This window comes from Polynucleobacter sp. JS-JIR-II-50 (genome assembly GCF_018687895.1).
GTDB lineage: Bacteria > Pseudomonadota > Gammaproteobacteria > Burkholderiales > Burkholderiaceae > Polynucleobacter.
The window spans coordinates 1,830,728-1,886,481 of sequence record NZ_CP061307.1 but is presented as its reverse complement, the minus strand read 5'-3'; the positions used below and the strand labels follow the sequence as shown (position 1 = coordinate 1,886,481).

At 46.3% G+C, this 55,754-nt stretch carries 60 protein-coding genes and 1 tRNA gene (2 of these 61 running past the window's edge); 29 read left to right on the top strand and 32 right to left on the bottom strand.

Features of this window, described 5'->3' with window-relative positions:
• On the bottom strand, positions 1-252 hold the 5' portion of the coding sequence (locus tag FD963_RS09360; RefSeq protein WP_215362191.1) for an OsmC family protein. 171 nt of this gene lie to the left of the window's left edge; only the first 252 of its 423 coding nucleotides appear in the window; the start codon lies at positions 250-252; its stop codon lies beyond the left edge, outside the window.
• 410 nt (positions 253-662) lie between these two features.
• Between FD963_RS09360 and rplM the strand changes: the two genes are divergently transcribed.
• From rplM to erpA, 4 genes are all read left to right on the top strand, one after another.
• Positions 663-1,091: a 50S ribosomal protein L13 gene (gene rplM, locus FD963_RS09355; protein ID WP_072582725.1), complete on the top strand. Its 429-nt coding sequence runs from the start codon at positions 663-665 to the stop codon at positions 1,089-1,091.
• A gap of 9 nt (positions 1,092-1,100) precedes the next feature.
• Positions 1,101-1,502, top strand: a complete 402-nt coding sequence (gene rpsI / locus FD963_RS09350; protein ID WP_072582726.1) for a 30S ribosomal protein S9 — start codon at positions 1,101-1,103, stop codon at positions 1,500-1,502.
• Positions 1,503-1,622: 120 nt separating this feature from the next.
• Positions 1,623-2,681 carry an N-acetyl-gamma-glutamyl-phosphate reductase gene (gene argC, locus FD963_RS09345; protein WP_215363973.1) on the top strand — a complete coding sequence of 353 codons (1,059 nt, stop codon included), beginning with the start codon at positions 1,623-1,625 and terminating at the stop codon, positions 2,679-2,681.
• 80 nt (positions 2,682-2,761) lie between these two features.
• Positions 2,762-3,136: an iron-sulfur cluster insertion protein ErpA gene (gene erpA, locus FD963_RS09340; protein WP_068319574.1), complete on the top strand. Its 375-nt coding sequence runs from the start codon at positions 2,762-2,764 to the stop codon at positions 3,134-3,136.
• An 11-nt stretch (positions 3,137-3,147) separates the two neighbouring features.
• On the opposite strand, the gene FD963_RS09335 is transcribed toward erpA, so the two are convergent.
• Positions 3,148-4,275 (bottom strand): anhydro-N-acetylmuramic acid kinase, encoded by a 1,128-nt coding sequence (locus tag FD963_RS09335; RefSeq protein WP_215362189.1) that lies wholly within the window; start codon positions 4,273-4,275, stop codon positions 3,148-3,150.
• 76 nt (positions 4,276-4,351) lie between these two features.
• On the opposite strand from FD963_RS09335, the gene tyrS reads away from it, so the two are divergent.
• On the top strand, positions 4,352-5,584 hold the full coding sequence (gene tyrS, locus FD963_RS09330) for a tyrosine--tRNA ligase (RefSeq protein ID WP_215362187.1): 1,233 nt from the start codon (positions 4,352-4,354) through the stop codon (positions 5,582-5,584).
• On the opposite strand, the gene ruvB is transcribed toward tyrS, so the two are convergent.
• The 10 genes from ruvB to FD963_RS09280 all read right to left on the bottom strand — a co-directional run bounded on the left by ruvB (position 5,581) and on the right by FD963_RS09280 (position 15,189).
• Positions 5,581-6,651: a Holliday junction branch migration DNA helicase RuvB gene (gene ruvB / locus FD963_RS09325; protein ID WP_215362185.1), complete on the bottom strand. Its 1,071-nt coding sequence runs from the start codon at positions 6,649-6,651 to the stop codon at positions 5,581-5,583. The two genes, tyrS and ruvB, sit on opposite strands and share 4 nt — an antisense overlap.
• A 26-nt stretch (positions 6,652-6,677) precedes the next feature.
• Positions 6,678-7,259 (bottom strand): Holliday junction branch migration protein RuvA, encoded by a 582-nt coding sequence (ruvA, locus tag FD963_RS09320; RefSeq protein ID WP_215362183.1) that lies wholly within the window; start codon positions 7,257-7,259, stop codon positions 6,678-6,680.
• Between the two features lie 29 nt (positions 7,260-7,288).
• Complete coding sequence (ruvC, locus tag FD963_RS09315) at positions 7,289-7,819, bottom strand: crossover junction endodeoxyribonuclease RuvC (protein WP_215362181.1); 531 nt, start codon at positions 7,817-7,819, stop codon at positions 7,289-7,291.
• A gap of 32 nt (positions 7,820-7,851) precedes the next feature.
• Positions 7,852-9,432: a bifunctional phosphoribosylaminoimidazolecarboxamide formyltransferase/IMP cyclohydrolase gene (purH, locus tag FD963_RS09310; protein WP_215362179.1), complete on the bottom strand. Its 1,581-nt coding sequence runs from the start codon at positions 9,430-9,432 to the stop codon at positions 7,852-7,854.
• Between the two features lie 52 nt (positions 9,433-9,484).
• A complete protein-coding gene (locus tag FD963_RS09305) occupies positions 9,485-9,724 on the bottom strand; it encodes a helix-turn-helix domain-containing protein (RefSeq protein ID WP_072582732.1) in 240 nt (79 codons plus the stop codon).
• A 57-nt stretch (positions 9,725-9,781) separates the two neighbouring features.
• On the bottom strand, positions 9,782-10,798 hold the full coding sequence (gene dusB / locus FD963_RS09300) for a tRNA dihydrouridine synthase DusB (protein ID WP_215362177.1): 1,017 nt from the start codon (positions 10,796-10,798) through the stop codon (positions 9,782-9,784).
• A 128-nt stretch (positions 10,799-10,926) separates the two neighbouring features.
• Complete coding sequence (locus FD963_RS09295; protein ID WP_215362175.1) at positions 10,927-12,084, bottom strand: FAD-dependent monooxygenase; 1,158 nt, start codon at positions 12,082-12,084, stop codon at positions 10,927-10,929.
• Between the two features lie 16 nt (positions 12,085-12,100).
• Entirely contained in the window at positions 12,101-13,468 is a 1,368-nt protein-coding gene (locus tag FD963_RS09290; protein ID WP_251367225.1) for an aminopeptidase P N-terminal domain-containing protein, read from the bottom strand.
• Positions 13,461-14,177, bottom strand: coding sequence for an N-acetylmuramate alpha-1-phosphate uridylyltransferase MurU (gene murU / locus FD963_RS09285; protein ID WP_215362172.1), 717 nt, complete (start codon positions 14,175-14,177; stop codon positions 13,461-13,463). The genes FD963_RS09290 and murU overlap by 8 nt, the downstream gene beginning before the upstream one ends.
• A gap of 10 nt (positions 14,178-14,187) precedes the next feature.
• The gene (locus FD963_RS09280; RefSeq protein WP_215362170.1) at positions 14,188-15,189 is read right to left on the bottom strand and encodes an aminoglycoside phosphotransferase family protein; all 1,002 of its coding nucleotides are present in this window, start codon (positions 15,187-15,189) and stop codon (positions 14,188-14,190) included.
• Positions 15,190-15,222: 33 nt separating this feature from the next.
• Here FD963_RS09280 and FD963_RS09275 point away from each other — a divergent pair, with 33 nt between their 5' ends.
• From FD963_RS09275 to rsmA, 4 genes are read left to right on the top strand one after another with little or no spacing between them, the layout of a single operon-like run.
• Complete coding sequence (locus FD963_RS09275; RefSeq protein WP_215362168.1) at positions 15,223-17,757, top strand: LPS-assembly protein LptD; 2,535 nt, start codon at positions 15,223-15,225, stop codon at positions 17,755-17,757.
• 8 nt (positions 17,758-17,765) lie between these two features.
• Positions 17,766-19,211 (top strand): peptidylprolyl isomerase, encoded by a 1,446-nt coding sequence (locus FD963_RS09270; protein ID WP_251367224.1) that lies wholly within the window; start codon positions 17,766-17,768, stop codon positions 19,209-19,211.
• Complete coding sequence (pdxA, locus tag FD963_RS09265; RefSeq protein ID WP_215362164.1) at positions 19,186-20,193, top strand: 4-hydroxythreonine-4-phosphate dehydrogenase PdxA; 1,008 nt, start codon at positions 19,186-19,188, stop codon at positions 20,191-20,193. Before FD963_RS09270 ends, pdxA begins: the two co-directional genes overlap by 26 nt.
• Positions 20,194-20,196: 3 nt before the next feature.
• Positions 20,197-20,973 carry a 16S rRNA (adenine(1518)-N(6)/adenine(1519)-N(6))-dimethyltransferase RsmA gene (gene rsmA / locus FD963_RS09260; protein ID WP_215362162.1) on the top strand — a complete coding sequence of 259 codons (777 nt, stop codon included), beginning with the start codon at positions 20,197-20,199 and terminating at the stop codon, positions 20,971-20,973.
• Between the two features lie 48 nt (positions 20,974-21,021).
• Here rsmA and FD963_RS09255 read toward each other — a convergent pair whose 3' ends face one another.
• The 9 genes from FD963_RS09255 to FD963_RS09215 all read right to left on the bottom strand — a co-directional run bounded on the left by FD963_RS09255 (position 21,022) and on the right by FD963_RS09215 (position 30,995).
• Positions 21,022-21,756 (bottom strand): 1-acyl-sn-glycerol-3-phosphate acyltransferase, encoded by a 735-nt coding sequence (locus tag FD963_RS09255; RefSeq protein WP_215362160.1) that lies wholly within the window; start codon positions 21,754-21,756, stop codon positions 21,022-21,024.
• 7 nt (positions 21,757-21,763) lie between these two features.
• A complete protein-coding gene (gmhB, locus tag FD963_RS09250; protein WP_215362158.1) occupies positions 21,764-22,336 on the bottom strand; it encodes a D-glycero-beta-D-manno-heptose 1,7-bisphosphate 7-phosphatase in 573 nt (190 codons plus the stop codon).
• Positions 22,333-24,471, bottom strand: a complete 2,139-nt coding sequence (gene glyS, locus FD963_RS09245; RefSeq protein WP_215362156.1) for a glycine--tRNA ligase subunit beta — start codon at positions 24,469-24,471, stop codon at positions 22,333-22,335. The genes gmhB and glyS overlap by 4 nt, the downstream gene beginning before the upstream one ends.
• Positions 24,472-24,498: 27 nt before the next feature.
• The gene (glyQ, locus tag FD963_RS09240) at positions 24,499-25,389 is read right to left on the bottom strand and encodes a glycine--tRNA ligase subunit alpha (RefSeq protein ID WP_215362154.1); all 891 of its coding nucleotides are present in this window, start codon (positions 25,387-25,389) and stop codon (positions 24,499-24,501) included.
• A 59-nt stretch (positions 25,390-25,448) separates the two neighbouring features.
• A complete protein-coding gene (gene lnt, locus FD963_RS09235) occupies positions 25,449-26,948 on the bottom strand; it encodes an apolipoprotein N-acyltransferase (RefSeq protein WP_215362152.1) in 1,500 nt (499 codons plus the stop codon).
• 38 nt (positions 26,949-26,986) lie between these two features.
• Positions 26,987-27,826 (bottom strand): HlyC/CorC family transporter, encoded by an 840-nt coding sequence (locus FD963_RS09230; protein WP_215362150.1) that lies wholly within the window; start codon positions 27,824-27,826, stop codon positions 26,987-26,989.
• A gap of 30 nt (positions 27,827-27,856) precedes the next feature.
• Entirely contained in the window at positions 27,857-28,330 is a 474-nt protein-coding gene (ybeY, locus tag FD963_RS09225; protein WP_215362148.1) for an rRNA maturation RNase YbeY, read from the bottom strand.
• Entirely contained in the window at positions 28,317-29,666 is a 1,350-nt protein-coding gene (gene miaB / locus FD963_RS09220) for a tRNA (N6-isopentenyl adenosine(37)-C2)-methylthiotransferase MiaB (RefSeq protein WP_215362146.1), read from the bottom strand. The genes ybeY and miaB overlap by 14 nt, the downstream gene beginning before the upstream one ends.
• Positions 29,667-29,732: 66 nt before the next feature.
• The gene (locus tag FD963_RS09215) at positions 29,733-30,995 is read right to left on the bottom strand and encodes a putative Na+/H+ antiporter (RefSeq protein WP_215362144.1); all 1,263 of its coding nucleotides are present in this window, start codon (positions 30,993-30,995) and stop codon (positions 29,733-29,735) included.
• A gap of 58 nt (positions 30,996-31,053) precedes the next feature.
• On the opposite strand from FD963_RS09215, the gene FD963_RS09210 reads away from it, so the two are divergent.
• Positions 31,054-31,464, top strand: a complete 411-nt coding sequence (locus tag FD963_RS09210) for a rhodanese-like domain-containing protein (RefSeq protein WP_215362142.1) — start codon at positions 31,054-31,056, stop codon at positions 31,462-31,464.
• 47 nt (positions 31,465-31,511) lie between these two features.
• Positions 31,512-31,901 (top strand): OsmC family protein, encoded by a 390-nt coding sequence (locus FD963_RS09205; RefSeq protein ID WP_215362140.1) that lies wholly within the window; start codon positions 31,512-31,514, stop codon positions 31,899-31,901.
• A 67-nt stretch (positions 31,902-31,968) separates the two neighbouring features.
• On the opposite strand, the gene FD963_RS09200 is transcribed toward FD963_RS09205, so the two are convergent.
• Together FD963_RS09200 and FD963_RS09195 are read right to left on the bottom strand one after the other, a co-directional pair.
• The gene (locus FD963_RS09200) at positions 31,969-32,256 is read right to left on the bottom strand and encodes a glycine zipper domain-containing protein (RefSeq protein ID WP_215358625.1); all 288 of its coding nucleotides are present in this window, start codon (positions 32,254-32,256) and stop codon (positions 31,969-31,971) included.
• 47 nt (positions 32,257-32,303) lie between these two features.
• Positions 32,304-32,666, bottom strand: a complete 363-nt coding sequence (locus FD963_RS09195) for a Rap1a/Tai family immunity protein (RefSeq protein ID WP_215358624.1) — start codon at positions 32,664-32,666, stop codon at positions 32,304-32,306.
• A gap of 137 nt (positions 32,667-32,803) precedes the next feature.
• On the opposite strand from FD963_RS09195, the gene FD963_RS09190 reads away from it, so the two are divergent.
• From FD963_RS09190 to FD963_RS09180, 3 genes are read left to right on the top strand one after another with little or no spacing between them, the layout of a single operon-like run.
• A complete protein-coding gene (locus FD963_RS09190) occupies positions 32,804-34,006 on the top strand; it encodes an ammonium transporter (protein WP_215362138.1) in 1,203 nt (400 codons plus the stop codon).
• 56 nt (positions 34,007-34,062) lie between these two features.
• Positions 34,063-34,587: a gamma carbonic anhydrase family protein gene (locus FD963_RS09185; RefSeq protein ID WP_215362135.1), complete on the top strand. Its 525-nt coding sequence runs from the start codon at positions 34,063-34,065 to the stop codon at positions 34,585-34,587.
• Between the two features lie 27 nt (positions 34,588-34,614).
• Complete coding sequence (locus tag FD963_RS09180; protein WP_215362133.1) at positions 34,615-35,544, top strand: AEC family transporter; 930 nt, start codon at positions 34,615-34,617, stop codon at positions 35,542-35,544.
• On the opposite strand, the gene maiA is transcribed toward FD963_RS09180, so the two are convergent.
• Complete coding sequence (gene maiA / locus FD963_RS09175; protein ID WP_215362131.1) at positions 35,515-36,195, bottom strand: maleylacetoacetate isomerase; 681 nt, start codon at positions 36,193-36,195, stop codon at positions 35,515-35,517. The two genes, FD963_RS09180 and maiA, sit on opposite strands and share 30 nt — an antisense overlap.
• 90 nt (positions 36,196-36,285) lie before the next feature.
• Here maiA and FD963_RS09170 point away from each other — a divergent pair, with 90 nt between their 5' ends.
• Both FD963_RS09170 and FD963_RS09165 read left to right on the top strand, forming a co-directional pair.
• Complete coding sequence (locus FD963_RS09170) at positions 36,286-36,915, top strand: trimeric intracellular cation channel family protein (protein ID WP_215362129.1); 630 nt, start codon at positions 36,286-36,288, stop codon at positions 36,913-36,915.
• Between the two features lie 176 nt (positions 36,916-37,091).
• Positions 37,092-38,762 carry an MFS transporter gene (locus FD963_RS09165; RefSeq protein WP_215362127.1) on the top strand — a complete coding sequence of 557 codons (1,671 nt, stop codon included), beginning with the start codon at positions 37,092-37,094 and terminating at the stop codon, positions 38,760-38,762.
• Between the two features lie 53 nt (positions 38,763-38,815).
• Here the strand turns inward: FD963_RS09165 and FD963_RS09160 are convergent, their stop codons facing one another.
• Both FD963_RS09160 and FD963_RS09155 read right to left on the bottom strand, forming a co-directional pair.
• Positions 38,816-39,427, bottom strand: a complete 612-nt coding sequence (locus FD963_RS09160; protein WP_215362125.1) for an MOSC domain-containing protein — start codon at positions 39,425-39,427, stop codon at positions 38,816-38,818.
• 29 nt (positions 39,428-39,456) lie between these two features.
• Positions 39,457-39,780, bottom strand: coding sequence for a DUF6150 family protein (locus FD963_RS09155; RefSeq protein WP_215362123.1), 324 nt, complete (start codon positions 39,778-39,780; stop codon positions 39,457-39,459).
• A 57-nt stretch (positions 39,781-39,837) separates the two neighbouring features.
• Between FD963_RS09155 and FD963_RS09150 the strand changes: the two genes are divergently transcribed.
• The 9 genes from FD963_RS09150 (at position 39,838) to FD963_RS09110 (ending at position 46,447) form a co-directional block, all read left to right on the top strand.
• The gene (locus FD963_RS09150; RefSeq protein WP_215362121.1) at positions 39,838-40,269 is read left to right on the top strand and encodes a hypothetical protein; all 432 of its coding nucleotides are present in this window, start codon (positions 39,838-39,840) and stop codon (positions 40,267-40,269) included.
• 78 nt (positions 40,270-40,347) lie between these two features.
• A tRNA-Met gene (locus FD963_RS09145) sits at positions 40,348-40,424 on the top strand.
• Between the two features lie 54 nt (positions 40,425-40,478).
• Positions 40,479-41,021, top strand: coding sequence for a DUF2878 domain-containing protein (locus tag FD963_RS09140; RefSeq protein ID WP_215362119.1), 543 nt, complete (start codon positions 40,479-40,481; stop codon positions 41,019-41,021).
• A gap of 114 nt (positions 41,022-41,135) precedes the next feature.
• A complete protein-coding gene (gene recA / locus FD963_RS09135) occupies positions 41,136-42,221 on the top strand; it encodes a recombinase RecA (protein WP_370624865.1) in 1,086 nt (361 codons plus the stop codon).
• 4 nt (positions 42,222-42,225) lie between these two features.
• A complete protein-coding gene (recX, locus tag FD963_RS09130) occupies positions 42,226-42,747 on the top strand; it encodes a recombination regulator RecX (RefSeq protein ID WP_215362115.1) in 522 nt (173 codons plus the stop codon).
• A gap of 188 nt (positions 42,748-42,935) precedes the next feature.
• Entirely contained in the window at positions 42,936-44,105 is a 1,170-nt protein-coding gene (sucC, locus tag FD963_RS09125) for an ADP-forming succinate--CoA ligase subunit beta (RefSeq protein ID WP_011903667.1), read from the top strand.
• Positions 44,106-44,120: 15 nt separating this feature from the next.
• On the top strand, positions 44,121-45,014 hold the full coding sequence (gene sucD / locus FD963_RS09120; protein ID WP_072582760.1) for a succinate--CoA ligase subunit alpha: 894 nt from the start codon (positions 44,121-44,123) through the stop codon (positions 45,012-45,014).
• Between the two features lie 91 nt (positions 45,015-45,105).
• Positions 45,106-45,807 carry a TerC family protein gene (locus FD963_RS09115; protein ID WP_215362114.1) on the top strand — a complete coding sequence of 234 codons (702 nt, stop codon included), beginning with the start codon at positions 45,106-45,108 and terminating at the stop codon, positions 45,805-45,807.
• A 127-nt stretch (positions 45,808-45,934) separates the two neighbouring features.
• Positions 45,935-46,447: a pilin gene (locus FD963_RS09110; RefSeq protein ID WP_215358612.1), complete on the top strand. Its 513-nt coding sequence runs from the start codon at positions 45,935-45,937 to the stop codon at positions 46,445-46,447.
• Between the two features lie 55 nt (positions 46,448-46,502).
• On the opposite strand, the gene moaC is transcribed toward FD963_RS09110, so the two are convergent.
• Positions 46,503-46,979 (bottom strand): cyclic pyranopterin monophosphate synthase MoaC, encoded by a 477-nt coding sequence (gene moaC, locus FD963_RS09105; RefSeq protein ID WP_215362112.1) that lies wholly within the window; start codon positions 46,977-46,979, stop codon positions 46,503-46,505.
• Positions 46,980-47,002: 23 nt separating this feature from the next.
• Between moaC and FD963_RS09100 the strand changes: the two genes are divergently transcribed.
• A complete protein-coding gene (locus FD963_RS09100) occupies positions 47,003-48,703 on the top strand; it encodes a M48 family metalloprotease (RefSeq protein ID WP_215362110.1) in 1,701 nt (566 codons plus the stop codon).
• Here the strand turns inward: FD963_RS09100 and FD963_RS09095 are convergent.
• From FD963_RS09095 to FD963_RS09075, 5 genes are read right to left on the bottom strand one after another with little or no spacing between them, the layout of a single operon-like run.
• Positions 48,700-49,320: a DUF2946 family protein gene (locus FD963_RS09095; RefSeq protein WP_215362108.1), complete on the bottom strand. Its 621-nt coding sequence runs from the start codon at positions 49,318-49,320 to the stop codon at positions 48,700-48,702. The two genes, FD963_RS09100 and FD963_RS09095, sit on opposite strands and share 4 nt — an antisense overlap.
• 5 nt (positions 49,321-49,325) lie before the next feature.
• A complete protein-coding gene (locus FD963_RS09090) occupies positions 49,326-49,760 on the bottom strand; it encodes a nuclear transport factor 2 family protein (RefSeq protein WP_215362106.1) in 435 nt (144 codons plus the stop codon).
• A 17-nt stretch (positions 49,761-49,777) separates the two neighbouring features.
• On the bottom strand, positions 49,778-50,818 hold the full coding sequence (gene waaF, locus FD963_RS09085) for a lipopolysaccharide heptosyltransferase II (protein WP_215362104.1): 1,041 nt from the start codon (positions 50,816-50,818) through the stop codon (positions 49,778-49,780).
• Between the two features lie 46 nt (positions 50,819-50,864).
• Complete coding sequence (locus FD963_RS09080; protein ID WP_215362102.1) at positions 50,865-51,053, bottom strand: zinc-finger domain-containing protein; 189 nt, start codon at positions 51,051-51,053, stop codon at positions 50,865-50,867.
• Between the two features lie 23 nt (positions 51,054-51,076).
• The gene (locus tag FD963_RS09075; RefSeq protein ID WP_215362100.1) at positions 51,077-52,000 is read right to left on the bottom strand and encodes a branched-chain amino acid transaminase; all 924 of its coding nucleotides are present in this window, start codon (positions 51,998-52,000) and stop codon (positions 51,077-51,079) included.
• Between the two features lie 209 nt (positions 52,001-52,209).
• Here FD963_RS09075 and FD963_RS09070 point away from each other — a divergent pair, with 209 nt between their 5' ends.
• The 3 genes from FD963_RS09070 to fba all read left to right on the top strand — a co-directional run.
• Positions 52,210-53,421: a phosphoglycerate kinase gene (locus FD963_RS09070; protein WP_215362098.1), complete on the top strand. Its 1,212-nt coding sequence runs from the start codon at positions 52,210-52,212 to the stop codon at positions 53,419-53,421.
• 2 nt (positions 53,422-53,423) lie between these two features.
• Positions 53,424-54,860, top strand: coding sequence for a pyruvate kinase (gene pyk / locus FD963_RS09065; RefSeq protein WP_215362097.1), 1,437 nt, complete (start codon positions 53,424-53,426; stop codon positions 54,858-54,860).
• Positions 54,861-54,926: 66 nt separating this feature from the next.
• Positions 54,927-55,754, top strand: partial view of a class II fructose-bisphosphate aldolase gene (gene fba / locus FD963_RS09060; RefSeq protein ID WP_072582781.1) — the 5' portion only. It continues 237 nt past the right edge of the window; 828 of the gene's 1,065 nt are visible here — the first part of the coding sequence; the start codon lies at positions 54,927-54,929; the stop codon falls past the right edge of the window.

Genomic DNA, 55,754 nt, shown 5'->3' with positions numbered 1-55,754 from the left:
GTCTTCGGTTGCTCTTTCGGCCTGGAGAGCCACTTCACAGCCACTAATGGCCTGACGGGCCCTTTGTAGGATTAAAACCACATCAAATGCAGAGCAACCGCCTGCGCCGGCCAAAAGGAGCTCCATTGGCCTCGGGGCGAGGTTTTTGCCACCAGCTTCAGGGGCGCCATCCATGTTTACGAGGTGGCCGCTGCCCGTTTCTGCAGAAAAAGCCATGCCGCCATTACCCAACCAACTTACTCGACATTCCATTATTAGTGACCCCTAACTTACTAAATTAATCAATATTATCAATAGTTTACCTATTTTATGAGAAATTAAGTTGCTGCACAGCAACATAAGAATATTGATTTTGGTCAATATTCTTGCGTTGCACCATGCTCCTTGTGTAGAATAACCATATTGGTAGTCAGTCTTGTATAAGACTGCGACTTACCTCCCAGTGTCTCCTCCACCCAAACATAGGTGGATTCCAACCCAGGACTCGTTCCTGGGTTTTTTTTAGGTTACAATTCAAGGCTTTACTGAATTACCGAGCCGGTCAGCGGTAATTTGTTGTACCAGTTGAATTGCAGAATCTGCGAGCTTGCAAATATAAGCAGGGCCAAGGTGGACGTAGTTTGGTTGGGGTAATTTTTTTGACTATAACAATTTGAGAAATCATGAAAACTTTTTCTGCAAAATCCCATGAGGTAGTGCATGAATGGTTCGTGATTGACGCTACGGACAAAGTCCTCGGTCGTGTCGCCAGTGAAGTGGCACTCCGTCTACGCGGCAAGCACAAGCCTGAATACACCCCACACGTTGATACTGGCGACTTTATCGTTGTCATCAATTCATCTAAGCTCCGTGTCACAGGCACAAAAGGCTTGAACAAAATTTATTACCGTCACAGCGGATACCCAGGTGGTATTAGCTCGACTAACTTCGACAAGATGCAAGACCGTTTCCCAGGTCGCGCTTTGGAGAAGGCTGTGAAGGGTATGTTGCCAAAAGGCCCACTAGGCTATGCCATGATCAAGAAATTGAAAGTTTATGGCGACGCTAATCATCCGCACACGGCTCAACAGCCTAAAGCGTTAGAGATTTAAGGAACCCAAATGGCTATTAATTACGGAAATTGGAATTACGGTACTGGTCGTCGCAAGAGTTCTGTGGCGCGTGTATTTATTAAATCTGGCAAAGGCGAAATCATTGTTAATGGTAAGCCTATCGATGCCTATTTTGCTCGTGAAACATCACGCATGATTGCTCGTCAGCCTTTGGCTCTCACAGCCCACTTAACGACCTTTGATATCAAAGTAAACGTTTCCGGTGGCGGTGAAACTGGCCAAGCTGGTGCGGTTCGTCACGGTGTTACTCGTGCATTGATCGACTACGACAACGCCTTGAAGCCAGCCCTGTCTAAAGCAGGCTTGGTAACTCGTGATGCTCGTGAAGTTGAGCGTAAAAAAGTTGGTCTGCACGGCGCGCGTCGTCGTAAGCAGTTCAGCAAGCGCTAATTCTTTCAGTCGCTTAAGTTTTATCGAAAGGGTCGCGCAAGCGGCCCTTTTTGTTTCTACAATTGAGGTATTCAGAAGTTTTAAAAGAAACTTCGCATGATCGGTATTTTGGAGAATGGCATGATTAAAGTTGGCATCGTAGGTGGCACTGGATATACCGGAGTGGAGTTGTTGCGTTTATTGGCGCAGCATCCTGAGGTAGAGCTCACTGCAATTACTTCTCGCACAGAAGCTGGCATGCCAGTGGCTGAGATGTTTCCATCTTTGCGTGGCCGTGTTGCTCTGAAATTTACAACGCCTGATGAAGCTAAGCTTAGTGAATGTGATGTGGTGTTCTTCGCAACCCCACATGGTGTTGCGATGGCACAGGCAAAAGAATTGCTCGCTAACAATGTGAAAATTTTGGATCTTGCCGCAGATTTTCGTTTGAAGGATGTCAAAGAGTTCGCAAAGTGGTATGGCATGGAGCATACTTGCCCAGAAATTTTGGCTGAGGCAGTTTATGGCTTGCCAGAGATCAATCGTGATGCCATTAAGAAAGCGCGCGTAGTTGGTTTGGCGGGTTGCTATCCAACTTCTGTACAGCTGGGTCTAGCGCCTTTGCTGTCACCTAAATCGACCGGGGGTAAACAACTGATCGATGGCAATCACATTATTTCTGACTCAAAGTCAGGTACTTCTGGTGCTGGCCGGAAAGCGGAGATTGGCACACTATTGTCTGAAGCAGCTGATAACTTTAAAGCCTATAGCGTCAAAGGCCACCGTCATCTCCCGGAGATCGAGCAGGGCTTAAAAGCAATTGCTGGCCATGATCAAATTGGGCTAACCTTTGTGCCACATTTAACGCCAATGATTAGAGGTATTCATTCGACTTTGTATGTCCGCTTGACTGAGGCTGGTAAAGACGTTGATTACCAAAAGCTTTATGAGAGCTTCTATAAAGACGAGCCTTTTGTGGATGTGATGCCGGCAGGTAGTCACCCAGAAACACGTTCTGTAAGGGGTAGCAATGGCATTCGGATTGCAATTCATCGTCCAGGCGGCGGTGATACTTTAGTTATTTTGGTGGTGGAAGACAACTTGGTGAAGGGTGCTTCAGGCCAGGGAGTTCAGTGCATGAACCTCATGTTTGGCTTCCCGGAGACGACAGGCCTTACCCAGATTGCTGTATCTCCTTAATTTCATAAGGAATACCCCTTCAGCAAACTGGCCATTAAAAGCCTAAAATAAGACATTGCCTTTTGAATTAGGAGTAAATCATGACTGAATTAGCTACACAACCTGCACAAGATTTAGCCGAGCCACCAACCCCATTGGTGTTCACGGATAGCGCTGCTGCGAAAGTGGCGGACTTGATTGCTGAAGAAGGTAATCCAGAGTTGAAATTGCGCGTATTCGTACAAGGTGGTGGTTGCTCAGGATTTCAGTATGGCTTCACATTTGATGATGCTGTAAATGAAGATGACACTCTCTTTGAAAAGAATGGCGTTACTTTATTAGTAGATTCAATGAGCTTCCAATATTTAGTTGGCGCTGAGATTGATTACAAAGAAGACATCAACGGATCACAGTTTGTGATTAAGAATCCAAATGCGCAAACTACTTGTGGCTGCGGATCTTCTTTCTCTGCTTAATTAATTTGTAATTAAGCAGGATAGTAAGCACCTAGAATTCTAGGGCCCTTCGCTCCCGTAACGGCTGGCAAATTTGCTGGCCGTTTTTCTTTATGGGCCCACGCAAGCCATGCAAAGGCAAGGCCTTCCACAAGCTGCGGATCAATTCCTGCCAACTCACTTGTAGTAATTTCTAATGGCTTTTTGAAGAAATGCTGTGACTTCACTTTGAATAAATTCATCAAGGCACTATTTCTGGCACCGCCTCCACAGATAATCAGCTTCTGGGTTTGCGGGGCATAACAAGCTAAAGCTTCGAGGGCTGAGTGGGCTGTCAGGTGTAGCAATGTAGCTTGCACATCTTCGCAAAGATGATTTTCACCATTCAAGTTTTCTTGTAACCAAGCAAGATGAAAGTCGTCTCTACCAGTGCTCTTCGGTGGAACTTTTGCAAAGAAAGAATCAGATAACATTTTTGCAAGTAGTGCTTCGTTGACTTTGCCTTGTAATGCCCAATTACCATTTTCATCATAGGCATTACCTTGATGTTCGTGTATCCAGGCGTCCATCAGCATATTGCCTGGACCACAATCAAAACCAGTTACTTCGCCATTCTTAGGAAGTAAGGTGAGATTAGCGATGCCACCGATATTAAGAATGGCTAAATATTTATCTTCTATAAATTGTTGCGCATGAAATGCGGGAACCAAAGGTGCACCGTGTCCACCCGCAGCTAAATCCCGACTTCTAAAATCAGCAATCACATCAATGCCTGTTTTTTCTGCCAAGAGAGCGGGATTAAGAGTTTGATGTGTGTATGCCATATCACCCAGATGCGGTTGGTGGCGAATCGTTTGTCCATGTGCTCCGATGGCGGTGATATCTGAGGGCTGGAGCTTAGCTTTCTTGAGTAACTGATGGACGGCTTCTGTATAAGCTAAGGCCAAAGCATTTCCTGCCTGTTTTTCCCTGTGGAGCTCATTTGGGCCAGGGCTTTGGAGCTCAGATAAGGCTTTACGGAGCTCCGGCGAGAAAGGGGTGCTAATGGCGTCTTGCGCACTAGCTTCCCCATTAGGGCCTATCTTGGCTAGAACGGCATCTATCCCATCCAGGCTAGTGCCAGACATTAGGCCAATATAGAGGGAATGGGGTTTGTTCATGTAGCTCTCAGGAATGCGACAATTATGCTTTAGCAATTTAACTACTAATTTAACTGAATCAGCAATCCGAATCAGCATGACGGCTAAACCAGAACAAAAATATCCTTTGACCCCTGAAGTCTTTGCGGCGCTCGAAGTCACCAAACGTGGCTGTGATGAGCTATTGGTTGAGGCAGACTGGGTTCAGAAACTTGCTCGTAGCCAGGCTACCAAGACTCCACTCAGGATTAAATTAGGTTTAGATCCTACGGCTCCTGATATTCATCTGGGACACACCGTTGTTTTGAATAAGTTACGCCAGTTACAAGACTTAGGTCATACCGTTATTTTCTTGATCGGTGACTTTACGAGCATGATTGGTGATCCATCAGGTCGTAATGCTACCCGTCCGCCATTGACCGCAGAAGAAATCGCTGTCAATGCAGAGACTTACTATCGTCAAGCCAGCATGGTGCTCGATCCTTCTAAGACTGAAGTGCGCTACAACAGTGAGTGGTGTGATCCTTTGGGCGCACGTGGCATGATTCAGTTGGCTGCTAAACATACTGTTGCTCGTATGCTCGAGCGTGATGATTTTACTAAGCGCTATCGCAATGGTGTGCCGATTTCGATTCATGAGTTTTTATACCCATTGATGCAGGGCTATGACTCTGTTGCACTCAAGAGTGATTTAGAGTTGGGCGGTACAGATCAAAAGTTCAATCTGCTAGTTGGTCGTGAACTCCAGCGTGAGTATGGCCAAGAGCCTCAATGTATTTTGACGATGCCACTCCTCGTTGGTCTTGATGGCGTTGAGAAGATGAGTAAGTCCAAAGGTAATTACATTGGCATCAGCGAGCCTGCTGGTGATATGTTTGGCAAGCTCCTCAGCATTTCGGATGATTTGATGTGGGACTACTTCACATTGCTGTCATTCCGCCCAATGGCGGAAATTGATCTGATGAAGCAAGAGGTTGCTGCGGGTCGCAATCCAAAAGATTGCAAAGTCTTGCTCGCACAGGAAATCGTGGCGCGTTTTCATTCGCAAGCCGCGGCGGAAAAAGCCTTAGAAGACTTTAATCACCGCGCTAAGGGCGGTGTTCCTGATGACATTCCAGAAGTAAGTCTCTCGGGCGCGCCAATGCAAATCGCCAATCTCCTGAAAGCCGCTGGCTTGGCTCCATCCACATCAGAAGCCAATCGTAATATTGAGCAAAACGGTGTGAAGATTGATGGCGCAACCGTTGCTGATAAGCAATTAAAGCTTGAGGCTGGAACTTACGTAGTACAAGTAGGTAAACGTAAGTTTGCTAAAGTGACCCTAGCTTAAATATCTAAGCTAGCACTGCCACTTGGCGGTGTTAATCCAAAGTGCTCATAAGCCTGGCGGGTTGCCACTCTGCCTCTTGAGGTTCTTTGCAAGTAACCCTGTTGAATTAAATAGGGCTCCAGAACATCTTCAATCGTGTCGCGTTCCTCGCCAATCGCTGCTGCCAAGTTATCAATGCCTACTGGGCCACCATCAAACTTGTGCAAGATAGCCTCTAAGAGTTTTCGATCCATCACATCAAAGCCACTCGGATCCACATCCAGCATCTTGAGCGCAGCATCCGCCATAGCCTTAGTAATGGTGCCAGTGCCTTTTACTTCTGCATAGTCACGTACGCGGCGTAATAGGCGGTTAGCAATGCGCGGAGTGCCACGAGCACGCTTTGCAATCTCTATTGAGCCTTCTGGATCAATATCAGCCTTGAGTAAGCTGGCTGAACGATTAATAATTTTGGTGAGCTCTTCAGTGGTGTAAAACTCAAGTCTGGCCACGATACCAAAGCGATCACGCAGTGGATTGGTTAGCATGCCGGCACGTGTAGTTGCGCCAATGAGTGTGAAAGGTTTGAGATCAATCTTTACACTGCGCGCTGCAGGACCTTCGCCGATCATGATGTCTAGGCTGTAATCCTCAAGTGCGGGATATAGAATTTCTTCCACTACTGGAGATAGACGATGAATCTCATCAATAAAGAGAACATCGTTTTCTTCTAAATTAGTGAGTAAAGCGGCAAGATCTCCTGGCCTGTCTAGAACAGGACCGCTGGTCTGACGTAAGTTCACACCGAGCTCTCTTGCAATGATGTGAGCAAGAGTAGTTTTACCAAGTCCAGGAGGCCCAAACAAGAGAACGTGATCTAGGGCTTCTTGGCGCGCTCTCGTGGCGCTGATGAAAATCTCTAATTGCGCTCTGGCCTTAGTTTGGCCAACATACTCATCGAGTTGTTTAGGGCGAAGGGCTCTTTCAAAGACGGCTTCAGTATTGCCTGCTGCACCGCTCACAATGCGGGCATTACCTTCCGGTAAATCTTCAGGGATTGAGCTGAGGTCTTCTGTATGTATTGCCATGCTGAGAGTTTAGTGCCGTTTGGCTATTAGGCTTTAGATAGATACTTCAATCCCATACGGATGCCATCAGAAACACTGATATCGGGTGGAATTTGCTTGAGTGCTAAAAGCGCTTCTTTTTCTGAATAACCTAGCGCCAAGAGCGCTTGCAATACTTCGCTGCTAGCTTCAAGCGCCTGAGGTTTTTCGCCTGTAATGCCTAAGTCTGGAGCTAGCTTGCCTTTGAGCTCTAGGCAGAGACGCTCAGCAGTCTTCTTGCCGATGCCAGGCACTTGTGTGAGACGTCCAGCTTCTTGAAGCGCAATAGCTTGCGCCAGTTCGTTAACACTCATGCCGGAGAGGACTGCTAGTGCTGTGCGGGAACCAACACCGCTAATCTTAATCAGTTGTCTAAATGCTTCACGCTCAGTTTCAGTGGCAAACCCAAAGAGTTGCTGCGCATCTTCGCGTACTTGAAAATGTGTTAGCAGGGTAATTTTTTGACCAGCCTGAGGCAGCTGATACAAAGTACTCATGGGTACATCAACCTCATAACCAATCCCTTGGCAATCGACCAAAAGGCGAGGAGGGTGAACTGAAACGAGAGTACCTTGAATACGACCAATCATGTAGAGATCTTAACCTGTGATGTGTATTTTTACTTGCTGCGTTTCTTGGGCGCTAGCTTAGGTGCCAAAGCTGCAGTAATTGCTTTTGGCATCTGCGCATGATGGGCGGCGCAAATAGCAACGCCAAGCGCATCAGAAGCATCAGTCCCTGGGGCACGATTAAGTCTAAGTAAGCGCTTCACCATCTCCTGCACCTGTGGCTTGGCTGCGCGACCTGTACCCACAATCGCTTGCTTTACCCGAAGTGCGCTGTATTCGGCTACAGGGAGTTTTTCTGAAACGAGGGCGGCAATGACTGCGCCCCGAGCCTGACCTAACATGAGTGTGGAGCGAGGGTTGACGTTTAAGAAGACTTCCTCGATGGCAGCAGACTCAGGTCGATAGGTCTCTAGAACTTCCTTAACGCCTGCATAGAGGGCGCCTAAGCGTTCAGGCAAGCCTTTGGCTGGATCACCACTCTCAATCGTCCCAGAGGCAACGTATGTCAGTTTTTGGCCATCAACATCAATCACACCAAAACCGGTAGTCCGTAAACCTGGGTCGATTCCTATCCAGCGCATAGTAGCTTTATATTTCCGTCTACTTCTGTTGCTTAGTGACGGAAGTGACGTGTGCCAGTAAAGATCATGGCAATGCCATGCTCATTTGCTGCAGCAATGATTTCATCATCACGCATACTGCCACCAGGCTGAATTGCGCAGCTTGCGCCACCATTCACAACGACATCTAAGCCATCACGGAACGGGAAGAAGGCATCACTTGCTACTGCAGAGCCTTTGAGGCTTAAGCCAGCGTTCTCAGCCTTGATGCTAGCCATGCGCGCAGAGTCTACGCGGCTCATTTGGCCTGCGCCAATACCCAGGGTCATGCCGTTAGCGCAATACACAATGGCATTGGACTTCACAAACTTCGCAACTCGCCAAGCAAACATCATGTCGTGCATTTCGCTTGGAGTTGGTAGGCGCTTGCTCACAACACGCATTTCACTTTCGAGAACATTCTTAGCATCGGGGGATTGCACAAGCAAACCACCACCAACACGCTTGAAATCAAAGGTATTAAATGCGGTGCCCAATGGAATCTCTAGAAGGCGTACATTTTGTTTCGCAGCAAAGATCGCTTTGGCTTCATCGCTAAAGCTAGGCGCAATCAATACTTCGACAAATTGCTTGGAGATGGCTTCAGCTGCAGCGCCATCGCAGGGCACGTTAAAGGCAATGATGCCGCCAAAGGCAGAGCTCGGATCAGTCTTGAAGGCTTTTTGATAGGCTTCAAGGGCTGAGGCGCCAACAGCGACGCCACAAGGGTTGGCGTGCTTGATGATGACACAAGCTGATGCACCACCGGCATTACCGGTAAAGCTCTTAACGCATTCCCAGGCAGAATCTGCGTCGGCAATATTGTTGTAAGAAAGTTCTTTCCCTTGCAACTGTTTGTAATTGGCTAGTGCGCCATCGACAGAGAAAATATCTTTGTAGAACGCTGCAGATTGGTGCGGGTTCTCGCCGTAACGCATCTCTTGTACTTTTTCGAAGGCAAGGTGCAAAGTCTCTGGGTAAGCAGATCGGGCTTTGTGATCGAGATCATCACCTAATGCTGAGAGATAGTTAGCAATCGCACCATCGTATTGCGCGGTATGCGCAAATACTTTTTTGGCTAAAGCTAAATTGGTTTTGTAAGAAACGACATTCTTGTTGGCCTTCATTTCGGCTAAGACTGGAGCGTAATCTTCTGGTGAGATCAATACAGTAACGTCTTTGTGATTTTTGGCTGCTGCACGAAGCATTGCTGGGCCGCCGATATCAATGTTCTCAACGGCATCTTCGAATGAGCAGCTTTCCTTAGCGACTGTTTCATTGAAGGGGTAAAGATTAATCACGAGCATATCAATGGTGTCTATGCCATGCTCTTTCAGGGCTGCCATATGCTCTGGAAAATCTCTACGAGCTAATAAGCCGCCATGCACCATCGGGTGGAGGGTCTTAACGCGACCATCCAGCATCTCCGGAAATTTCGTTAAAGAAGAAACTTCGACAACAGGCAGATTGTTTTCGGCCAAGAGTTTTGCTGTGCCGCCAGTAGAAATGAGCTTAATACCTTGTTCGTGGAGGGCTTTAGCAAAAGGCACGATGCCATTTTTATCGGAGACGGAGAGTAGGGCTGTACGGATCATGGTTTTCGGAGCTTAATTTAAAAAATGGCTTTGTTATTAGTAAAGTTTGCGGTTACTTCAGAAGTTGATGTTCAACCAACTTCTTGTGCAGGGTGTTGCGATTAATACCCAAATACTGCGCTGCCAGTGATTGATTTTGCTTGGCATGCTGCATCACTAATTCCAGCATCGGTTTTTCAACAACAGCCAATACCATGTCATAGATATCAGTTGGTGCAGTTCCTTTGAGGTCATTCAGGTAACCCTGCAGTTGGGTTTCAATACATTCGGTAATCGGGTGCTTATTGGTCATAACAATCTATCAATACAAAAACAAAAAAATAAATAAAGAAACTAAATTAAGCTAGAACTATGCCGCTTCCAAAAATAACAAGCGGTCAGAATGGGATTTCATTTCGTCAAAATAATCATTGACCATTTGCAGTTGGGTTTTGCAATCGTCGGCGGTATTCATGCGCTGACGGAAAGCATGTGAATCACGCAAACCCTTGCAATACCAGCCAATATGCTTACGTGCAGTACGAAGGCCAATATGCTCGCCATAGAATTCGTAGTGGTCGAGTAGATGCCCATTCATGATGGCCTGAATCTCATTGATTTCCGGGGTTGGTAGCTTGCCACCCGTTTCGAGATAGTGATTGATCTCACGGAATATCCAAGGACGCCCTTGAGCAGCTCGTCCAATCATGATGGCATCAGCGCCGGTGAGCTTTAAGACTTGCTCTGCCTTTTCTGGGCTAGTGATATCGCCATTAGCCACTACTGGAATGTCCACACTATTTTTGACTGCGGTAATCGTTTCATATTCAGCTTCACCGTGATACAGATCTGCTCTCGTGCGACCATGGACGGTCAGCATGGAGATGCCAGATTTTTCTGCAAGACGCGCTATCTCAATAGCATTCTTATGTTCGCGATCCCAGCCCGTACGAATTTTCAAAGTAACTGGTACTGCATCCGGTCCGATACCAACAGCATTTACAACTGCTTCTAGAATTTGCTGCACCAAAGGCTCGTCACGTAATAAGGCAGAGCCAGCCGCAACATTACAAACTTTCTTGGCTGGGCAACCCATGTTGATGTCAATAATTTGAGCGCCGTGATCGACGTTAATTTTTGCCGCTGCCGCCATCATCGCGGGGTCAGCCCCGGCAATTTGAACGGCAATCGGTTTAAATTCGCCAACATGGTTGGCGCGACGTTGAGTCTTTTCGCTTTTCCAAAGTAGCGCATTGGAGGCCACCATTTCAGAAACGGCATACCCGGCTCCCAACTTCTTGCAAAGCTGTCTAAATGGGCGATCCGTTACCCCAGCCATAGGGGCCACAAATAACTTATTTGCGAGGAGGTGAGGACCAATGTTCATCTGAAAGGGCGTGTGCGGAAAGCATGACACTTTAGCACAGTCAGACCCAAATCTGCCTAATTTTTAGGCAGATTGCTTGCTACAGATCAAATGGAGAATGCTTATATTTTGGGGGCAATTTAAGGCCTTTAGCGCCTACCAAACATCATCTGGCGTGCTAAGGCTGTCTTGAACGGCGGAAGCCACTGAAGGGCACTTAAAGCCAATCCACGAGCCGCAACAACGGGGGCTAAATTGGATGTAAATACTCTGGCCATGAAGTCTGTAAGTCCAATAGTGGTTTTTCTATCAGCTTTGCGACTTCGGGCATAACTCTGCAGTGCATTTTGGACATCTACAGGAGATTGCTCCTCCGTCGAACCAGAAAATACCCCAACCAATTTTTCTGCTAGCAGAAAGGCATCTCGCAATCCTAAGTTCAAACCTTGGCCCGCTACAGGGTGCAAAGTTTGAGCGGCATTGCCAATCCAAACCTCATTGTCATGAGTAATCTCTTTGCGATAGTTCAAGCCAAGTTCATATAAACGACGATCTTGAATTTTCAGAAAGCGTCCAATCCGTGAACCAAATTCTTTTTGTAGTTCAACTAAGAAATCTGTGTCACTCAGTTGCAAACGATGCTGCGAAGATTCTGGCGAACCACACCAAACCAGATTCAAAATATTATGTCCGTAGTGACTTGGTAAAACGGCTAACGGGCCTTCTGCAGTAAAACGTTCCCAAGCTTGATGAGGTTCCGCATTCTCAACCTCAACTAAGCCTACGAGGGCTGACTGCCCATAATCGCGTCCAGATTCAACCCAGTCTTGCGTCTTAAATAAACCGCCCTCAGCGTGCACGATACATTGAGCATGGATGCTGTTTTCATCGGCATCCTTATTGATGTGCTTCCAGGCGAAGTTAGGGCTCTTTGCTTGAATAGCACGTAAGGCGTGACGCAGAGCCATATGAATGTCGCGATAACGAATAATGTGCCCTAGCGCATCTTGCTTAAGCTCTTCACGCGTCATCAGCGCGCGGCCAAAGCGACCCGCTTGCGAAACATGCACTCGATGAATTTCTGCAAACTCTTTTGGCCATGCATTAATCGTATCGAGCAAAAGTTTGCTACCGTGCGAGAGGGCAATGCCTCGGCTGTCGGCACTTGCAAGATCGTCGTCATTTACGGGGTTGCGGTCAAGCAAAACTATTTTTGCTCCAGGAAATTTCTGCAAGGTCCAGGCAGCACAAGCAAGCCCAACTGGACCACCGCCTTGAATCAAGATATCGCAATGAGATGAGTTCATTTTTATTGGGGTGGTCTTAAGCACTCTTCATGAGTGCTTCGATTTCATCGGCCTTGACAGGCACACCTCGAGAAATCAATTCACACCCAGAATCATGGATGACAGCGTCATCTTCAATGCGAATACCAATATTCCAAAATGCCTCATCAATATCAGCAGCGGGTCTGACATAGAGTCCTGGTTCCACCGTAATCACCATACCGCTTTTGAGAATGCGCCAAGGCTTTTCATCGTTTGATAGATTTTGGCTAGCTTCACGGTAGGAGCCCACATCATGGACATCCATGCCTAGCCAGTGGGATGTGCGATGCATGTAGAAGCGACGATAGGCTCCAGTCTCAATAGCATTTTCTAAAGAGCCTAACTCTGTAAGTTTAAGAAGCTTTTCATCCAGTAGACCTTGGGTAAGCACTTTAAGTGCCGCCTCATGTGGCTGCATAAAGGTATTACCAGGCTTAGTCATCGCAATTGCAGCTTCCTGTGCGGCTAAGGTGATGTCATACAAGGCGCGTTGCGGCCCTGTAAATTTTCCGTTGACTGGAAAGGTGCGCGTAATGTCTGATGCATAACCGTCGAGTTCACAACCCGCATCAATCAGGCAAAGCTCGCCACTACGTAATTCAGTGGAGCCGGCGCGATAATGAAGAATGCAAGAATTGGCACCGCCGGCAACAATGCTGTTGTAGGCAACGCTTTGCGAACCGCTATTTCGGAACTCATGCAGTAATTCAGCTTCGAGTTGATATTCACGCAGGCCAGGCTTGCAGATTTGCATGGCGCGAATATGCGCACGAGCGGAGATCTCTGCAGCGCGACGCATGATGTCAATTTCATGGACATCTTTAAATAAACGCATTTCATGAATCATCGTTTCAACATCATGAAATTCTGATGGTGGATTTACACCAGAACGTGCTTGCCCACGCACCTGCTTCATCCAGTGACGAAGGCGTCTGTCATTTTCAGCGCTCTCAGCAAGGCGAATGAATACCGCATCTTGATCGGCCAGTAAGTCACCGAGCTTTTGATCCAACTCTTTATTGCTGTGTGCGTAATCAATGCCTAAAGCGTCTGGCGCTGCTTCAGGGCCAAGGCGAATGCCATCCCAAATTTCTCGCTCAGGATCTTTGGGTCTACAAAATAAGTGAGATTGCAGTTGGAAACTTTTCCCATTGCCATCAACCTTCATGACGAGTGTTGCACCCGGCTCTTCAAAGCCGGTTAAGTAATAAAAGTCACTGTCGTGGCGATAAGGAAATTCACTGTCACGGTTGCGAGCAATCTCAGGGGCGGTTGAGATGACGGCAATGCCTCCGCCAGTCTTGGCAAAGATTTGTTCTGCTAATTGGTTTCTACGAAACTGAAAAATATTCGTTTTATTCATATGCCGCATTAAGCTCTTGTAAGCGTTGTGGTGTGCCTACATCGTGCCATGGGCCGAGATATTTTTCACCAGACACTTTATTTTGCTCCATTGCAGTTCTTAATAGGGGTGCGAGCTTAGCTGGGGCTCCGAATTCTAGGCCCTTGAAGAGGTCTTTGTGATAAATGCCAATTCCCGAAAAGGTGAGCTTTTCAGCGCTGCTGGGCCCAGTATTACTAACGGATGTGCCTTGGAGGTAAAAATCACCCTCGGGGTGCTGGACTGGGTTGGGAACCATCAATAAGTGGGCCAAAGGCATACTTTCATCCATTCGCATCTTGGAGACTGCTTCCAAAAGCTGGGTAATTGGTAGATTCGGGCTAAATACATCCCCATTAATGACTAAGAAGTAGTCTTTGGGCGCAATGATGGGGAGCGCCTTGCAAATACCCCCAGCGGTTTCGAGGGCCCTGCCTTCCGGGGAGTATTGAATGTGAAGACCAAATTGCTGACCGTTGCCTAGGGCTACCTCAATTTTTTCACCCAACCAAGCGTGGTTAATCACTACATCCTGAATCTTTGCCCTTGCCAGCGCCTCCAAATGCCACTCCAGCAAAGATTTGCTTTGAATGCTGAGTAAAGGTTTTGGTAAATCATCCGTAAGGGGGCGCATGCGCTCACCGCGTCCAGCCGCTAGTAAAAAACAAGGTATGGAATTGAGCTGACTCATGGTTTATGAATTACGCTTGATTTATGCGAGTAGATTCCAGAATCCGCGCCAATGGTTTTAGTTCAATATAACGGTTCGCTGTCGCAATAGCGTATTCCAGTACAAGTGGAATGTCCTTGATATAGCCATCTTTGCCATCACGATGAAAGAGTCTTGCAAAAATACCCAAAACTTTAAGGTGGCGCTGTAAACCCATCCATTCAAAGTCGCGATAGAACTGTCCAAAATCATTTGGCATTGGTAATCCTGCTTTACGACCCTCTTCCCAAAATTTAATGACCCAATCAATCACACGTTCTTCTGGCCATGCAATGTAAGCATCACGCCACAGTGAAGAGGCGTCATAAGTAATGGGTCCGTAAACTGCATCCTGAAAGTCAATTACCCCAGGATTATTTTTTTCAGTGATCATCAAGTTACGAGAATGGTAATCACGGTGCACATACACTTTAGCTTGAGCTAAATTATTTTCAATAATGAGTTCAAAAGATTTTTTGAGTTGCTCTGTTTGCTGTTCGCTCAGACTGATATCAAGATGCTTCTTTAGATACCACTCTGGAAATAAATCTAACTCTCTTTGCAAAAGAGCTTCATCATAGTTTGGTAAAACCCCTGGTTTACTTGCCAATTGCATGAGCACTAGCGCATGAGTGGCATCTTGATAAAGATGATCGGCCGTCTCATTGTTGAGCTCAGCTAAGTAGGTTTTGGTGCCTAAATCGTTTAATAGCAAGAAGCCTTCAGGAAGATTTTGCTCTAGGATTTTTGGCACATTTAAGCCTGCCTCGGAGAGTAATAAATCGACCTTTATAAAGGCATCTAAAGGCTCATGTTGGGGTGGAGCGTCCATCACGATCAAGGTCCCAAAATTGGGGTTTTTGGACTCAATTCGGAAATAGCGTCGAAAGCTGGCATCAGCTGAGGCTGGCACCAAAGAGTCAAGATCTAATTGCCAGCTAGCTTCTAGGGCTTTTAGCCAGATACGGAGGGTGTTTAAGCGTGAGTCAGTCATGGTCGATTCGTATAATAAGGCGGGTCTGGATCTATGAGTCATTATCGCCGTCGCGCCGGCCTTTGCGCCCCTCTTTTTTTGCATGTAACCCTGCGCGTCTTGATGGGGGTGGCATTGCTTCAATTTGCCCTCTGCGGACGTGCACAAGCACCCGCTCCTTTACCTGCAAATACACAAGCTAATACCAATACCGTTTTATTGCCGGATCGCGGTAATGTCACTGTTTTAAAGTTGGATGATCAGCTTCGGGTTGGTAAACCCATCAATGATGGAGAGGCCCTGACCTTTACCTCAAGTGATTCCATTAATGGAGTCGTTGATCGCGATATGCATTTAAAAGGGCAAGCCCAAATTCGCCGCAACGGCGGAGTCATTAAAGCGGATGAAATTACTTATAACCCAGATACTGACGTTGCCGATTTGTTGGGGAATGCGGAGCTCTCTAAAGGAAATGTAACCTTTAAAGGACCTAAGGGAACTTTTAAAGTTGATGCACGCGAAGGTTCCATGGAAACGGCTGCATATGAATTGAGAGATAACGGCGGCAATGGCACTGCAAAAAAATTAACAATTGAAAATGCCGATGTTTTTGTATTTGATAAAGCGACGTACACCACATGTACTCCGCAAAATATGGATTGGTATTTTTCAGCCAGCACCATAGAAATTGATAATGAACAAAAAGAAATGGTTGGAACCCATGGGGTGATGCGCTTCTTTGATGTGCCCATTGCATACGTCCCTTACTTTACTGCGCCTACTGGAGGGCAACGTCGCACTGGTTTGCTTGCTCCGGTCGCTGGCTACAACTCAAATAACGGCCTTGATATTACCCAGCCTTACTACGTCAATATCGCCCCTAATCGTGACTTGCTTTTATTGCCCCGCTATATGAATCATCGCGGTGCAATGCTCGGCGCTCAATATCGCTTCTTAGATACTCAGTACTCCGGAACTGCGATGGGTGAATATATGTCTTACGACAAAAAAACCGGTACCAGTCGCTGGAAGTATGACTGGCAACAACGACAAGTATTTAGTGGGAGTGTAGGTCCTGGCGGTATTCCGATGCCAGGCGCGTGGTCAGGTTATGCAAACATGTCCCGTGTTTCTGACAATTTATATCCAACGGATTTCTCGCAAAGTATTGCGGGGGCCGTTACAAGTCAGTTTCGCCAGGAGGTTGGGACTACGAAAGGGCTGACGGGGAGCTTAAGTAATTGGAATGTTTCGGCAAAAGCAATCACCTTCCAGACTTTGCAGCCTGATCTAACTGCCCCAGTGCAGTCCCCCTACAATGTATTGCCGAATATTAATGCGTCTTACAACAACCGACTGACTCCAGCGGTGGCAGATGTCAGTGGCAAGTATGTGACGTTGCCAACAGGTCCTGCCACTACCTTTTCTACTGACTACACCCGTTTTGCGTATAACGTGAATAGTAATTTAGCCTATGCTCCAGCTGGTTACTTATATAGTCAAGCGGATCGAACTGTAATTAAGGGCGCGATGGCTCTACCGCAAATTACTCCGGGCTATTACATCACTCCTAAAATCAGTTTTCAGTCTAATACTTATGCCGCTACTGCTGCAGTTACTAGTGCCAATCCTCTAGGCGCTGCACCCCCACCGCAGGGCTTTACGATCCCAACATTTAGTCTGGATTCGGGTTTGGCGTTTGAAAGGGATGCTGCTGAATTAAAAGGCTTCTTTGGTCGTGACATGTTGCTGACAATGGAGCCGCGCGCTTTCTATGTTTATACGCCTTATCAAAATCAATCGCAGACACCCTTATTTGATACGGCTGATGCTGGTTTTGGTGTTTCCCAAATCTTCAGTGAAAATACTTTTGTCGGCAATGATCGTATTGCAGATAGCAATGCCACCACCATTGGTTTAACTAGCCGAATGATTGAGGCCAATACTGGAGCGGAACGTGCGAACGTAACGCTTGCTCAAAAGCAGCAGTTCACTGGACAAAAGGTTGGTCTGAATGGAACGATTCTTAATCCAACTACGTATTCTGATACTTTAGGTTCTGCTTCACTTCGCCTGCTTGGAAACTTTAGCGCGGATTTATTTGGTCAATACAATACCCAGTTAAATAAGTTTGTACAAACAACGGTTGGGGGAAGTTGGCGCCCAACACAAGGCAGGAGTTTAAATTTCGGATATCGAAATGTTTGGACTCCTCCTACACAGGCTTTTGGCCCCACTCCAGCAACCTTGGCTCAAACAACCACGGATCAATACAATATTTCTGGGCAGTGGCCCATTACTCGGGAAATTTCTGTTTTAGGACGTTGGGGATATGATGCCTTGACCACCAAGACTTTGAACTCCTTGCTAGCCTTGGAGTGGAGTAGGGACTGTTGGACTTTCCGTGGCGCTTACTCCCAAGTCTTAAATACTTCGCAAATAACCACCACCCAGGTACTCTTTCAGGTCGAATTTAAGGGCTTTGGTAGCGCTGGAAGCAATCCAGTTGATATCATGAAGCTAAATGTTCCTGGATATATGCCTACTTCCAAGCCTATACCGCCTTCAACATACGAGAACTATCAATAATGCTTTGTATGAAACGTTTTAAACAAATGAGTGTTTATGCCATTTTTATTGGCATTGGATTATTTGTGAATATTGCATTTGCTCAGGACTCGGCAAAGGCGAATGCTATTGCCGAAAGCAAAATTCGTAATATTGACGGCGTGGCTGCAGTTGTCAACACGGGTTATGTCACTCGCAAAGAAATTGATGACCGAATTACTGCACTTAAAAAACAAGGTGTGAAATTACCTGAAGATGGTTCTCTGCGTAAGGTAATTTTGGATCGACTCATTTTGGAAAAAATCCAACTGCAAAATGCTGATCAAGAAGGGGTTAAAGTTACCAATAAAGAGCTAGACAGAATTATTGGTGACATTGCTGCCAAGAACAAGCTAAGTTATGCGGAATTTAAAGCTAAGGTAATCGCCTCTGGGATTTCGTTTGAGCGCTACAAGGAGACATTGCGAGACGATGTCATCGTTACTCGCTATCGAGAGCGCGAAGTTGAGGGTAAGCTCAAAATATCAGATGCTGAGATAGACAATTTTATTGCTGAACGAACTCGTGCCATGACACCAGGCGCAGCGCAGCGATCTACTCCGGCAGCAAAAGGCGAATTAGAGGAAATCGATGTAGCTCAAATCTTTATTCCAGTGGATGCTGGTGCGGGAGCGGGCGCCCAAGCTGATGCAAAAAAGAAGGCCGATGCTTTATTACGTGAGGCACGTGGAGATGTGGATTTTCTACAGTTGGGTGCAATGGCTGCAAAAGAAAATCCAAAGATTAAGTTCCAAGAATTGGGCTACCGTACCCCCGATCGTTTACCGCAATTATTTTATGAAGCTATTCGCAATACTGGAGGTGGCCAGGTTGCGAATGCGGTTGTTAAAAGTCCTGCTGGGTACCATGTGCTCAAGGTTTTGGATCGTCGCGCAGCAGGCGCAAGCGAGCCTCCGCAGCAGGCTGCGGCACCCGATGCCGGTTCAATAACCCCGCAAAATATTCCCATTACCCAAACTTTATCTCGTCATATTTTGTTAAGAAGTCGTGCTGGTTTAAGCGATCAAGATGCAGAGAGGCGCTTGCAGGGTTATCGTGATCAGGTACGGGCAAAGACTGCAGACTTTGCAGAGCTTGCAAAAAAATACTCCGAAGATGGGTCAGCACCTAATGGCGGTGACTTAGGCTGGATGAGCCCTGGAGATTTGGTTCCCGAGTTCGAGCAGGCTATGAATCGCTTACAAATTGGCGAGGTTAGTAACCCTGTAAAAACAGAGTTTGGCTGGCACTTAATTCAGGTGATAGAGCGTCGCGAAGGTCAGCTGACCGTTGAAAAGCAGCGACAATTTGCAAAAGCAGCAATCCGTGAGAGAAAGTTTGAGCAAGCTTATCAAGAGTGGATGCGCGAGCTGCGTGATAACGCAACTGTAAAAATTCTGAACGTGGAAGATGCAGCAAGCAGCGCACCTCGTTAATCTCGTTATAACTACCGGTGAACCAGCCGGCGTCGGGCCAGAAGTTTCTTTAGCTGCTTCGCTGGAGTTTCTACGTGAACATGCCGATGCTCGCATCACTTTATTAGGTAATGACCGGTTATTGACATTGCCTAATGGCCTTACTTCAGACCTATCTAGTCGATTACAAATCCAATCTATTCCCCTGGGAGCCCCTGTTACTACGGGAAGCTTGAATTCGGAAAACGCGCAGTATGTGGTGAATCTTTTAGATCAGGCGATTGATGGTTGTCAGCAAGGGCGCTTTGATGCCATGGTGACTGCACCACTTCAAAAAAGTATTATTAATGATGCTGGGACCCCATTTACAGGGCATACAGAGTACCTAGCTCTACGCTGCAAGGTTTCCCATGTGGTGATGATGTTATGTGCACCATTGCCTATCGGATTTTTGGGGCTAAAGACCCCCAGGGATTTACGTGTTGCTCTCGTCACAACCCATCTTCCTTTAAAGGATGTTCCGCAAGCGCTGAGTTATGACTTGATATTGGAAACGATTCAAATCATCAATCAAGATTTACAGCAGAAATTCGGAATTGCAAAGCCTATCATTCGGATGGCGGGTTTAAATCCACACGCAGGAGAGTCTGGTTATTTAGGTCGAGAGGAGATCGATATCATCTCACCGGCAATTGACGCGGCCCAGAAGATGGGAATTCATGTTTCCGGACCTTATCCCGGCGATACGATGTTTGACCCAGAATCTGTTGCGCAAGTAGACGCCTTCATTGCGATGTATCACGATCAAGGCTTAGCGCCATTCAAATTTGTTACCTTTGGTAAGGGCGTTAATGTCACTTTAGGATTGCCCATCATTCGAACCTCAGTAGACCACGGAACCGCTTTGGATATTGCTGGCAAAGGGATTGCTGACTCGGGGAGTATGCTTGAGGCTTTGCGCTTAGCGTATGAGTTAGCGCTGAATAAACGAAAGCAAGACTAAAACATGCATCGCGCTCGCAAACGATTTGGCCAAAACTTTTTGCAGGATAACGGAATTATTTATTCCATTGTTGCGCTTATCAATCCCAGCGCGGATATGCATGTCATTGAGATTGGCCCTGGCTTAGGTGCGCTAACACTTCCTTTGCAAAGTAACCTTGATCACTTGGATCTTCTGGAAATTGATCGTGATTTAGTGGCTTTTTGGAATGAGAAAAATCTCAAAGGCCTGACAGTGATTGAGGGTGATGCGCTTAAGTTTGACTTTTTGACGTGGGCTCAAAGTAGATCGACTAAGCAAGGCTTATGTAAGGTGGTTGGTAATCTGCCATACAACATTTCCTCCCCCTTATTATTCCATTTGGTTTCTGCAGCAGCCTCAATCGATGAGCAGGTGTTTATGTTGCAAGCAGAAGTAGTAGAAAGAATGGTTGCAAAGGCTGGAAGCTCTGATTTCAGTCGTCTGTCAGTCATGCTGCAGGCTCGTTACGATATGGAGTTGGTGCTAGAGGTTCCTCCTGAAGCTTTTGACCCTCAGCCTAAGGTGAACTCAGCTGTGGTACGGATGATCCCGAGAAGAGATTTCAAGCTGACTGATGTGCAATGGAATTCATTGGAAAAAGTAGTTGCCGCTGCCTTCTCTCAAAGAAGAAAAATGTTGCGAACTAACTTGAGTGCTTTTTCAGACAGATTGAGTTTGACGGAGATAGAGCTTAAGGCGAGAGCCCAGGATATTTCTGTTGACCGCTATATCGAGTGGGCTAAAGTTCTCGCCGCTTAAATCGATAATCAGTACTGACACAGTACTGATTTACTGCCTTCTAGTAATTTATTTATAAGCGCTGGGGTCAATCACGCGCATTTCAGCTTCAATCCAACCTTCTACTTCCCGCTGAAGTTCTTCTGCTGACTTATTGGTTGAGCTAATTGCGGGACCAATTGAAAAGATGACTGTGCCCGGTTCCTTGATGAAGCTATTTTTCGGCCAGCAACGACCGGCGTTGTGCGCAATTGGAATCACTAGTGCATCCGTAGCACTTGCAAGACGTGCTCCACCTTTGCGGTAAGGCTTTGTTGACCCAATAGGGGTTCTAGTACCTTCCGGAAAGAGCATGATCCATTTGCCTTCGCTCAAGCGTTTGCGGCCTTGGGTTGCTACAGAATGGGCTGCAGTCTGCTTATTGGAGCGATTAATGTGGATCATCTTCAGTAATGCCAGGGCCCAGCCGAAGAAGGGAATCCAGAGAAGTTCACGCTTAAAGACAAAGCAAAGTTGTTTTGGCAGTAGTGCGATATACGCAATGGTTTCGTAAGCAGACTGATGTTTGCTTAAGATGATGACGCGTTCATTGAGTACGGCCTGCATATTTTCCATACCGCGGATTTCATAATGAATGCCGCATAAAGGCTTTAATAAAGCGATAACGATTTTGTTCCAGAGTCCAATAAAGGTATAACGGTTTTCTGGACTCAGGAATGGAAAGGCCAGCATGCATAGCACTGACCAAATGGGCGTGAAGATCACTAAAAATAAAGCAAAGAGGATGGAGCGAATCAATTTCACGATGGGTCTAAGCCTTATTTTCTATCAGTGCATTTGCAAAAGCCAGTAGATCAGCATGAATTTTCGTGCCTTCAGGGAGATCACCTTTTGTAAGCGTTTTTTCACCCTTGCCGGTGAGTACTAGGTGAGGTAGAGCTCCTAAGGCTATTCCAGCCTGGAGATCCCGTAAAGAATCTCCCACGATAGGGACGCCTATCAGCGGTTTGTTGCTATCAGTCTTCTTGTAGCGTAATGCAATTTCTTTCATCATGCCTGGCGCCGGTTTACGGCAATCACATTGATGTGAATCTTGATGAGGGCAAAAGAAGATGCTGTCGATATGGCCACCTAATGGCTTTAGCAAAGTCTCCATTTTGCTATGCATGGCATGTAAATCATTGATTGTGAAGTAGCCCCTGGAGAGGCCTGACTGATTGGTTGCCAAAGCAATTTGATAGCCCGCTTGATTGAGTAAGGCAATTGCCTCCAGACTTCCTGGGAGAGGGATCCATTCATCTACTGACTTCACATAATCATCGCGATCTTCATTGATCACACCATCGCGATCAAGAATGACTAATTTAGAAGAGCTGGTGCTCATGCTAATTTGCCGAGATCGGCAACGAGATTCATTTTCTGGTGAAGTTGTTGCAGGAGGGCGAGGCGGTTATCACGCAGCTCGGGATTAGGATCCATAACCATCACATCCGCAAAGAATTGATCAATTGGTCCGCTCAAAGCGACCAGCGCTCTTAAGAGTTCAACAAATTGACGCTTCTCATAAGCGGCATTAAGGGCAGGAGTCACCTCTTCCAATGCTTTGTGTAACGTTGCCTCTGCTGGAATTTGCAGTAATTTGGCTGAACACGTTGCAGGAATAGCGGTAGTGGTTTTCTTCAAAATATTGCTAATGCGCTTATTGGCAGCAGCGAGTTGAGCAGCTTCTGCCAGAGCATTAAATTCACGCAAGGCGGTTAAGCGCTCAATTAAATCATTAATTTGTGCTGGTTCTTGACTTAGAACAGCATCAATCTCGGCGCTAGTAAACGCTTTACCGGCAACTGATTGGTCCCGCAAATAGGCGCGTAAGCGATCAATAATGAACGCATAAATATCAGCAGCTTTAGCTTTCTCTTGAACATCAGCTTGTGGAAACTGCGCACGAGCCAACTCAATTAATTCAGGTAAATCCAGAGAAAGATTCTTCTCTAGGAGTAAACGGCAAATACCTAAGGCATGACGACGTAGGGCATAGGGGTCCTTATCGCCAGTAGGCGCAAGTCCAACACCCCAAATGCCAACCAGCGTTTCTAGTTTGTCAGCAATAGCTAAGATAGTGCCAGTTTGGGTTTGCGGCAGAATATCGCCTGCAAAGCGCGGCATATAGTGTTCGCTGCAAGCGCTAGCAACATCAGCATTCTCACCATCATGAGTGGCGTAATAACGCCCCATGATGCCTTGCAACTCTGGGAACTCGCCAACCATATCGGTTAGTAGGTCTGTCTTAGCAATTTCTGCAGCGCGTGAAGCTAGCTTTTCATCGGCACCCAGTTTTTTGGCGATACCTACAGCTAATCCTTGAACGCGCTTTGTGCGATCTAGCTGATTGCCTAACTGGTTGTGATAAACCACCTTACCAAGATCTGCTACGCGGGAAGCTAATGGACGCTTTTGATCTTGCTGAAAGAAGAAGCGAGCATCTGACAAGCGTGGGCGTACAACGCGCTCATTGCCTGAAATGATGGCATCGGGCTTACTTGTTTCAATATTAGAGGCAATCAAGAAGCGATTACGTAATTTGCCTTGTTTGTCTGTTAATGCGAAGTACTTTTGATTGGTTTGCATGGTCAAAATCAAGCATTCTTGAGGTACCTCTAAGAACTCTTGATCAAAATGGCATTCATAGATGGCCGGCCACTCAACAAGCGCTGTTACTTCATCTAGAAGGCTATCCGGCATCAATACCAAATCATCGCCAGCTGCTATTAATAGGGCGGCTTCAATTTGCGCCCGACGCTGATTAAAGCTAGGAATAATCTTAGCTTTTGCCTGGAGTTCAGTCTCGTATTGGTCTGCATTCGTAATGGTGATCACGCCAGGAGCTAGAAAACGATGGCCTTCAGTTTGACTGGCTGCATCAATACCTAAAGCACTGATGTTTAAAGTAGTGGCGCCATGTAGTGCAATGATGCGGTGGGCAGGTCGAGCAAATTGCACATCGGCCAATTGACCATCCTTCTGCAGCACTTGGTAGTGCATCATTTTTGCAATGGGTAGCTTGCCTAATGTTTGCTCAAGCGCAGCCTGCGCAGTTTGCTCAAGCGCGGCACCTTTAGCAATGACATTAAGGTATAGAGCTTCATTCTTACCCTCGCCTGCTTTTTCTAAAGTGGCAAGATCAATATCCCCATACCCAAGAGCGCCTAATTTTTTGAGTAGTGGTGGGGTTGCCTTGCCTGCAGCGTCAAATGCAATGCTAGTAGGTAATAATTTTTCCCGCACAGGGTAGTCGGGCGCTTGATCAAGAACGTTAGTGACTTGAACGGCTAAACGGCGCGGGGTTGCAAAGCCGGTCATCTTGGATGATTCTGATGCAAGGCCGGCTGTTTTGAGTCCTGCAAAGATGCCTTCGCTAAATGTATCACCTAAGCGACGCAGAGTCTTAGGCGGCAGTTCTTCGGTAAATACCTCGATCAATAAAGTCGCTGATTGAGGTTTTGAATTAGATGTGCTCATAAGTGGAGTGCAGAAATCTCGATGCGCTTAAGCCTGAGCTTTAGCTTGACGTTGACACATTGGGAAACCCAGTTTTTCTCTAGACTCAAAGTAGGCTTGAGCCACTGCACGAGAAAGATTGCGAATGCGACCTATGTAGGCTGCACGCTCAGTCACCGAGATAGCGCCACGCGCATCCAGCAAATTAAATGTGTGGGCCGCTTTAAGAACCATTTCGTAAGCAGGTAGTGCCAGTGGAACTTCCATCAAACGCTTTGCTTCACTTTCATAGTTTGTGAAGTTGGCAAAGAGTAAATCAGTATTCGAGTGTTCAAAGTTGTAGCAAGATTGCTCCACTTCATTCTGGTGATACACATCACCATAAGAGATGCCGTCGGCCCATACTAAGTCGTAGACGTTAGAGCAGTTTTGGATATACATTGCCAAACGTTCGATGCCATAAGTAATCTCACCAAGAACAGGCTTGCAATCTAAGCCACCTACTTGTTGGAAGTAAGTGAACTGAGTCACTTCCATACCGTTGAGCCAAACTTCCCAGCCAAGGCCCCATGCGCCTAATGTTGGGTTTTCCCAATCGTCCTCTACAAAGCGAACATCATTCTGTTTGAGGTCTAGACCTAGGGCAGCAAGAGATCCAAGATAAAGATCGAGAATATTTTCAGGCGCCGGCTTGAGGACTACTTGATACTGATAGTAGTGTTGCAAGCGATTTGGATTTTCACCATAGCGACCATCTTTAGGTCGGCGGGATGGCTGAACATAAGCTGCTTTCCAAGGCTCAGGACCAATGGCTCGTAGGAAGGTTGCGGTATGGGATGTACCGGCACCAACCTCGAGGTCGATAGGTTGCAATAGGGCACAACCTTGTTGGTCCCAATAATCTTGAAGTTTGAGAATGATTTGCTGAAAAGTAAGCATGATTAACCTGGCTAAGCCTTTGATTTTACATGGCTAGAGCGCTCTAGAGTTAAAAATGCTTAAAAACGTCTGTGACGAATCAGACCCCAAAGCAAGAGCAGGCAAGAAATGCCCAAAATCGGTAAATTGCCCCAAATGACATAAGGTGTTTTTCCAGAATAAGGCTGTACTTGGGTGCTGAGGGTTGTTTGGGCAAATTCCGGGAGCGCTTTCAGTACTTTGCCATCAGGACCAAGAACCGCAGTAATCCCGGTATTGGTGGCACGCAAGGCGGGAAGCCCAGTTTCCAGAGAGCGCAGCTGTGAAAGTCTGAGTTGTTGAGTGGATGCTTGAGAGTCCCCAAACCAGGCCAGATTGGTCATATTGATCAGTAAGTTGACTGGCTGATCACTGTGTTGAATACGAGAGGCGAGTTCACCGCCAAAGACGTCTTCATAGCAAATCGTAATTGCCGCATGAATATCAACCTGATCCTTGCGCACAATCGTAAAGGGGGATTGATCTAGCTTTCCTCTTGCAAAGTCGCTCATGGGTACATGAAAGGCTTTAACGAACCACTGAAAACCTAGAGGAATAAATTCTCCAAAGGGAACGAGGTGGGCTTTATCGTATTGATAGGGCAATGCATTGGGCGACAGTCCAGTAGCGCGATTCGAATACTGCATACCGCCTTCTCCAGGCACTTCTCCAATCAAGCCAAGCAGAATATTGCTACTACTTTTATTAGAAAAGTTTTGCAAATAATCTAATAGGCCAATGGGTAAATTGGGAAGTGGCCATGGAAACGCAGTCTCGGGAATGATGATGAGATTAGCCGCCTCTTTGGTAATTTCTCCGGCATAGAAATCGATTTGCCTGCCAATAGCTTGAGGATTGAATTTCAGGCTTTGTTCAAAGTTGCCTTGAATTAAGCGAGCGCTAATTGGCTCTCCAATTGGTTTGGTGAAAGCAAATAAGCCAGCACTTTGAGAGATGCCAATGGCAATCAAGATGAGTAGCGCGCTAGAAATGACATGCTTGCGAGCTTGGTAAATTTCCCGGGAGGCCCATACCGCCAAAAAGGTACATGCTAGCCCGCCAAATAAGGGTGCGACAGGCGCAAATGGGCCATTGAACTGGGTTTCCGCAAAGCCCATCCAAGGAAATCCAGTGAAGATATAGCCTCTTAGAAATTCCGCAAGAACCCAACTCGCTGCCAACAGTAGGCCAAATAAGCGGCCCTGTTTAAATAGTGGAATAGCAAGTGTTGCCAACGAGAAATAGAGCGCCACATAAGCAGAGAGGAGAAATACACCCATACAAGCGAGTGGTGCACTCATGCCACCAACATCATGGAGACTGATATACAGCCACCATAGACCCACAACAAAATACGCAATGCCGAATGAGAAGCCTAAGATAAATTGTTTTTTTAAGGAGATGGATGTCTGATCAAGACGCCACCAGAGAAGGCTGAGAACGGGGATTTGAATCCAACCGCCATAGGGTAACTCGGCAACGGCAGCAAGAGTCGCTCCCAATACAAACAAAATACAAGCTGAAAATATTTTGATGCTCATGCCCGAATGATTGGAGTGCCGATCAAACAATGTGAATCTCAGTCTGATTTTTTATTGGATTGTCGCGCAAGCAGAATGTGAATTTGTCTTGGGTCGGCGCGCTGTACTTCAAATTCAATACCGCCTATTTCAATGAGCTCACCCATTTTAGGAACGCGGCCTAAATGCTGGATCACTAAGCCCGCCACAGTCTCAATATCTTCCGCATCAAAATGAGTGCCAAGTCTTTCATTAAATTGCTCAAGCTCGGTAATGCCTTTAACCCGAATGTCGCCGTTATCTAAGGCGATGAGGTTATCGGCTTCTTCATCGACGTCATGTTCATCCTCAATGTCGCCAACGATTTGCTCGAGCACATCTTCAATGGTAATGATGCCAGCAACGCCGCTATATTCGTCAACCACGATGGCTAAATGATTGCGATTGTCTTTGAAGTCTCGCAATAAGACGCTAAGACGTTTTGATTCTGGAATGAATACTGCAGGGCGTAACCAATCCCGCACCTGAAAATCTTTTTCTGTAGCGTGACGTAATAAGTCCTTCGCTAACAAAATACCAATGACGTTATCTCGACTACCTTCGAATACAGGAAAGCGTGAGTGAGCTGCTTCAATGACGCTTTTAATGATTTCAGAGAGAGGTTGACCAATATCGATCCAGTCAATTTGGGCCCGGGGCACAAGGATATCGCGAGCGCATAACTGCCCCACCTGAAACACGCCCTCAATCATGGAGAGGGCATCTGCATCAATTAATCCCTCAGCTTGAGCTTCTCGAAGGGTATCAATCAGTTCTTGACGGCGTTCACTGGGTTCCGTTGGCTGCGGAGTTAAAAAATCAGCCAAGCGATCTAAAAGGGATTTGTTGGGGTCAGGCATATAGCAAGAATAGCGTAGAAATATGGCAAATCAAGAATAGGGGTTAGCAAAGCCCAATTTTTGGAGAATCTGGATTTCCAGGGCCTCCATTTTTTTAGCATCCCGGCTTACCTCGTGATCATGGCCTTGAGCATGAAGGCAGCCATGCACAATTAAATGGGCTAAATGGGCTTTTAACAATTTACTTTGCTCCTTCGCCTCTTTTTGTAGAACCGGTAGGCAAAAAATAATATCTGCCACCACAGTTTCTTTTGAAAGCTCGTAAGGAAAAGTTAAAACATTGGTGGCGTAATCTTTTTGACGAAAAGCGAAGTTCAGCTTTTTACCTTCCGCAGCATTTACAAAGCGTAGGGTAAGTAAGCCACCAAGTGCCGTAGAGCTTTTGACCCATTTCTTAATTAGGGTTGAGGAAGCCACTTTATTCACGGCGGACTCAATCGCCGGGCTAGCGTATTGCAACTCAATCGTTAGCTTGGGAGAAATACTTTTTTTATTGGCTGACATGTGCTTCTACCAACTCGCCTCTGAGGGTGTAGTTCAGAACTTCGGTAATACGAATGTCTACGAATTGACCAATAAGGCTCTCAATATCTTGATCGGGTGCTGTGAAATGAATGACGCGATTATTTTCAGCGCGACCTTGTAAGTTGACGCCATCCTTAGCAAGACCCTCAATCAATACTCTTTCAGTATTGCCCAACATTTTTTGGCTAATTTGGTTTGCCTGACCCTCAACTAATGCCAATAAAGTTTGGAGGCGCTTGAGTTTCACTTCGTAAGGTGTGTCATCGCGAAGGTTCGCCGCAGGAGTACCTGGGCGTGGACTAAAAATGAAACAAAAGCTGTTATCAAAGTTCAGATCCTTAACCATTTTGAGTAGCTTCTCAAAGTCAGCCTCAGTTTCACCTGGAAAGCCCACGATGAAATCGCTTGATAGTGTCAGGTTGGGGCGAACGGCGCGCATCTTGCGAATAATGCTCTTGAACTCCAGTGCCGTATAGCCGCGCTTCATCGCTGAGAGCATGGAATCCGAGCCATGTTGTACTGGTAGATGTAGGTGACTGACAAGCTTAGGCACTTTAGCGTAGACGTCGATGAGGCGTTGTGTAAATTCTTTGGGGTGACTGGTGGTAAAGCGAATTCGTTCAACCCCAGGAATGTCAGCGATGTATTCAATCAATAGTGCAAAGTCAGCGATTTCTTCGGTATCACCCATCTTGCCAAGATAGGCGTTTACGTTTTGACCAAGCAGAACAATTTCTTTCACGCCTTTGCTAGCAAGGCCCGCTACTTCAGTGAGGACATCATCAAATGGTCTTGAGACTTCTTCACCACGCGTATAGGGCACAACACAGTAGCTGCAATACTTGGAGCAACCCTCCATGATGGAGACGTATGCAGAGCCACGAGTTTGGCGAGATGCGGGAAGATGATCAAACTTTTCGATTTCAGGAAAAGAAATGTCCACTTGTGAGAGGCCAGTTTTGCGACGTTGTGCAATGAGGTCGGATAAGCGATGGAGTGTTTGAGGTCCAAACACCACATCAACGTAAGGAGCGCGGCTAACAATTTGTTGGCCTTCTTGACTTGCTACGCAGCCACCAACACCAATCAGTAAGTCGGGCTTCGTTTTTTTGAGTTCACGCAGCCGTCCTAAATCTGAGAAGACTTTGTCTTCCGCTTTTTCGCGAATGGAGCAGGTGTTGAGAAGAACCACGTCGGCATCTTCGGGGCGATCCGTCATGACCATGCCTTCGTCGGCATGCAGGAGGTCTGCCATTTTTCCCGAGTCGTACTCGTTCATTTGACAGCCAAAGGTTTTGATATAGAGCTTTTTCATATGCCGTTCTCAGGTTTATAGCTGGGGGCGAAGCTCAGATTTTACCGCCTAAGACCCAAGTTGTTCTTATATGAGCCTGTAAGCCAGAATTGCCACGATGGTGGGTGGAATGGCTGCAATCAATAAATACAGTGCTGAAACCGTATGTCCAGGAAAGTAGCCACGCAAGATCGCAATACCGGCTGGATTGGGAGCATTGGCAATAACGGTGAGGCCTCCACCAGCAACCGCTCCACCCACTAATGCCAGTTTGAACTCCGGTGAGGTTCCAGTTACCAATGATCCTAAATAGGTGAGTGCCGCATTGTCGGTGAAAGCAGTCAAAACAAGACTGCCATAAAAGACTGCCGTAGGACTCATCATTTCAAGAATGGGTTGCAGCCACCATCCTTGCAATGAACCCAATACTACTAAACCACCCAGGAAGAAGCCCACTAAAAGCGCTTCTTTCAGAATGAGAGGACTTTGATGTTTTGGATATGCCGTGGTGTAACCAATAAAGAAGAGCAGAATCCACGTGAAAATAATCGGATCATGCGCAAAGTAAACTACACCAAATAAGAAAAGCAGGTGCGTCAAAATGACTGCGAAAGGAATTTTTGCCTCCTCTTTATCAGTATTAGGTTCAATCAATTGGCGATGAAATAAAAGCGTTGCTGCCAGAGCATTGATGAAGATGGCAATACAAGACTCTAGACCAAAGTTGCTAAACATAAATGCTGAACTCCATCCCCAGGTGGAGGCCACCATCAGGACGGGCGGAGCAGCAAAGTTAGTGAGTGTGCCTCCAATGGAGATGTTCACAAAGAGTACGCCAAGAGTGCCAAATAGAAGCGCTTTAGAGCATTGGTGACGATAGACTAAATCGCGCAATAAGAAAGCAGCCAGAGTCATCGCTGCAGGCTCAGTAATCAGGGAGCCAAGGAGTGGTGTGGCCCCTAGAGTTAAAAAATATAAGGCAGGAGCGCTTCTGATGCGGAATAGGTATTGCAGGCCATTGGCCAGCACATGCAAAATTTGAGTGGAAAAATACAGAATGGGTTTTGTGCCGGCCACAATCATGATGGCAAAGACAAAGAGGGGTTCTGTGAAATTGCGTTTATTCAGAAAGTTCTTAGCAGTCCCTAAGTCGTCATATAAGGAAATAAAAATAACCAATATGGCAGCCCAAAAACCAAAAACAATTTCTACTTCGCCAAGTAGATGCCAAAGACCAGCATGCCGAGGCGATTTTTTAGCAATCGTTTCAAAATAGCCTGTGCAAAAGGTATGCAAAACAGCAATTGCAAAAATAATGCTCGCACCAAGTTCTGTGGGGGTAAAGTTCATAGCAGAATGGTAGCAGGTGCTTGGTGCAACTAAGGCATTGTTAATTTAGGAGATTTTGGTGAAATTAAAGATTGGATATCAAGAGCTCATTCAGGAGGCAATGGCTGGAATAGAGACTCTCCCCGTGGAAAAGGCGTCGGATTTATTGGAGGACGCTAATGTGGTGTTTGTAGATATACGGGATGTTCGTGAGTTAGAGCGAGAGGGGATGATTCCAAATGCGCTTCATGCCCCCAGAGGGATGCTGGAGTTTTGGGTTGACCCTGACAGCCCTTATTACAAGCCAATCTTTGGGGAAGGCAAGAGGTTGGTGTTGTATTGCGCCTCAGCTTGGCGTTCGGCCTTAGCTACGCAAACTCTCCAGAGAATGGGTGTCCCCAATGTATGCCATTTAGATGGTGGTTTTAGCGCTTGGAAGAAGGCGCAATTACCCGTTGCAGAAAAAGCAAGTAAATCTCATTCCGGTTAAAGTCGGTCTTGATGATTTTTTTGCATTAATAATTTTTAAGGATTCTTATGAGAAAAGTAGTGTCGCAATTTGGCCAAGGCCCCCTTCAACAGAAATTAACTGCCGGTGATTTACATTTTTTGTCTGATGCTGAAGTGTCTAAGGGCGGCTCTGGTACTGGCCCAAGTCCTCACGAATATCTTGGCGCAGCTTTGGCTGCCTGTACTTCAATGACCCTAAAGATGTACGCTGGGCGCAAAGAAATGAAATTAGACAATGCGATTGTGACTGTCGATATTGAGCGTCATGATGATGTTGAAACATTCTCCCGTGACATTCAGTTGCAAGGCAATTTGAGTGCTGATGAAAAAGAGCGCTTACTTGAGATTGCACATAAATGTCCAATCCATAAAGCATTGGCAGGGCAGATTCAAATAAAAACCCAGCTGGTAAATTAATACGAGCTGGGTTGGTATTGCTAACTCGGGCCTCAATAGGCCTGGGTATTCTGTTTAGCTAGGCTTATTAATTGGGTGCCTGAGCTGGCTGATTATTTTTACCAGCGTTATAACCAGAGTTGTAATTAGCAGCTTCATTTTTCTTGTAAGCATCATAGACATAGCCAGATGCTGCGCCAACTGCTGCACCACCAACTGCACCCCAGATAGGATTGCCGTGGAAGATTGCAGTGCCAACAGCACCAGCAGCTGCGCCAATGCCTGCGCCTGAAAGTGTGCGTTGCTCTGTGTTGCTCATGTTTGAGCAACCAGCGATTGCTAAAGTTGCTGCGGTAATTGCGATAATTTTTTTCATCTCAACTGATCCTTTAAATGGGTATTCGTTTGTCTAAGTTGTTTAGATTATTTTCTGGCGCAAGGGAAGCGTGAAGCTAAGAAGCCCAAGAAAACGCCTGCTGCTGGTTTGTCTGCAACTTGTGGAGTGCTGTTTGCAAACTTCACAAAATCACCAATGACTTCATCACGAGCTGGAGCAGGTTGCTTAACGCAAATAAATGGCTTTGCACGTTGTGGGTGACGAGTTGCTAAATAGGTTTCATAAACAGAGGTAGTAAAGCCAATACAGAAACTACGAGATTCTGGGCTTGCAGGAAGTTTGCAAACATTCGCAAGTTCTTGAGTGCTTAATACCTTGATGGTTTCTTGCGCTTGAGCAAGACCGGAAAATGCGGCTAAAGCGGCCAATGCGATGAGGATTTTTTTCATGGGTTCTCCCTTAGGTGTATGTAAAAACGATGATAAACCATAAAAATCTCTACATATGCACTAAATAGGTGCGCTATGCCCCTTTTTGGGATTTTTCACTCCCCATAATGAGGCAAAAAATAAGAGGGGGAAATTGCATGGAAAATTTGAAATCTGGAAGTGATGCTTTATTTATCTTGCTTGGCGCCATCATGGTTCTTGCCATGCATGCTGGCTTTGCGTTCTTGGAGTTGGGAACGGTTCGGAAGAAAAACCAAGTTAATGCCTTAGTCAAAATCTTGGTGGACTTTGCGGTCTCAACGATTGCCTATTTCTTTATTGGCTACAGCATTGCTTATGGCGTGAACTTTTTCTCTGGGGCGGAGTTACTAGCGGAAAAGAATGGCTACGAGTTGGTCAAATTTTTCTTTTTACTAACTTTTGCTGCTGCGATCCCCGCAATTATTTCTGGTGGCATTGCAGAGCGCGCTAAATTTAATCCACAACTAGTGGCTACTTTTATATTGGTGGGTTTTGTCTACCCTTTCTTTGAAGGTATTGCTTGGAATCAACATTACGGCATTCAGGCTTGGATCAAAGGGTTTACTGGTGAAGAGTTTCATGATTTTGCTGGATCGGTAGTGGTTCATGCGGTAGGTGGCTGGATTGCACTGCCTGCTGTCATTTTGTTAGGCGCACGTCGTGGTCGCTATACAAAAGAAGGTCAAATCTCTGCTCATCCACCATCAAGCATTCCTTTCTTGGCCTTGGGTGCGTGGATCTTGGCAGTTGGTTGGTTTGGTTTTAATGTGATGAGTGCACAAACGATCGACAAGATCAGCGGTTTGGTTGCGATGAACTCATTGATGGCTATGGTTGGTGGAACATTGGCTGCTTGGGTGGTGGGTCGTAACGATCCTGGCTTTACCTACAACGGGCCACTTGCTGGTTTGGTTGCAGTGTGCGCAGGGTCAGACTTAATGCATCCTCTCGGCGCTTTATTTGTTGGCTTAGTTGCCGGTGCATTGTTTGTATATATGTTTACCTTGGTTCAAAACCGCTGGAAGATTGATGATGTTCTCGGTGTTTGGCCTTTGCATGGCTTATGCGGTCTTTGGGGCGGATTAGCTGCCGGTATCTTCGGAACCAAAGCTTTAGGCGGAATTGGTGGTGTGACTTTTACTGGTCAGCTGATTGGTAGCGCCTTGGGTGTTGGCATTGCATTGCTTGGTGGCTTTGTTGTCTATGGCACCCTGAAAGCAGTCTTGGGTATTCGCATGTCTCAAGAAGAAGAATTTGAAGGTGCGGATTTAAGTGTGCACCGCATTTCTTCTACGCCTGATCGCGAGCCAAACTGGTAATTTTCTTTTAGTGCAGAGTCGTTCATCTATAGCCCGATTCATACTTATAATGAATCATGGCTATATTTGAACTAGACGGAAATGCCCCTCATCTAGCTGAGGGTGCTTGGGTTGCCGATAGCGCAGAAGTGATCGGCAAGGTTGAACTTCATCAAGATGCCAGTATCTGGCCCAAAGTTGTTATCCGTGGCGATAACGATCTCATTCAAATCGGTGCAGGCAGCAATGTGCAAGACGCTTCTGTTTTGCATACCGACCCAGGCTACCCACTCATCATTGGTAAGCAAGTCACTGTTGGCCATCAAGTGATGCTGCATGGTTGCCACATCGGAGATGGCAGTTTGATTGGCATTGGCGCAGTCATTTTGAATGGCGCGAAGATTGGAAAAAACTGTCTCGTTGGTGCGGGCGCGCTTGTTACCGAAGGAAAAGAATTTCCGGATGGCTCCATGATTTTGGGAACCCCCGCTAAGGCGGTAAAAGAGTTGACCCCAGAGCAGATCGCTGGGATCCATGATATCGCTGGTCGCTATGTCAAAAATGCGCAGCGTTATGTCAAGACACTGAAGAAGATTTCCTAATCTCTTCACTATCACCGGTTAAATATTTTGCTCTACGTATTTAATGTAGTTCTCCCAGTATTTCTACTTATTTTGATTGGGTATGTTGGTGGGCGTGCTGGGAAGTTGGGAATCAACGCTTCAGTTGAGCTCAATCGTTTTGTTGTTTGGTTGGCATTGCCTGCGCAACTATTTAACTTTGCCGCCAATAGCGGCTGGCAAACACTTTGGCAGCCTGGTTTTATCACTGCATTTTTTCTGAGTTGTTTAATTGTTTTTGTCCTGGTGCTCTTGGTGAGTTGGGTACGTCATCGTGATTTAGCGGCAGCCAGCTTTGATGGCCTCAGTGCATCTTATTCAAATACTGGGTATATGGGCATTCCTTTATGCGCACTTGCCCTTGGTCAAGATGGTTTAGCACCTGCGATTATTTCCACCTTCATTGTGTTTGTCATGTTTGCTTTAGCGACGATCTTGATTGAGATTGGCATCTTGTCGCATAAGAAGCCGCACGAGATTGGGTTGAGCGTCATTCAATCGCTTTGTACCAATCCCTTATTGGTAGCTCCAGTTGCGGGTCTATTGTGGGCCTTGAGCGATTTAACTTTGTATGATCCGATTGCACAAGTGATTGCGTTCTTAGCGGCCGCATCGACACCTTGCGCGCTCGTTTCTATCGGTTTATTTTTGATGCAAAAAAGTACTGCTGCTCCTGCTCAGGCTTGGGGTATCAGTCTGGCAAAGCTGATTCTGCAACCCTTGATTGCTTGGGTCATCGCAGCCCCCATCCTGGGTCTACCTACATTATGGGTGAGCGCTATCGTGATACTCAGTGCACTACCAACTGGTACGGGGCCTTTTATGTTGGCGCAGTATTACAAAGCAGACGGTAGCGTGATTTCTAGAGTGGTATTAATTACTACTGTGAGTTCTTTGCTGACGCTCTCTTTATTCCTGTGGTGGAGCAACGGGATTTAACCCTTCGGCATCCATTTGTTTTTCCCAAGAGGCATCAATAAAGGCGGGCAATGTCATGCATTCATGAAAGATTCGCATGAGAGTGGGGTAGGGCTTTACATCTACTTTTGCGCTCAGTGCATTAAATAGCTGAGGCACTAAACAGACATCAATCAAGCCCGGTTGATCTCCATAGGCAAATCTCCCAACCCGTGGATCCAGACTTAATTGTTTCTCTACACTCTCGAGTCCAAGCTTGATCCAGTGCCCATACCATTCATCCTTCGCCTCGCTGCTGATGCCGAGTTTTTTGATGAGATAACGCAATACCCGCAAATTATTAATTGGGTGAATATCGCTCGCAATATCCATTGCAATAGCACGTACCCATGCACGATCAATCGCTATTGTTGGTAGGAGTGGTGGCTCAGATTGAATCTCTTCGAGGTACTCAATAATGGCTAAGGATTGATGAATGCTTTTTTCACCAAACTCCATAATAGGTACTAAGCGATTGGGATTTTTCTTGCGATATTCCTCGCCCAATTGATCCCCACCATTTCTACCAAGATGCACCGGAATGATTTGATAATCCATACCCTTGAGATTGAGGGTAATGCGCACCCGAAAAGCGGCAGAGCTGCGCCAAAAGCTATAAAGCTTGGGGGTCATATCAACACCTTATTTGCACTCATAACTAACAGTATATTGAGGAAGGTCATTCAAGTCTGCGCTAGGACAAAGTGCATTAGACTCATTGCTATGGAAGACATTAATTTCTGGATTGGCTTTATTGCAACCATGGCCTTTGCGGTAACAGGCGTTTTAGCCATTGCAGATCGTGGTGTAGACCTCTTTGGGGTCTTGGTGCTAGGTTTAATTACCGCAATTGGCGGCGGCACTATTCGTGACATTATTTTGGAAGCACCCATTTTCTGGTCTGAGAATCAAATGTATGTATGGCTTGCGCTCGCTGCTAGTGTCAGCACCTTCTTTGCAGAGTCCTTTTTTACCCAACCGCAAATTTATCGGTGGATGCTGTATATCGATGGTTTTGGTGCAGCTCTTTTTGCTATTCAGGGGGCTGATAAAGCGTGGAGCATGGGCTATGGTCTGCCTGTAGCGCCAGTCATCTTGGGTGTTATTACTGCAATTGGCGGTGGCTTATTGCGCGATGTCTTGGCTGGCAGAAAAACGCTCATCATGTCGCATGAGCTTTATGCCATTCCCGTGACTTTGGGTTGTTGTGTGTATGTTCTGGTGCTGAATTTTTTACCTCAGTATGTGGTTGAGGGCTCTGTGATTTGCATGCTCGGAATTTTTGGACTGCGCGCAGCTGCAATTTATTGGGATCTGCGCGTACCGAAAATGTTTATTACTAAAACGCGTTAATTGCACCAACGCTGGGCTCATAGGCGTTGCGTAGCTACCTCTAATTCCCAAATATCTCGGGAAAACCCCGATCCTATTTGATGGGGAATTACCCTAACTAGTGGATTTCTTTGAATTTTTTCAAAGCATAATCGATCCGTTGTTATTTATTTAATAAAAATAGTTAGGAGCTACTGATGTCAACATCAACTAAAGCAGCCCCAATGACCGCTGAAGAACGCAAAGTTATCTTTGCATCATCTTTAGGTACGGTTTTTGAGTGGTACGACTTTTATCTTTACGGTTCACTTGCGGCAATTATTGCTAAGCAATTCTTCTCTGGCCTAGATGCTGGCTCTGCCTTCATTTTCGCTTTGTTAGCGTTTGCTGCTGGTTTCATCGTGCGTCCATTTGGCGCGTTGGTGTTTGGTCGTCTAGGCGATTTGATTGGTCGTAAATACACCTTCTTGGTAACCATCTTATTGATGGGCGGCGCAACTTTCATCGTGGGTATTCTGCCTAACTATGCAACTATCGGTGTTGCTGCTCCAGTCATCTTGATCGCATTGCGTATGCTTCAAGGTTTGGCTTTGGGCGGTGAGTACGGTGGTGCTGCTACTTATGTTGCAGAACATGCTCCCCATGGTCGTCGTGGCGCATACACAGCTTGGATTCAGACAACAGCTACTCTTGGCCTGTTCCTTTCCCTGCTCGTGATTTTGTTCACACGTGAATTTACTGGTCCAGACTTTGACGTTTGGGGCTGGCGCGTTCCTTTCATCGTTTCTATTGGATTGTTGGCAGTTTCTGTATGGATTCGTTTGTCCATGAATGAATCCCCAGCTTTCAAGAAGATGAAAGAAGAAGGCAAATTGTCTAAAGCGCCTTTGACAGAGTCATTCGGTCAGTGGAAGAACTTGAAGATTGTGATCTTGGCATTGTTTGGTCTGGTTGCAGGTCAAGCGGTGGTTTGGTACACAGGTCAGTTTTACGCTTTGTTCTACCTCACCCAAGTGTTGAAAGTAGATGCTAAGACTGCGAACTTGTTGATTGCCGCTTCATTGGTAATCGGCACGCCATTCTTCGTGGTCTTCGGTAGCTTGTCTGACAAGATCGGCCGTAAAGTGATCATCATGGGCGGTTTGTTGTTGGCTGTAATTACTTACATCCCTAACACGCCAGTTTCAGTATTTAATGCTTTGACACACTTTGCTAACCCAGCGTTGGAAAAGGCAATGGCAACAGCGCCAGCAACTATTACTGCTGACCCAGCTGAATGTACATTCCAGTTCAACCCAACTGGTACTGCGAAGTTCACTAGTTCTTGCGATATTGCAAAACAAGTGATGGCTTCGAACTCTGCTAGCTATACAACTGTTGCGGCTCCAGCTGGTTCCACTGCTGTTGTGAAAATTGGCGATATCGAAATCCCTGGATATACATCTAAGGGTATTGATCCTGCTGAAGCAAAAGCAAAAGATGCTGAGTTTAAGAAGGCAATTCGTGAGGCTTTGAACAAGGAAGGCTATCCTGTTAAGGCTGATCCAGCGCAGATTAACTACGTTGCTGTGTTGCTCTTGTTGGTGTACTTAGTGCTTTTGGTAACCATGGTTTATGGCCCAATCGCTGCGATGTTGGTTGAGATGTTCCCAACCCGTATTCGTTACACCTCTATGTCCTTGCCATACCACATTGGTAACGGTTGGTTCGGCGGCTTGTTGCCAACGATCTCCTTCGCCTTGGTAGCGCAAAACGGTAACATTTACTACGGTCTCTGGTACCCAATCATCATCGCTGCGATGACATTGGTAATCGGTACACTGTTTGTACGTGAAACTAAAGATGTAGATATCTACGCACGTGACTAAGATTCTTTAGTCTGCATCAAATAAGAAACCCGATCAGAAATGGTCGGGTTTTTTTATTCCCACAAATCTTTTTGGTTGCGATTGTTTAAGAGCTTTTGATTTTGCTGGGCAATAGAGGTTTCTCTTGGGCCTGGAATCAAAGTCATTTCAGTTCCAGCAGTGAGAGTTCCAGTTTTGAGTACCCGCAAATACCAACCACTAAAGCCAGATTGCAGCATGGCTTTGCTTGCACCCTTATAACCAATAGCAGCGTTGAATTTAAAACAAGGCTCACGTAGTTTGACGACGGAGAATTCCAGCGCCCCCATTTGCAGTCGATCCCCGACAAACACTTCTGTTTCTAGTAGGCCTTCGATCGTGAAGTTTTCTCCGATGCCACCATGTTGTAAGTCAACTGGCTGCTTAGTTTCCCTAGTGAGCAGTTCATTCCAGAAAATGTAATGCTCTGCTGGATAAACATAAATGGCTTTTTCAATTCCGCCGTGTACCGATAGGTCAGCTTGCTCGTCGCCTTTAATGCCCAGTGGAGTAATTTCAACTAGCGCAGGATTTTCTAAATCACTGACCACCTTCTTGCGAATAGCTGAGGCAACGGATTTGTAATTAGGGTGGTGATTGCCAAATAAAGGCGCTACTTTGCCGGTGGATATAGAAAGAAGTCTCATGAGATGAATAGGGATTAAAGAGATATTTATTAGTAACGGCAGCGAGCATCACTTTTGTACTTAGTGAAATACACAATGAGATCAGCTTCAGACTTATATTGGGTGTAGTAAATCACGGCACGGGCATCGCTTTTGTATTTCGTATAGAACCAAACGCCAGGCCCGTTATCGCTGGAGTATTGGGTGTCATACACAATGCAGTTTGCTTCCGAGGGATATTTGGTAACAAAAACTTTTGCATTAGCTTCTGATGGGTAATTGGTGATGAAGATTTGGGCTGCAGAAGCAGTAATGGGGATGCAACTACTCATGAGTAAAAAGCTAAGAAGGCGTACGAGAAATGAATTCATCATTTGGGAATATTACGCCTTCTACTTTTTCGGTGTTCATCTGGCTGATATGATCACAGGATGAATTCCTCTCAAAAGAAATCTGTTTTTGTATTGAGCCAATTGGTCTTGGTATTTCTTTGTGCCATGGCGAGTTCAAGCATCTACGCTAAGTGGGATGAAGAGCGCGACATGACTGCCAATGGCAAAGAGGAGTTGGTCTACTACTTCAAGACTAATGAGCAGGGTCAAAAGCTCGTCTTGGATAAATATGTAAAACGTCTGATTTTTATACGTCCCGATAAGCTCTATAAGCGCTCAATCAAGCAAATCAAGATTGATGGGGTGGTAGTAGATGTCAATAGCGACCCTTTTTCTCATTACCCTGAACAAACCGCGATTGTGTTTGAGAACAAGGATGAAGTGCTTAAAAAGCTCTTTTTAGCCAAGAAAATCGAATTTAATGTCCTTTATGGCCGAGATGAGGCTGTCAGCATCTTTCAGATCAAATAGGCATTTAGACGTCCCTGACGGCCAAAAGGCTTGATTCGTTTAGACAGATGCATTCCGATCATTTACAATAACGAGTTCGGCGAATTAGCTCAGCTGGTTAGAGCGACGGAATCATAATCCGCAGGTCCGGGGTTCAAATCCCTGATTCGCCACCAAATCTAAAGGCCATTGCCCCTCGGCAGTGGCCTTTTTCTTAGGTTGCTAGGTATATGGCTAAATTTTGGAACTTTGTTATTTTCCAGCTTGGTTGGTTTGCCTGTGTTCTGGGTGCAGCCAATAAAGATGTGCTTTGGGCGGTAGTTGCTACCCTCGCCTATATTGCTTTCCACGCCTGGCGTTCACCCTCTCCCAAAACAGAAATCAGTCTTTTATTGAAAGCCTTTGTCTTTGGTTTGGTGGCTGATACTCTCATCATGCATTTGGGCTACCTGGATTTTCGGGATGATTGGCCGTCACCCTATTTGTCACCTCTCTGGATGTGGGTCTTGTGGGTTTTGGTGGCAACCACCGTTAATGGTTCCTTGACTTGGTTGCGCGGCAGACCTGTTTTAGGGGCTGTTTTAGGAGGTATTGCTGGCCCAATGTCCTATGAGGCTGGCATTCGGATGGGGGCTGGATCCTGGGTCCCTGGCGGTGAAATTGCTGGATTTATCCTGGTCGGGGTGGTCTGGGCCGTTGCTATACCCCTCTTTTTCTATTGGGACCGAGTCAATCAAGTGCAGCCTAGTCAAAAATCCATAAATTCAGTTTAAAAGACGCTTGCAAAGACTACTGTTTTTATATACAGTAACCCCTAAGTTGTTACACAGTAGATAAAACTTCGGGAAAAAGCCCAGTACATAGCGAAAAGGGAATAAAAAATGGCCTTGGATAACAAAAAGCAATCAGCCTCTTCAGAATTTGAAGGAATGAGCGGAGACAAGCAAAAAGCATTAACTGCAGCACTGGCACAAATTGAGAAACAGTTTGGCAAAGGCTCCATCATGAGATTGGGCGATGCCGAAATTAGCCAAGATATTCAGGTGGTGTCTAGTGGTTCACTCGGATTGGATATCGCTCTTGGAGTTGGTGGTCTTGCCCGTGGTCGCGTGATTGAAATCTACGGTCCAGAATCTTCTGGAAAAACCACTTTGACATTGCATGCGATTGCAGAAATGCAAAAGCTTGGCGGCACTTGCGCATTTATTGACGCAGAGCACGCATTAGATGTGCAGTACGCATCACGCCTCGGCGTGGATGTAAATAATCTGTTGATTTCTCAACCAGACACTGGTGAACAAGCATTAGAAATTGCAGATGCATTAGTTCGCTCAGGTTCTATTGATTTAATCGTCATCGACTCTGTTGCTGCTTTGGTTCCGAGGGCTGAGATCGAAGGCGATATGGGCGATTCTTTACCAGGCTTGCAAGCCCGTTTGATGAGTCAAGCTTTGCGTAAGTTGACTGGCGCCATCAAGCGTACCAACACGACTGTGATCTTCATTAACCAGATTCGTATGAAGATTGGTGTGATGTTTGGTTCTCCAGAAACCACTACTGGTGGTAATGCGCTGAAGTTCTATGCCTCTATGCGTTTAGACATCCGCCGTATCGGTAGTATCAAAAAAGGCGATGAGGTTGTTGGTAATGAAACCCGCGTGAAGGTTGTGAAGAACAAAGTTTCTCCTCCATTCCGCGAAGCAATCTTTGACATCATGTACGGTGCTGGCATTTCTAGAGAAGGCGAAATCATTGATATGGGTGTCGAAGCTGACCTCGTTGAAAAGTCAGGCTCTTGGTATAGCTATAACGGTGATCGTATTGGTCAAGGTAAAGACAATGTGCGCGAGTTCTTAAAAGAGAACCCAGCCATTGCTAAAGATATCGAAGCAAAAATCCGCGAGAAACTAGGCGTTAAATCTGGTTCAGCAGTAGTAACGGATGTGCTGAGCGAGGAAGAGGAAGTCGAATAATTCGATGCAAGAGTTAAGCAGTAATCAGAAGGTCAAACAAAGCCCGAGTCTCAAAGCTCGGGCTTTGCGCCTTTTGTCGCAGCGAGAATACAGTCGCAAAGGCTTAGCCGCAAAGTTGGCAGAATCAGAGGCAAGATGGGGCAAATTAGGTGGTGAGCAGGCTGAGCAAACGCCTGAATCCAGAGATTCTCAGATTGAAGCGGTTTTAGACGACTTTGAGGCAAGGGGTTGGTTGTCTGATGAGCGTTTTGCTGAAGCGCTGGTTCGCCGCCGTAGTGAGCGCTACGGGATGAGAAAGATTGCTGATGAACTCGACAGGGCTGGGGTGGATGCCAAGCAGTCAGCCAAGCTGCTTGGAGCTCTAAGGGAGACTGAGTTTCAGCGTGCCTTCGATCTCTGGACCAGGAAATACGGCATACGCGCTCAGGACCAAAAGGAGCGAGCTCGTCAATATCGCTTTTTGGCTTCCAAGGGTTTTGGCGCAGAAGTGGTGGCAAAAGTGATTGGCGGTCAAAGCCCGGATTAGGGCAATTACGGATCCGCAGGGTCAATTTGCGGCATTGCAGCATGCTAGACTAATGGAGTCGGTCAAGCCGTTCGCATTTATTCATATTTGGCTAATTTAGCTATTTCTAGAGTAAGTATGGGATCAAGGCAACATCGGTTTAACTAATCCTCATCGCTTGCTAAAAAAGATACCGTTTCGGAGTAATTATGAAAATTCACGAGTACCAAGGCAAAGAACTTCTTCGCCAATTTAATGTGCCAGTTCCTAACGGCATTCCTGCATTCAGTGTTGATGAGGCGGTGAAAGCTGCTGAAAAACTCGGTGGCCCAGTATGGGTTGTAAAGGCGCAGATTCATGCTGGTGGTCGCGGTAAAGGCGGCGGCGTGAAATTGGCAAGAAGCATGGATGAAGTGAAAAAATACGCTTCTGAAATTTTGGGCATGCAGCTTAAGACACATCAAACTGGACCAGAAGGCCAAAAAGTCAATCGCCTTCTCATTGAAGATGGCGCTGATATTAAAAAAGAGTATTACTTCAGTATCGTTACAGACCGCGGAACACAGAAGAATGTGATCATGGCTTCAAGCGAAGGCGGAATGGATATTGAGGAAGTAGCTGAATCTCATCCAGAAAAAATTATTAAAGTATTTGTTGACCCGATGGTTGGTTTGACAGATGCGGATTGCGATATTGTTGCTAAAGGAATTGGTGTTCCAGAAGCTTCTATTCCAATGGCACGCGATGTATTTAAGAACTTATACAAGACTTACTGGGATACCGATGCTTCATTGGTTGAGATCAACCCATTGATTCTTGAAGGTAACGGCAAAATCAAGGCTTTGGACGCGAAGTTCAACTTTGATCCAAACGCATTGTTCCGTCACCCAGAAATCGTTGCTTACCGCGATATCGATGAAGAAGATGCCGCTGAAATCGAAGCCTCTAAATTCGACCTCGCTTACATCTCATTGGATGGCAATATCGGTTGTTTAGTGAATGGCGCAGGCTTGGCGATGGCTACTATGGACACTATTAAGTTGTTCGGTGGCGAGCCAGCAAACTTCTTGGACGTTGGTGGCGGTGCTACAGCGGAAAAGGTAACCGAAGCATTCAAGATCATGTTGAAGAACAAGAGTGTTGAAGCAATTTTGGTAAACATCTTCGGCGGCATTATGCGTTGCGATGTGATTGCTGACGGCGTTGTTACTGCATGTAAAGCAGTCAACCTAACGGTACCTTTGGTTGTGCGCATGAAGGGTACAAACGAAGAGCTAGGCAAGAAGATTCTTGCAGACTCTGGTTTGCCAATTATTAGCGCTGATTCAATGGCTGAAGCTGCTACCAAGGTAGTTGCCGCTGTTGCCAAAAACAAATAATCCAGGAATTTCAATATGTCTATTTTGATCAATAAAAACACCAAAGTCATTACACAAGGTATTACTGGTAAGACCGGTCAGTTCCATACTGAAAAATGTCAGGAATACGCAAATGGTAAAAACTGTTTTGTTGCTGGCGTAAATCCTAAAAAAGCGGGCGAGTCTATTTTTAATATTCCTATTTATGGGACTGTTAAAGAGGCTGCTCAGCAAACTGGTGCAACCACTTCTGTTATCTATGTTCCGCCTCCTGGTGCTGCTGCTGCGATTTGGGAAGCTGTCGAAGCTGACCTCGACTTTGTGATCTGCATCACTGAAGGCATTCCAGTACGCGACATGCTTGAAGTGCGTAACAAGATGCACGCTAAAGAAGCTGCTGGTGGCAAGAAGACTTTGTTGCTGGGCCCTAATTGCCCAGGCATCATTACTCCAGACGAACTCAAGATCGGCATCATGCCTGGCCATATTCATAAGAAAGGCCGCATTGGTGTTGTTAGCCGTTCCGGTACATTGACTTATGAAGCGGTTGGTCAGTTGACGGCTATTGGCTTAGGTCAGTCCACAGCAGTTGGTATTGGTGGCGACCCAATTAATGGCTTAAAGCATATCGACATCATGAGAATGTTCAATGAAGATCCGGAGACTGATGCCGTGATCATGATTGGTGAAATCGGCGGTCCAGACGAGGCCGAAGCTGCTCGCTGGTGCAAAGACAATATGAAGAAGCCGGTAGTTGGCTTTATTGCCGGCGTAACAGCGCCTCCAGGCAAGCGTATGGGTCACGCAGGTGCCTTGATTTCTGGTGGTGCGGATACTGCAGATGCCAAGCTTGCTGTAATGGAAGAGTGTGGCTTCAAGGTAACGAAGAATCCTTCAGAAATGGCTGCTTTACTAAAGGCAATGTTGTAATTAAGCAATAAGGAAAAGGATGCTGATAAAACAGCATCCTTTTTTGTAGTGTCAGCAGTTAAAACATAAAAATAACGTAGGGAGACGACTCATGGATTTTTCAGTATTTTCAGGCCCAGCATTTTGGGCTGCACTTTTGTCAATCATTGTTGCTAACATCTTGTTATCTGGTGATAACGCAGTTGTAATTGCGCTTGCATCACGCAATCTTCCGCCCCATCAACAAAAGAAAGCGATCTTTTGGGGTAGTGCAGCAGCCATTATTTTGCGTGTTGTTTTGACAATCACTGCGGTACAACTCCTCAGCCTTCCTTATCTAAAAATCGTTGGCGCTATTTTACTGGTCTACATTGGTGTGCAATTATTGGCCGATAGCGATGATGAAGCTGAGATGGATGGCCACTCCAATATCTGGGGAGCGATACGCACAATATTGGTAGCGGACTTGGTTATGAGTCTGGACAATGTTATTGCCGTAGCTGCCGCTGCTCAAAAGGGTCCAGAAGAAACTCGTTTAGCCCTTTTAATCATTGGTCTTGGTCTTTCTATCCCGTTGATCATCTTTGGTAGCACTATGCTTTTAAAGGTGATGGATCGCTTCCCAGTCATCATTACTTTGGGTGCTGGTTTATTGGGTCTATTGGCCGGCGGTATGTTGGTTGAAGACCCGGCAATCAAAGATTCTATTCAAGGTGCAATGGAAGATGCTCACATGATTTTTGAGGGCATTGGAGTTGCTATTGTGATCTTGCTTGGTACCTATTTGAAGAAAAAGAATCGCGCTAAAGCATAAGCTTCTTCAGCCTTCTTCTGAATCAGAAAAGCCAGCGATAAAAGCTGGCTTTTTTTACGACTGAATATCTTGAGGATTAAAGGTTTAGACTGGATGATGAGGCATTTGACCCCGGGAGCTAGAAAATATGCAGATTCAAGATATTCAAAAACTAGAAAACAAGGAAGAAGTTGGATTTACCTTAATTGAGGTGATGGTGGTTGTGGCCATCATTGGCATTTTGGTTGCGGTAGCCGTTCCTCAGTATCAAGACTACATTGCTCGAAGCAGGGTTGTAGAAGGTATGAATTTATCCTCAAGCGCTAAGCTCGCGGTGACAGAGGCTTTTGCAAGTCGTGGCACTGTTCCCATGGATGATGCAACGAATGGTGCTTTTACTTTTACGCCAACACGCAGCGTTAAGTTAATTGAGATCACACCCTCGGGTGCGATTGCGATTGACTATCAAGTCAGTGTTGCGCCTGAAGGTAAAAATACACTTCATTTAGTGCCAACTAACGAGCCTGATGCAAATTCGCCTAAGCCTATTGATTTGTCTAAGCCAGAGGGCGCAACTTGGGCGGGTGGTTGGTCATGTAGGTCTACTGAAACGAACTTAATTTCTCAGTTACTGCCTTCAGAATGCAGAATAGGTAAATAATGAACTAAATAAAAAGCCGCTTCATGAGCGGCTTTTTATTGTTGAATTGGAGAATTCAAGCGACCTTCCATTCCCCGCTTTTACCGCCACTTTTCTCTAGTAGTTTGACATCGCCCATCACCATGCCTCGGTCTATTGCTTTGCACATGTCATAGATTGTGAGGAGGGCGACTTGGACGGCAGTGAGGGCTTCCATTTCTACGCCAGTTGGTCCAGTGGTTTCTGCTCTGACTTGGCAGCTGATACTGTTTTCACTTGGATTGGTTTGGAACTCTAGGCTAACGTGAGTTAGCGCGAGGGGATGGCACAAAGGAATGAGGTCCGATGTTCTCTTGGATGCCTGAATACCTGCAATTCTGGCGATTCCTAAAACATCACCCTTCTTGTGAGTGCCAGCCTCTACCATTTTGAGGGTCTCGGGAAGCATGGTGATCTTGCCTGTAGCAATGGCTATACGGTGGGTATTGGGTTTATCGCCAACGTTTACCATGTGGGCTTGCCCGCTGGCATCAAAATGAGTTAGTTTGTTCATGGGATAAGTTTTACCATATAGAGATGCAAGACATAAAGTCAGCTCCAAAAACCTCTTTTTTGTACCGTACTTTAGCTGTTCAGCTGATGTTGGGATTGGCTTGCTCTGGATTTCCTGCTTATGCAGCCACCCCTGCTGGCGACGTGTCGGTAGAGGGTAATTCAGCCGCCATTCAGAATATCGGCAGGGCAATGCAGTCACCCGATGCGCGCCCTGCTAATGCACCTACACGCAGCACTATGCAAAGTCAGCCCACCATTGTTTTGCCAGATATGGGTGATCCTGGGGGTGATGCCTTAAGTCGAGTGGACGAGCGGAAGTATGGCGAAATGATCATGCGCCAGATTCGTCCGGATCCTGACTATTCAAATGATTTGCCGCTCTACGATTTTTTAAATCAGATGGAACGCCGCTTATTGCAAGCCGCTAAAAAGTTGCAACTCGGTGGCGCTAATGAGCAGGGCAGTGGAGCCTATAACTTTGAGGTGTTTGCTGTTAAAGATAGCAGCATCAATGCGTTTGCATTGCCTGGCGGATTTATTGGCTTTCATACGGGTTTAATTGTGAGTGCTGAATCGGATTCTGAAGTCGCCTCTGTCATGGGTCATGAAACAGGTCACGTATTGCAGCGTCATTTAGCGCGTCAGATGGATAAGCAAACAACCAATACGATGATTGCCATTGCCGGTATGGTGCTCGGTGCATTGGCAATGTCTCGCAACCCACAGGCCGGAGCTGGTTTGATGCAAGGTGGGCAAGCAGTGGCAGTGAATAATCAACTCTCTTATTCGAGAGATGCCGAGCGTGAGGCTGATCGTGTTGGTTTTCAGATATTGGATGCCAGTGGATATGACGTCAATGGTGCACCAGGGTTTTTCCAGCGCTTACAAAAAGCCACCGGCATTATGGACAAGGGTGTCCCTGCTTACGTACGTACCCACCCCCTAACAACCGACCGTATTGCAGATATGCAAGATAGGGCGCGCACTGTTGCATCGCGTAATGTACCTACCTCAGTCGAGTTCTATTTCATTAAGGCTCGTGCGCGCATGGAGCAGGCTGGAACGTCCAGTGGAATGTATGACTTAAAAAATACCTTTGAGAGTTTGAGTAAACAGCAGCCGATTGGTAAACAGTTAGAAGGTTTTTATGGGCTAGCCTTGATAGCGCAGCGTCAAGGAAAAATAGACCAAGCGGAGGTGGATTTGCAGCAAGCCCGTAATCTAGCTCAGAAGGCTAGTGCACCAGGGTCGCCTATTCAAAGACAGAGCCTATCCCTGGATATCACTTCCTCTGAACTTGCTCTAGCAAAAGGCAGGGGGGAGGAGGCATTGCAAATTGCCCAAGCTACTTTGCGTGCTTACCCTCAGTCGTATGCTGCTGGTGCCGCCATGATTAATGCTGATTTGAAACTGGGCCGCACTAATGATGCGATTGCTTGGTTAAAAGCGCGCACAAGAGCGCAGCCTAATGAAGTGGTGTGGTGGAACCTGCTATCTAAATCCTATGATCAAGCTGGCAATATTCCCATGCGTCATTACGCGCTCGGAGAAAAATACGCCCTTGAGGGTGCTTGGCCCTCGGCGATTGAACAACTTCGCATTGCAAGATCAGCAGGTGGCGCTGATTTTTATCAGGGCTCGAGTATTGATGCTCGTTTACGAGAAATGCAGCGTCAGTATCAAGATGAGCTCAAGGAGCAAGGCAAGCAGATGCCTGGCTAAGGCTGTGGCTGCGCTATATAGTTAAAGCGAGAGGCTAGCTCTTCAGAGTGAATGGGTTCTAGAGGCAGTTGTTTGCCTTGCCAATTCCAGGAGCCGCCAAAGCTACAAGCCTCTTCACGTAGCTTAGCTAGCTCAGAAAAATGATCGAGATCGTGATCGTGTAACAGAGCGACTGTTTGACTATCTCTTTTAACAAATTGGTTGTTGTCGTTTTTATTGCTGCCATAAATTGTTTGATCTACTGTGCTAACGATATAAATATTACCTTTCTCATCGCTTAGAGCGGCAGTGGGCTCCATAGTTTGATGGCATTGATTGGTAAGATGCGGACCGGTTTCACTTGGGATGATTCGCGCTATCCAAGGGGTTGTATCTAGGGCAATAAAAACACGTTGCGGACCATTCTGGAAGAAGTATCTGCCTATCTCATCGCAAGCGTAGTTGCGAATAATGAATTCATTGAGAGCAGCATGTTGAATCACATGTCCAGGAAGCTGATTTTTTTGCGTGAACTCATCCCGCATGCGCCATTGACCACGACGATCTAAAGCAAGCCAACCATAGCAATCAGGTACATTAGGCCACTTTATGAGTGACCGAAGCACTTGATCATCCATGATGATTAGTGCAGGCCGTGGGGTGTAGATGGAGCGTCGAAGGTTTCATCGGTAGAGTGACTCGCATGCAAGTGTGCAATGCGCCAGCCTTGACTGTCTTGTAGAAGTACGAGTGTGATGTTCAGAAAAAATTCAGCTTCAACTTGATCAGCTCTCAGATGAACTGCTTCGGTAGTGTCATATACAGCAGCACCTAAAACCGAATGGCTAATGCAAGCGATAGGCTCTAAAAATAAAGGTTGCTTAGCAAGCAATCTCTCTAGACCCTCGCGAATTTCTGCATGACCTGTTAGTCGATGACCTTCGGGCAGAACGCAGGTAATGGAGTCATCATCCAACCAGATACCCAGAGCGCCTTGAACATCGCGATGACGTAAGGCCTCTCGCCATGCCTCGACAACATCATCCGCACTATGAAAGAGTCTGGCAAGTTTGGTCATGGCTTACTGTTCCTGGGTTATAGCTGCAATGTATTTAGTGTAGCGAATACTTGTTCTGGCAAGATGTCGTTTAAGCACTTTAAGTGACCCAGTGGACATTCTCTTTTGTGACATGGACTACAGGGGAGATTTAACCAAATGACCTTGGCCTTGTCTGACAAGGGTGGGGTGTGGGCTGGATCGCTTGATCCAAAAATGGCGACTTGAGGAGTTTTGAGGGCTGCTGCAATGTGCATTAACCCAGAGTCATTGCTGATAACCGCTTTACTCATGCCAATGAGGGCGATAGCTTCATCAAGCGAGGTATCTCCACACCAGTTATGAATGTGACTATCTTGGTTTGCCTGGGACTGAATTTCTTGAGCAAGTGCGCGGTCGCCTTTGCTACCCAAAAGAATGATTTGACTAAGCGAATTGCTAGTAATGAGTTTTTGCGCCAATTGTGCAAAGTGACTTGTGGGCCAGCGTTTCGTTGGGCCGTACTCGGCACCTGGGCACATTACGTAGATGTTAGCTGGATCAACCTTGGCATTGAGTAATTTGGTCTGTACCGATTGATCGGCGGTAGCGGATACATTTAACTTAGGTACGAGATTGCTTGTTGTTGATGCAGATTGCTCTTCATTAAGAAGTTGGCTTAATGCAAGATAGTGCTCCACCATAGGCGGGCGATTCAACTTGCTAGGGTTATCTAGTGATAAGTTGATTAAGCCAAAGCGTAATTCACCGCGATAGCCAACCCGAAAGGGAATATTAGCGAGCCAGGGAATGAGTGCTGACTTAAGACTATTGGGTAAAACAAAACAGGCTTGATATTTTTTTGTCGCCAGCTCTTTTGCTAGTTGTTTGCGTAAGCCCCACTGCAATTGTTTGTGTTCAAACTTAGCTTCGATGACTTCATGTACTGCAGAGCAAGCGCGATAAATTGGAGCAACCCAAGTGCTGGCGAGTACGTCAATGTTTGCTTCTGGATATTGCTCTTTGAGGGATGCCAATAATGGCTGAGTCATCACAGCATCCCCAATCCAGTTTGGGGCAATGATCAGAATACCGTGCATTTGATGTATCCCGACTCAGCACCTCAAGAAGAGGTGCTGATAAGGCTTAGTGACCGTGCGGCTCAGTGCCGGGAATGAGTTTGTACTCTGTGCCACAGTATGGACACTTGGCATCACCGGTCTCAGTGATGTCTAGAAAAACGCGTGGATGTGAGTTCCATGCTGGAGTTTTATTGGTGGGGCAATGTAAAGGTAAATCTTTGCCATCCACCATAACCACTTGAGCTTGAGTCATGTGCTGTTTCCTAATTGCTGAAATTATTTAACGTAAGTGAGCCAAGATTTGTATTGGTCATTTCTGCCGTATACCGCATCAAAATACGTCTTCTGAATTTTCTCAGTGATAGGACCACGCTTGCCATCACCAATGGTGCGGTCATCTAATTCGCGAATTGGAGTTACTTCAGCAGCAGTACCGGTAAAGAACGCTTCATCAGCAGAATAGACTTCGTCGCGAGTGATGCGTTTTTCACGAATTTCATAGCCAAGATCTTTGGCGATCTGGATGATGGAGTCGCGTGTGATGCCATCTAAGCAGGATGCCAAGTCTGGCGTGTACACAATCCCGTTGCGAACCATAAAGAGGTTTTCACCGGAGCCTTCAGAAACATAACCTTCGGTATCCAGCAACAGAGCTTCGTCGTATCCATTGGCAGTCACTTCTTGGTTGGCCAAAATGGAGTTGATGTAATAGCCCGACGCCTTGGCGCGAACGAGTGAAGAATTGACGAAATGACGTGTAAATGAGGAGGTTTTAACCCGAATACCCTTATTTAGGCCATCTTCGCCCAAATAAGCACCCCATTCCCAGGCGGCGATCGAGGTGTGGATGCTATTGCCTTTAGGGGAGATTCCGAGTTTTTGGGAGCCGATAAAGATAATTGGGCGGATATAGCAGGCTTCGAGCTTATTGCTGTTGACCACGTCAATAATGCCGTTGGTGATCTCTTCTGGGCTGTAAGGCATGTTCATTTGGAAGATCTTGGTGCCGTTAAAAAGGCGCTTTACATGCTCTGGGAGGCGGAAAATAGCGGTTCCCTGGGGGGTTTTATAGGCTCGAATACCCTCAAATACGCCCATTCCGTAGTGCAGGCTATGGGTTAACACGTGAATATTGGCCTCGCGCCAAGGAATTAGCTTCCCATCAGTCCAAATAAAGCCATCGCGGTCGGACATCGACATTTTCTTTACCTTTTGTGTCTATTAAGTATCTGTAAAAGCGGTTTAAGCAGAGCACTAGGCTGGCAGTTTTTGGTCTTCCGGCCCAGAATGCATTTAAGTCCTTATTGTAGAGCAGGCAGGGCAGTCTGTCGGCTCCGATCCTTGGGGGTGGATGGGCCACAGCCTTTAGAATGGAACATTCCCCATAAACCACTTATTTACCAAAACTCATGCCGGAATCCTTATTTAAAGTTAAGCGTTTAAGTGAATTAGCCCAATCAGGTCAATTAAAGGGTAAGCGGGTATTTATCCGCGCCGATTTGAACGTTCCGCAAGATGAGGCAGGCAACATTACAGAAGACACGCGTATTCGGGCATCGATGCCTGCTGTACAGATGTGTTTGGATGCCGGGGCAGCAGTGATGGTGACTTCGCATTTAGGTCGTCCCACCGAAGGGGAATTTAAACCCGAAGATAGTTTGGCGCCTGTAGCCGATCGGATTGCTACTTTGCTGAATCGTAAGGTTCCATTAATTAGTGATTGGGTGAATGGCGGATTTGAAGTGAATCCAGGCGAGGTAGTTTTGCTGGAAAACTGTCGTCTCAATGTGGGTGAGAAAAAGAATAGCGACGAATTGGCGAAAAAGATTGCTGCATTGTGTGATGTTTATGTCAACGATGCATTTGGAACTGCGCATCGCGCTGAAGCCACTACCTACGGTGTGGCGAAGTTCGCTCCAGTAGCGTGCGCCGGTCCTTTGATGGCTGCTGAATTAGATGCGCTCAGTCGCGCATTGGCCAGTCCAAAACGCCCTCTGGTCGCCATTGTTGCTGGATCTAAAGTTTCCTCTAAGTTAACGATTCTGAAAGCGCTCTCTGAGAAGGTGGATGAACTCATTGTTGGCGGCGGTATTGCGAATACTTTTATGTTGGCCAAAGGATTGCCAATTGGTAAATCCCTTGCTGAGCCTGATTTAGTAGACGAAGCTAGAGAGATCATGGAGATCATGGAAAAGCGTGGCGCTCATGTGCCGATTCCAGAGGATGTAGTGGTTGCCAATGAATTATCTCCGTTGGCCCGCGCAAACCGTGTACCTGCAGATCAGGTTGCAGAGGACGACATGATCTTGGATATTGGCCCAAAGACTGCTGCGCGCTTATCGACCATGCTCGCTCACGCTGGCACGATTGTTTGGAATGGCCCATTAGGTGTATTTGAAATTGATCAATTTGGTGGCGGCACCAAGATGTTGGCCGCTGCGATTGCGCACTCACCTGCCTTCTCGATTGCTGGTGGCGGCGATACTTTGGCGGCAATTGCAAAGTACGGTATTGAGAATCAAGTCGATTACATCTCTACTGGTGGCGGCGCCTTCTTAGAATTCTTAGAAGGCAAAACTTTGCCAGCCTTTGCAGTGCTTGCTGAAAGAGCGAAAGACTAAATATGTTGAGAGCCACCAAGATCATTGCAACCTTAGGGCCTGCTTCTGAAAAGCCTGAAGTGTTGCGTGACATGATTCGTGCCGGTGTAGATGTAGTGCGCATGAACTTCTCTCATGGAACTGTTGCTGACCATAAAGCGCGTCACGATTTAGTCCGAACCATCTCCGCTGAAGTAGGCAAAGAAGTAGGCATCATGGCCGACTTACAGGGCCCCAAAATTCGTGTGGGTAAATTTACGGATAGCAAAATTCTCCTGAAAGAGGGCGATAAATTTACTCTGGATGTGGCCTGTGAGCTTGGCGATCAAACTAAAGTGGGTCTTGATTACAAAGAGTTGCCAGGCGATGTAAAGCCAGGCGACCGTCTTTTGTTAAATGATGGTTTAGTGGTGCTGACGGTTGATAGCGTTAAAGGCGGAGAGATATTTACTATCGTTGAGCAGGGCGGACCGCTCTCCAATAACAAAGGCATTAATCGCGCTGGTGGTGGGTTAACTGCTCCTGCGCTGACTGAAAAAGATATTGCTGACTTAGATGCCGCAATTTCAATGGGCGTGGATTTCTTGGCGATCAGCTTTCCTAAAGACGGTGCTGATATGGCCTATGCCCGTCAGCTAGCAGATGCAGCTAGCGCTAAGTATGGCGTTGGCAAGGTCAGAACGATTGCTAAGGTAGAGCGTGCAGAAGCGATTGAACCAGGAGCACTCAAAAGCATTATTGCTGAGAGTGACGGCATTATGGTTGCCCGCGGCGATCTTGCTATTGAAGTGGGTAATGCAGCAGTACCTGCATTACAAAAACGCATGATTGCTTGGGCGCGTGAGGCAGATAAATTTACGATTACTGCTACGCAAATGATGGAGTCCATGATTAACGCTCCAGTGCCAACGCGTGCTGAAGTCAGTGACGTTGCTAATGCTGTATTGGATGGCACTGATGCAGTAATGTTGTCTGCTGAGTCTGCTGCTGGCATGTATCCAGTGCAAACCATTAAAGCGATGGCGGAGATTTGTGTTGAGGCGGAAAAGTCAGATCGCGTGAAGCTTGACACTGACTTCTTAGATCAGACTTTTACTCGTATTGACCAAACAATCGCATTAGGAGCCTTGTTTACCGCTCATCATTTAAATGCAGATGCTATCGCAGCTTTAACTGACTCTGGCTCAACAGCCATTTGGATGAGTCGTCATAATATTCACGTGCCGATTTTTGCGCTGACCTCCAAGATTGCTACACAGCGGGCATTAAGCACCTATCGTAATGTCACCCCGATCGGTTTAGATTACACAAAAGATCGTGACACTGCATTACAAGAAGTAGAGACTTGCCTGAAAAAAGTAGGCGCTGTCAAAACTGGCAATACCGTTGTACTTACTTCAGGCGAGCCCATGGGTGAGCCTGGTGGTACCAACACCCTCAAGATTATTCATGTGAAGTAATTCACATTTAAAAAGATTCAAAACAGATTTATTTTAAAACTCCTTACTATTTATTAAGAGAACATCATGGCTTTAGTATCTTTAAGACAACTCTTGGATCATGCTGCTGAAAATGGTTACGGCCTACCAGCATTTAACGTGAACAACTTAGAGCAAGTAACGGCGATTATGGAAGCAGCCAATGAAGCTGACTCCCCAGTCATTATGCAGGCTTCAGCAGGCGCACGTAAATATGCTGGTGAAGCATTTTTACGTCATCTGATTTCTGCTGCGGTTGAGGCTTATCCGCATATTCCGGTAGTAATGCATCAAGACCATGGCCAAAGCCCAGCAGTGTGTATGGCTGCGATTAAGAGTGGCTTTACCAGTGTGATGATGGATGGTTCCTTAGAGGCCGATGGTAAAAGTGTTGCTAGCTACGAGTACAACGTCGACGTATCCAAAGAAGTAGTGAAGTTCTCTCACTCTATTGGAGTTACGGTTGAGGCTGAATTAGGTGTGTTGGGTTCACTAGAGACCATGCAAGGTGATAAAGAAGACGGTCATGGCGCTGATGGCAAGATGACTCGCGAACAATTGCTGACTGACGTTGAACAAGCCGCTGATTTTGTGAAGGCTACTCAGTGCGATGCCTTAGCAATTGCGATTGGCACTAGCCATGGAGCATACAAGTTCACCAAAAAGCCAACAGGCGATATTTTGGCTATCGATCGTATTAAAGAAATTCATGCGCGCATCCCAAATACCCATTTGGTAATGCATGGTTCTTCTAGTGTTCCACAAGAGTTGCTCGCTGAGATCCGTGAATTCGGCGGTGATATGAAAGAGACTTACGGTGTTCCGGTTGAAGAGATTCAAGAAGGCATTAAAAACGGCGTACGCAAGATTAATATT

Coding starts and splice junctions, on each gene's coding strand:
- FD963_RS09195 (WP_215358624.1), bottom strand. CDS start 32,666: ATGAAAAAAATCCTCATCGCATTGGCCGCTTTAGCCGCATTTTCCGGT.
- FD963_RS09075 (WP_215362100.1), bottom strand. CDS start 52,000: ATGTCGATGTCCGACCGCGATGGCTTTATTTGGACTGATGGGAAGCTA.
- ybeY (WP_215362148.1), bottom strand. CDS start 28,330: ATGTCAGCCAATAAAAAAAGTATTTCTCCCAAGCTAACGATTGAGTTG.
- FD963_RS09150 (WP_215362121.1), top strand. CDS start 39,838: ATGAATTCCTCTCAAAAGAAATCTGTTTTTGTATTGAGCCAATTGGTC.
- FD963_RS09155 (WP_215362123.1), bottom strand. CDS start 39,780: ATGATGAATTCATTTCTCGTACGCCTTCTTAGCTTTTTACTCATGAGT.
- rsmA (WP_215362162.1), top strand. CDS start 20,197: ATGCATCGCGCTCGCAAACGATTTGGCCAAAACTTTTTGCAGGATAAC.
- FD963_RS09170 (WP_215362129.1), top strand. CDS start 36,286: ATGGAAGACATTAATTTCTGGATTGGCTTTATTGCAACCATGGCCTTT.
- pyk (WP_215362097.1), top strand. CDS start 53,424: ATGTTGAGAGCCACCAAGATCATTGCAACCTTAGGGCCTGCTTCTGAA.
- gmhB (WP_215362158.1), bottom strand. CDS start 22,336: ATGAGCACCAGCTCTTCTAAATTAGTCATTCTTGATCGCGATGGTGTG.
- maiA (WP_215362131.1), bottom strand. CDS start 36,195: ATGACCCCCAAGCTTTATAGCTTTTGGCGCAGCTCTGCCGCTTTTCGG.
- FD963_RS09275 (WP_215362168.1), top strand. CDS start 15,223: ATGAGTCATTATCGCCGTCGCGCCGGCCTTTGCGCCCCTCTTTTTTTG.
- rpsI (WP_072582726.1), top strand. CDS start 1,101: ATGGCTATTAATTACGGAAATTGGAATTACGGTACTGGTCGTCGCAAG.
- argC (WP_215363973.1), top strand. CDS start 1,623: ATGATTAAAGTTGGCATCGTAGGTGGCACTGGATATACCGGAGTGGAG.
- ruvC (WP_215362181.1), bottom strand. CDS start 7,819: ATGCGCTGGATAGGAATCGACCCAGGTTTACGGACTACCGGTTTTGGT.
- FD963_RS09185 (WP_215362135.1), top strand. CDS start 34,063: ATGGCTATATTTGAACTAGACGGAAATGCCCCTCATCTAGCTGAGGGT.
- FD963_RS09090 (WP_215362106.1), bottom strand. CDS start 49,760: ATGACCAAACTTGCCAGACTCTTTCATAGTGCGGATGATGTTGTCGAG.
- FD963_RS09270 (WP_251367224.1), top strand. CDS start 17,766: ATGAAACGTTTTAAACAAATGAGTGTTTATGCCATTTTTATTGGCATT.
- FD963_RS09295 (WP_215362175.1), bottom strand. CDS start 12,084: ATGAACTCATCTCATTGCGATATCTTGATTCAAGGCGGTGGTCCAGTT.
- miaB (WP_215362146.1), bottom strand. CDS start 29,666: ATGAAAAAGCTCTATATCAAAACCTTTGGCTGTCAAATGAACGAGTAC.
- moaC (WP_215362112.1), bottom strand. CDS start 46,979: ATGAACAAACTAACTCATTTTGATGCCAGCGGGCAAGCCCACATGGTA.
- dusB (WP_215362177.1), bottom strand. CDS start 10,798: ATGAACATTGGTCCTCACCTCCTCGCAAATAAGTTATTTGTGGCCCCT.
- waaF (WP_215362104.1), bottom strand. CDS start 50,818: ATGCACGGTATTCTGATCATTGCCCCAAACTGGATTGGGGATGCTGTG.
- lnt (WP_215362152.1), bottom strand. CDS start 26,948: ATGAGCATCAAAATATTTTCAGCTTGTATTTTGTTTGTATTGGGAGCG.
- FD963_RS09115 (WP_215362114.1), top strand. CDS start 45,106: ATGGATTTTTCAGTATTTTCAGGCCCAGCATTTTGGGCTGCACTTTTG.
- purH (WP_215362179.1), bottom strand. CDS start 9,432: ATGATCCGTACAGCCCTACTCTCCGTCTCCGATAAAAATGGCATCGTG.
- ruvB (WP_215362185.1), bottom strand. CDS start 6,651: ATGGCAATACATACAGAAGACCTCAGCTCAATCCCTGAAGATTTACCG.
- ruvA (WP_215362183.1), bottom strand. CDS start 7,259: ATGATTGGTCGTATTCAAGGTACTCTCGTTTCAGTTCACCCTCCTCGC.
- FD963_RS09290 (WP_251367225.1), bottom strand. CDS start 13,468: ATGAATAAAACGAATATTTTTCAGTTTCGTAGAAACCAATTAGCAGAA.
- FD963_RS09190 (WP_215362138.1), top strand. CDS start 32,804: ATGGAAAATTTGAAATCTGGAAGTGATGCTTTATTTATCTTGCTTGGC.
- FD963_RS09160 (WP_215362125.1), bottom strand. CDS start 39,427: ATGAGACTTCTTTCTATATCCACCGGCAAAGTAGCGCCTTTATTTGGC.
- recX (WP_215362115.1), top strand. CDS start 42,226: ATGCAAGAGTTAAGCAGTAATCAGAAGGTCAAACAAAGCCCGAGTCTC.
- FD963_RS09095 (WP_215362108.1), bottom strand. CDS start 49,320: ATGGATGATCAAGTGCTTCGGTCACTCATAAAGTGGCCTAATGTACCT.
- glyQ (WP_215362154.1), bottom strand. CDS start 25,389: ATGCTTACTTTTCAGCAAATCATTCTCAAACTTCAAGATTATTGGGAC.
- rplM (WP_072582725.1), top strand. CDS start 663: ATGAAAACTTTTTCTGCAAAATCCCATGAGGTAGTGCATGAATGGTTC.
- sucD (WP_072582760.1), top strand. CDS start 44,121: ATGTCTATTTTGATCAATAAAAACACCAAAGTCATTACACAAGGTATT.
- glyS (WP_215362156.1), bottom strand. CDS start 24,471: ATGAGCACATCTAATTCAAAACCTCAATCAGCGACTTTATTGATCGAG.
- murU (WP_215362172.1), bottom strand. CDS start 14,177: ATGAGTCAGCTCAATTCCATACCTTGTTTTTTACTAGCGGCTGGACGC.
- pdxA (WP_215362164.1), top strand. CDS start 19,186: ATGCAGCAAGCAGCGCACCTCGTTAATCTCGTTATAACTACCGGTGAA.
- FD963_RS09200 (WP_215358625.1), bottom strand. CDS start 32,256: ATGAAAAAAATTATCGCAATTACCGCAGCAACTTTAGCAATCGCTGGT.
- erpA (WP_068319574.1), top strand. CDS start 2,762: ATGACTGAATTAGCTACACAACCTGCACAAGATTTAGCCGAGCCACCA.
- FD963_RS09305 (WP_072582732.1), bottom strand. CDS start 9,724: ATGACCAATAAGCACCCGATTACCGAATGTATTGAAACCCAACTGCAG.
- FD963_RS09100 (WP_215362110.1), top strand. CDS start 47,003: ATGCAAGACATAAAGTCAGCTCCAAAAACCTCTTTTTTGTACCGTACT.
- FD963_RS09110 (WP_215358612.1), top strand. CDS start 45,935: ATGCAGATTCAAGATATTCAAAAACTAGAAAACAAGGAAGAAGTTGGA.
- FD963_RS09335 (WP_215362189.1), bottom strand. CDS start 4,275: ATGAACAAACCCCATTCCCTCTATATTGGCCTAATGTCTGGCACTAGC.
- FD963_RS09215 (WP_215362144.1), bottom strand. CDS start 30,995: ATGAACTTTACCCCCACAGAACTTGGTGCGAGCATTATTTTTGCAATT.
- tyrS (WP_215362187.1), top strand. CDS start 4,352: ATGACGGCTAAACCAGAACAAAAATATCCTTTGACCCCTGAAGTCTTT.
- FD963_RS09165 (WP_215362127.1), top strand. CDS start 37,092: ATGTCAACATCAACTAAAGCAGCCCCAATGACCGCTGAAGAACGCAAA.
- FD963_RS09070 (WP_215362098.1), top strand. CDS start 52,210: ATGCCGGAATCCTTATTTAAAGTTAAGCGTTTAAGTGAATTAGCCCAA.
- sucC (WP_011903667.1), top strand. CDS start 42,936: ATGAAAATTCACGAGTACCAAGGCAAAGAACTTCTTCGCCAATTTAAT.
- FD963_RS09230 (WP_215362150.1), bottom strand. CDS start 27,826: ATGCCTGACCCCAACAAATCCCTTTTAGATCGCTTGGCTGATTTTTTA.
- FD963_RS09205 (WP_215362140.1), top strand. CDS start 31,512: ATGAGAAAAGTAGTGTCGCAATTTGGCCAAGGCCCCCTTCAACAGAAA.
- FD963_RS09140 (WP_215362119.1), top strand. CDS start 40,479: ATGGCTAAATTTTGGAACTTTGTTATTTTCCAGCTTGGTTGGTTTGCC.
- FD963_RS09080 (WP_215362102.1), bottom strand. CDS start 51,053: ATGACTCAAGCTCAAGTGGTTATGGTGGATGGCAAAGATTTACCTTTA.
- FD963_RS09280 (WP_215362170.1), bottom strand. CDS start 15,189: ATGACTGACTCACGCTTAAACACCCTCCGTATCTGGCTAAAAGCCCTA.